The sequence below is a fragment of the Paenibacillus sp. AN1007 genome (assembly GCF_040702995.1).
GTDB lineage: Bacteria > Bacillota > Bacilli > Paenibacillales > Paenibacillaceae > Paenibacillus.
The window spans coordinates 2,033,945-2,091,615 of the sequence record NZ_CP159992.1; the positions used below are offsets into that span (position 1 = coordinate 2,033,945).

At 42.1% G+C, this 57,671-nt stretch carries 61 protein-coding genes, 2 pseudogenes and 1 riboswitch; of the genes and pseudogenes, 52 read left to right on the forward strand and 11 right to left on the reverse strand.

Annotation, left to right across the window (positions count from 1 at the left end):
- Nucleotides 1-2: 2 nt before the first annotated feature.
- Nucleotides 3-680, reverse strand: coding sequence for a hypothetical protein (locus ABXS70_RS09225; protein WP_366295414.1), 678 nt, complete (start codon nt 678-680; stop codon nt 3-5).
- 133 nt (nt 681-813) lie between these two features.
- Between ABXS70_RS09225 and ABXS70_RS09230 the strand changes: the two genes are divergently transcribed.
- The 5 genes from ABXS70_RS09230 (at nt 814) to ABXS70_RS09250 (ending at nt 3,873) form a co-directional block, all read left to right on the forward strand.
- Nucleotides 814-1,023, forward strand: coding sequence for a hypothetical protein (locus tag ABXS70_RS09230; RefSeq protein ID WP_366295416.1), 210 nt, complete (start codon nt 814-816; stop codon nt 1,021-1,023).
- 809 nt (nt 1,024-1,832) lie between these two features.
- Nucleotides 1,833-2,543, forward strand: a complete 711-nt coding sequence (locus ABXS70_RS09235; RefSeq protein WP_366295418.1) for a hypothetical protein — start codon at nt 1,833-1,835, stop codon at nt 2,541-2,543.
- Nucleotides 2,491-3,018: an accessory gene regulator B family protein gene (locus ABXS70_RS09240; RefSeq protein WP_366295420.1), complete on the forward strand. Its 528-nt coding sequence runs from the start codon at nt 2,491-2,493 to the stop codon at nt 3,016-3,018. The genes ABXS70_RS09235 and ABXS70_RS09240 overlap by 53 nt, the downstream gene beginning before the upstream one ends.
- 1 nt (nt 3,019) lies before the next feature.
- Entirely contained in the window at nt 3,020-3,142 is a 123-nt protein-coding gene (locus ABXS70_RS09245; protein WP_366295422.1) for a hypothetical protein, read from the forward strand.
- Between the two features lie 329 nt (nt 3,143-3,471).
- Nucleotides 3,472-3,873: a hypothetical protein gene (locus ABXS70_RS09250; protein ID WP_366295424.1), complete on the forward strand. Its 402-nt coding sequence runs from the start codon at nt 3,472-3,474 to the stop codon at nt 3,871-3,873.
- Nucleotides 3,874-4,131: 258 nt separating this feature from the next.
- Here the strand turns inward: ABXS70_RS09250 and ABXS70_RS09255 are convergent, their stop codons facing one another.
- The 5 genes and pseudogenes from ABXS70_RS09255 to ABXS70_RS09275 form a co-directional block, all read right to left on the reverse strand.
- Nucleotides 4,132-4,347: a helix-turn-helix transcriptional regulator gene (locus tag ABXS70_RS09255; RefSeq protein WP_366295426.1), complete on the reverse strand. Its 216-nt coding sequence runs from the start codon at nt 4,345-4,347 to the stop codon at nt 4,132-4,134.
- 513 nt (nt 4,348-4,860) lie between these two features.
- On the reverse strand, nt 4,861-5,592 hold the full coding sequence (locus tag ABXS70_RS09260) for a site-specific integrase (protein WP_366295428.1): 732 nt from the start codon (nt 5,590-5,592) through the stop codon (nt 4,861-4,863).
- 146 nt (nt 5,593-5,738) lie between these two features.
- A pseudogene (locus ABXS70_RS09265) lies at nt 5,739-5,816 on the reverse strand (hypothetical protein); the annotation flags it as partial.
- A gap of 12 nt (nt 5,817-5,828) precedes the next feature.
- Nucleotides 5,829-5,945 carry an IS3 family transposase gene (locus ABXS70_RS09270; protein WP_366295430.1) on the reverse strand — a complete coding sequence of 39 codons (117 nt, stop codon included), beginning with the start codon at nt 5,943-5,945 and terminating at the stop codon, nt 5,829-5,831.
- A gap of 26 nt (nt 5,946-5,971) precedes the next feature.
- Nucleotides 5,972-6,127: pseudogene (locus tag ABXS70_RS09275) on the reverse strand (IS3 family transposase); the annotation flags it as partial.
- A 557-nt stretch (nt 6,128-6,684) separates the two neighbouring features.
- Here ABXS70_RS09275 and ABXS70_RS09280 point away from each other — a divergent pair.
- The 4 genes from ABXS70_RS09280 (at nt 6,685) to ABXS70_RS09295 (ending at nt 8,536) form a co-directional block, all read left to right on the forward strand.
- Complete coding sequence (locus ABXS70_RS09280) at nt 6,685-7,149, forward strand: hypothetical protein (protein ID WP_366295431.1); 465 nt, start codon at nt 6,685-6,687, stop codon at nt 7,147-7,149.
- Between the two features lie 63 nt (nt 7,150-7,212).
- Entirely contained in the window at nt 7,213-7,599 is a 387-nt protein-coding gene (locus tag ABXS70_RS09285; protein WP_342551481.1) for a hypothetical protein, read from the forward strand.
- 10 nt (nt 7,600-7,609) lie between these two features.
- A complete protein-coding gene (locus ABXS70_RS09290; protein WP_366296582.1) occupies nt 7,610-8,164 on the forward strand; it encodes a hypothetical protein in 555 nt (184 codons plus the stop codon).
- Between the two features lie 108 nt (nt 8,165-8,272).
- Nucleotides 8,273-8,536, forward strand: coding sequence for a hypothetical protein (locus ABXS70_RS09295; RefSeq protein ID WP_342551480.1), 264 nt, complete (start codon nt 8,273-8,275; stop codon nt 8,534-8,536).
- A 1,536-nt stretch (nt 8,537-10,072) separates the two neighbouring features.
- On the opposite strand, the gene ABXS70_RS09300 is transcribed toward ABXS70_RS09295, so the two are convergent.
- From ABXS70_RS09300 to ABXS70_RS09310, 3 genes are read right to left on the reverse strand one after another with little or no spacing between them, the layout of a single operon-like run.
- On the reverse strand, nt 10,073-10,651 hold the full coding sequence (locus ABXS70_RS09300; RefSeq protein WP_342551479.1) for a TetR/AcrR family transcriptional regulator: 579 nt from the start codon (nt 10,649-10,651) through the stop codon (nt 10,073-10,075).
- Between the two features lie 13 nt (nt 10,652-10,664).
- A complete protein-coding gene (locus tag ABXS70_RS09305) occupies nt 10,665-10,976 on the reverse strand; it encodes a multidrug efflux SMR transporter (RefSeq protein ID WP_123067281.1) in 312 nt (103 codons plus the stop codon).
- A 1-nt stretch (nt 10,977) separates the two neighbouring features.
- Complete coding sequence (locus ABXS70_RS09310) at nt 10,978-11,319, reverse strand: multidrug efflux SMR transporter (protein WP_248064771.1); 342 nt, start codon at nt 11,317-11,319, stop codon at nt 10,978-10,980.
- Nucleotides 11,320-11,687: 368 nt separating this feature from the next.
- Between ABXS70_RS09310 and licT the strand changes: the two genes are divergently transcribed.
- The 13 genes from licT to ABXS70_RS09375 all read left to right on the forward strand — a co-directional run bounded on the left by licT (nt 11,688) and on the right by ABXS70_RS09375 (nt 26,331).
- Nucleotides 11,688-12,530: a BglG family transcription antiterminator LicT gene (gene licT / locus ABXS70_RS09315; protein ID WP_123067279.1), complete on the forward strand. Its 843-nt coding sequence runs from the start codon at nt 11,688-11,690 to the stop codon at nt 12,528-12,530.
- Between the two features lie 105 nt (nt 12,531-12,635).
- Nucleotides 12,636-14,579 carry a beta-glucoside-specific PTS transporter subunit IIABC gene (locus ABXS70_RS09320; RefSeq protein ID WP_342551478.1) on the forward strand — a complete coding sequence of 648 codons (1,944 nt, stop codon included), beginning with the start codon at nt 12,636-12,638 and terminating at the stop codon, nt 14,577-14,579.
- Between the two features lie 29 nt (nt 14,580-14,608).
- On the forward strand, nt 14,609-16,039 hold the full coding sequence (locus ABXS70_RS09325) for a 6-phospho-beta-glucosidase (protein ID WP_342551477.1): 1,431 nt from the start codon (nt 14,609-14,611) through the stop codon (nt 16,037-16,039).
- A 31-nt stretch (nt 16,040-16,070) separates the two neighbouring features.
- Nucleotides 16,071-17,501, forward strand: coding sequence for a glycoside hydrolase family 1 protein (locus ABXS70_RS09330; RefSeq protein WP_342551476.1), 1,431 nt, complete (start codon nt 16,071-16,073; stop codon nt 17,499-17,501).
- A 272-nt stretch (nt 17,502-17,773) separates the two neighbouring features.
- Entirely contained in the window at nt 17,774-18,352 is a 579-nt protein-coding gene (locus ABXS70_RS09335; RefSeq protein ID WP_342551475.1) for a TetR/AcrR family transcriptional regulator, read from the forward strand.
- Nucleotides 18,353-18,450: 98 nt separating this feature from the next.
- Complete coding sequence (locus ABXS70_RS09340; RefSeq protein ID WP_366295437.1) at nt 18,451-19,566, forward strand: NAD(P)/FAD-dependent oxidoreductase; 1,116 nt, start codon at nt 18,451-18,453, stop codon at nt 19,564-19,566.
- Nucleotides 19,567-19,765: 199 nt separating this feature from the next.
- Nucleotides 19,766-20,596, forward strand: coding sequence for a MerR family transcriptional regulator (locus ABXS70_RS09345; RefSeq protein ID WP_366295439.1), 831 nt, complete (start codon nt 19,766-19,768; stop codon nt 20,594-20,596).
- Nucleotides 20,597-20,663: 67 nt separating this feature from the next.
- Nucleotides 20,664-21,842 carry an MFS transporter gene (locus tag ABXS70_RS09350; RefSeq protein WP_342551472.1) on the forward strand — a complete coding sequence of 393 codons (1,179 nt, stop codon included), beginning with the start codon at nt 20,664-20,666 and terminating at the stop codon, nt 21,840-21,842.
- Between the two features lie 543 nt (nt 21,843-22,385).
- Nucleotides 22,386-22,466 (forward strand): putative holin-like toxin, encoded by an 81-nt coding sequence (locus ABXS70_RS09355; protein ID WP_366296584.1) that lies wholly within the window; start codon nt 22,386-22,388, stop codon nt 22,464-22,466.
- 920 nt (nt 22,467-23,386) lie between these two features.
- On the forward strand, nt 23,387-23,524 hold the full coding sequence (locus tag ABXS70_RS09360) for a hypothetical protein (RefSeq protein WP_342551471.1): 138 nt from the start codon (nt 23,387-23,389) through the stop codon (nt 23,522-23,524).
- 166 nt (nt 23,525-23,690) lie between these two features.
- Nucleotides 23,691-24,272, forward strand: coding sequence for a hypothetical protein (locus tag ABXS70_RS09365; protein ID WP_342551470.1), 582 nt, complete (start codon nt 23,691-23,693; stop codon nt 24,270-24,272).
- Nucleotides 24,273-24,404: 132 nt separating this feature from the next.
- Nucleotides 24,405-24,734, forward strand: a complete 330-nt coding sequence (locus tag ABXS70_RS09370; protein WP_342551469.1) for a hypothetical protein — start codon at nt 24,405-24,407, stop codon at nt 24,732-24,734.
- A gap of 292 nt (nt 24,735-25,026) precedes the next feature.
- Nucleotides 25,027-26,331: an aldehyde dehydrogenase gene (locus ABXS70_RS09375; RefSeq protein ID WP_366295442.1), complete on the forward strand. Its 1,305-nt coding sequence runs from the start codon at nt 25,027-25,029 to the stop codon at nt 26,329-26,331.
- Between the two features lie 170 nt (nt 26,332-26,501).
- Here the strand turns inward: ABXS70_RS09375 and lexA are convergent, their stop codons facing one another.
- Nucleotides 26,502-27,128 carry a transcriptional repressor LexA gene (lexA, locus tag ABXS70_RS09380; protein WP_056689962.1) on the reverse strand — a complete coding sequence of 209 codons (627 nt, stop codon included), beginning with the start codon at nt 27,126-27,128 and terminating at the stop codon, nt 26,502-26,504.
- Nucleotides 27,129-27,432: 304 nt separating this feature from the next.
- Between lexA and ABXS70_RS09385 the strand changes: the two genes are divergently transcribed.
- From ABXS70_RS09385 to ABXS70_RS09420, 8 genes are all read left to right on the forward strand, one after another.
- Nucleotides 27,433-27,810, forward strand: coding sequence for a LysM peptidoglycan-binding domain-containing protein (locus ABXS70_RS09385; protein ID WP_342551468.1), 378 nt, complete (start codon nt 27,433-27,435; stop codon nt 27,808-27,810).
- Nucleotides 27,811-27,905: 95 nt separating this feature from the next.
- Nucleotides 27,906-28,115: a DUF896 domain-containing protein gene (locus ABXS70_RS09390; protein ID WP_366295445.1), complete on the forward strand. Its 210-nt coding sequence runs from the start codon at nt 27,906-27,908 to the stop codon at nt 28,113-28,115.
- Between the two features lie 128 nt (nt 28,116-28,243).
- The gene (locus ABXS70_RS09395; protein ID WP_342551466.1) at nt 28,244-28,756 is read left to right on the forward strand and encodes a hypothetical protein; all 513 of its coding nucleotides are present in this window, start codon (nt 28,244-28,246) and stop codon (nt 28,754-28,756) included.
- Nucleotides 28,757-28,784: 28 nt separating this feature from the next.
- A complete protein-coding gene (locus ABXS70_RS09400) occupies nt 28,785-29,576 on the forward strand; it encodes an HAD family hydrolase (RefSeq protein ID WP_342551465.1) in 792 nt (263 codons plus the stop codon).
- A 674-nt stretch (nt 29,577-30,250) separates the two neighbouring features.
- Complete coding sequence (locus ABXS70_RS09405) at nt 30,251-31,180, forward strand: ABC transporter permease subunit (protein ID WP_342556366.1); 930 nt, start codon at nt 30,251-30,253, stop codon at nt 31,178-31,180.
- 12 nt (nt 31,181-31,192) lie between these two features.
- The gene (locus ABXS70_RS09410; RefSeq protein ID WP_342551464.1) at nt 31,193-32,065 is read left to right on the forward strand and encodes a carbohydrate ABC transporter permease; all 873 of its coding nucleotides are present in this window, start codon (nt 31,193-31,195) and stop codon (nt 32,063-32,065) included.
- A gap of 46 nt (nt 32,066-32,111) precedes the next feature.
- A complete protein-coding gene (locus ABXS70_RS09415) occupies nt 32,112-33,746 on the forward strand; it encodes an extracellular solute-binding protein (protein WP_342551463.1) in 1,635 nt (544 codons plus the stop codon).
- Nucleotides 33,747-33,851: 105 nt separating this feature from the next.
- Entirely contained in the window at nt 33,852-34,526 is a 675-nt protein-coding gene (locus ABXS70_RS09420) for a GntR family transcriptional regulator (protein WP_366295448.1), read from the forward strand.
- 71 nt (nt 34,527-34,597) lie between these two features.
- On the opposite strand, the gene ABXS70_RS09425 is transcribed toward ABXS70_RS09420, so the two are convergent.
- Entirely contained in the window at nt 34,598-35,143 is a 546-nt protein-coding gene (locus ABXS70_RS09425) for a cupin domain-containing protein (protein WP_342551461.1), read from the reverse strand.
- 178 nt (nt 35,144-35,321) lie between these two features.
- Between ABXS70_RS09425 and metH the strand changes: the two genes are divergently transcribed.
- The 22 genes from metH to ABXS70_RS09535 all read left to right on the forward strand — a co-directional run bounded on the left by metH (nt 35,322) and on the right by ABXS70_RS09535 (nt 57,500).
- Nucleotides 35,322-38,762: a methionine synthase gene (metH, locus tag ABXS70_RS09430; protein ID WP_366295450.1), complete on the forward strand. Its 3,441-nt coding sequence runs from the start codon at nt 35,322-35,324 to the stop codon at nt 38,760-38,762.
- A gap of 76 nt (nt 38,763-38,838) precedes the next feature.
- The gene (gene rnz / locus ABXS70_RS09435) at nt 38,839-39,783 is read left to right on the forward strand and encodes a ribonuclease Z (RefSeq protein ID WP_342551459.1); all 945 of its coding nucleotides are present in this window, start codon (nt 38,839-38,841) and stop codon (nt 39,781-39,783) included.
- A gap of 122 nt (nt 39,784-39,905) precedes the next feature.
- Nucleotides 39,906-40,034 carry a hypothetical protein gene (locus ABXS70_RS09440; protein WP_342551458.1) on the forward strand — a complete coding sequence of 43 codons (129 nt, stop codon included), beginning with the start codon at nt 39,906-39,908 and terminating at the stop codon, nt 40,032-40,034.
- 103 nt (nt 40,035-40,137) lie between these two features.
- The gene (locus ABXS70_RS09445) at nt 40,138-40,947 is read left to right on the forward strand and encodes a TIGR01457 family HAD-type hydrolase (RefSeq protein WP_342551457.1); all 810 of its coding nucleotides are present in this window, start codon (nt 40,138-40,140) and stop codon (nt 40,945-40,947) included.
- A 7-nt stretch (nt 40,948-40,954) separates the two neighbouring features.
- Complete coding sequence (locus ABXS70_RS09450; RefSeq protein ID WP_342551456.1) at nt 40,955-41,776, forward strand: DNA-formamidopyrimidine glycosylase family protein; 822 nt, start codon at nt 40,955-40,957, stop codon at nt 41,774-41,776.
- On the forward strand, nt 41,766-42,614 hold the full coding sequence (locus ABXS70_RS09455; RefSeq protein WP_342551455.1) for a deoxyribonuclease IV: 849 nt from the start codon (nt 41,766-41,768) through the stop codon (nt 42,612-42,614). The genes ABXS70_RS09450 and ABXS70_RS09455 overlap by 11 nt, the downstream gene beginning before the upstream one ends.
- An 18-nt stretch (nt 42,615-42,632) precedes the next feature.
- On the forward strand, nt 42,633-42,974 hold the full coding sequence (locus tag ABXS70_RS09460; protein WP_342551454.1) for a cyclic-phosphate processing receiver domain-containing protein: 342 nt from the start codon (nt 42,633-42,635) through the stop codon (nt 42,972-42,974).
- Nucleotides 42,971-43,288 (forward strand): thioredoxin family protein, encoded by a 318-nt coding sequence (locus ABXS70_RS09465; RefSeq protein ID WP_342551453.1) that lies wholly within the window; start codon nt 42,971-42,973, stop codon nt 43,286-43,288. The genes ABXS70_RS09460 and ABXS70_RS09465 overlap by 4 nt, the downstream gene beginning before the upstream one ends.
- Entirely contained in the window at nt 43,285-44,064 is a 780-nt protein-coding gene (locus ABXS70_RS09470; RefSeq protein ID WP_366295454.1) for an ATP-binding cassette domain-containing protein, read from the forward strand. The genes ABXS70_RS09465 and ABXS70_RS09470 overlap by 4 nt, the downstream gene beginning before the upstream one ends.
- Before the next feature lie 6 nt (nt 44,065-44,070).
- Nucleotides 44,071-45,120, forward strand: a complete 1,050-nt coding sequence (locus ABXS70_RS09475; protein WP_342551451.1) for an SAM-dependent methyltransferase — start codon at nt 44,071-44,073, stop codon at nt 45,118-45,120.
- Nucleotides 45,121-45,307: 187 nt separating this feature from the next.
- Complete coding sequence (locus ABXS70_RS09480; RefSeq protein ID WP_366295457.1) at nt 45,308-46,792, forward strand: serine/threonine protein kinase; 1,485 nt, start codon at nt 45,308-45,310, stop codon at nt 46,790-46,792.
- Between the two features lie 26 nt (nt 46,793-46,818).
- Nucleotides 46,819-47,841 carry an SAF domain-containing protein gene (locus ABXS70_RS09485; RefSeq protein WP_342551449.1) on the forward strand — a complete coding sequence of 341 codons (1,023 nt, stop codon included), beginning with the start codon at nt 46,819-46,821 and terminating at the stop codon, nt 47,839-47,841.
- Between the two features lie 97 nt (nt 47,842-47,938).
- A complete protein-coding gene (locus ABXS70_RS09490; protein WP_366295459.1) occupies nt 47,939-48,652 on the forward strand; it encodes a hypothetical protein in 714 nt (237 codons plus the stop codon).
- A complete protein-coding gene (locus ABXS70_RS09495; protein ID WP_342551447.1) occupies nt 48,649-49,479 on the forward strand; it encodes a hypothetical protein in 831 nt (276 codons plus the stop codon). Before ABXS70_RS09490 ends, ABXS70_RS09495 begins: the two co-directional genes overlap by 4 nt.
- A gap of 7 nt (nt 49,480-49,486) precedes the next feature.
- The gene (locus ABXS70_RS09500) at nt 49,487-51,313 is read left to right on the forward strand and encodes an ATPase, T2SS/T4P/T4SS family (protein ID WP_366295462.1); all 1,827 of its coding nucleotides are present in this window, start codon (nt 49,487-49,489) and stop codon (nt 51,311-51,313) included.
- Entirely contained in the window at nt 51,303-51,785 is a 483-nt protein-coding gene (locus ABXS70_RS09505) for a hypothetical protein (RefSeq protein WP_366295464.1), read from the forward strand. The genes ABXS70_RS09500 and ABXS70_RS09505 overlap by 11 nt, the downstream gene beginning before the upstream one ends.
- Nucleotides 51,755-53,368 carry a hypothetical protein gene (locus tag ABXS70_RS09510; protein ID WP_366295466.1) on the forward strand — a complete coding sequence of 538 codons (1,614 nt, stop codon included), beginning with the start codon at nt 51,755-51,757 and terminating at the stop codon, nt 53,366-53,368. The genes ABXS70_RS09505 and ABXS70_RS09510 overlap by 31 nt, the downstream gene beginning before the upstream one ends.
- A 67-nt stretch (nt 53,369-53,435) precedes the next feature.
- On the forward strand, nt 53,436-53,921 hold the full coding sequence (locus ABXS70_RS09515) for an ABC transporter permease (protein ID WP_366295468.1): 486 nt from the start codon (nt 53,436-53,438) through the stop codon (nt 53,919-53,921).
- Nucleotides 53,922-53,937: 16 nt separating this feature from the next.
- Entirely contained in the window at nt 53,938-54,330 is a 393-nt protein-coding gene (locus tag ABXS70_RS09520; RefSeq protein ID WP_366295470.1) for a hypothetical protein, read from the forward strand.
- On the forward strand, nt 54,327-54,884 hold the full coding sequence (locus tag ABXS70_RS09525) for a hypothetical protein (RefSeq protein WP_366295472.1): 558 nt from the start codon (nt 54,327-54,329) through the stop codon (nt 54,882-54,884). Before ABXS70_RS09520 ends, ABXS70_RS09525 begins: the two co-directional genes overlap by 4 nt.
- Nucleotides 54,871-55,893: a hypothetical protein gene (locus ABXS70_RS09530; protein ID WP_366295474.1), complete on the forward strand. Its 1,023-nt coding sequence runs from the start codon at nt 54,871-54,873 to the stop codon at nt 55,891-55,893. The genes ABXS70_RS09525 and ABXS70_RS09530 overlap by 14 nt, the downstream gene beginning before the upstream one ends.
- A gap of 53 nt (nt 55,894-55,946) precedes the next feature.
- Nucleotides 55,947-57,500: an ABC-F family ATP-binding cassette domain-containing protein gene (locus ABXS70_RS09535; RefSeq protein ID WP_366295476.1), complete on the forward strand. Its 1,554-nt coding sequence runs from the start codon at nt 55,947-55,949 to the stop codon at nt 57,498-57,500.
- Between the two features lie 39 nt (nt 57,501-57,539).
- A riboswitch (TPP riboswitch) is annotated at nt 57,540-57,648 on the forward strand.
- Nucleotides 57,649-57,671 lie beyond the last annotated feature (23 nt).

Genomic DNA, 57,671 nt, shown 5'->3' on the forward strand with positions numbered 1-57,671 from the left:
CATTATCTTCCGAAAGTGAAGGTGAAGCCATGATTTAGATTTTTTCTATAATGAGAGTTCTGTTGTACTGTATAGCCAAGATCTCCTATAGCTACTCCACCGATTTTTGTCTTAACAGTATCAATTGTAACACTACCTTTAACTTGTACTTTTTGAGTTGGGAATGAACCAGTCATAGATACAGTATGTGCACTCGGATTAACCATATCCCATGATCCGTCCGATGTTGCGTAATAATTTGTTGCGATGACTTTGTTTATTTGGCCAAATGATCCGCTACTGTACACGTAAAGATCAGCTTGTAATCTAACAGAAACGAATCCGCTATCTTGGTAATCTTGGTAAGCTCGGATAGATTGATAATCTGTAGCCGCCCTAGCGCTAAAGTTACTATCTTGGTTTTTAACCTCCCCGTATGTAGTAACTAGGTTACCAGTGCTTCTTTCATAGACTTCAATTTCTACAGCTGAAGTCGTTTCTTTTCTTTTTAATTCATAATCTACATCACTGTATGGAATATCAACAAATAGTTTATTGAGTTGGACATGTTGAATATCGTTCTCGTTAGCAGTAACAGTTTCAACTGGATTGGCGTTAACAGAATTTGGAATGACAACGGAACCTGACAATACAGCTACACTTAATGCAATTGCTGGTACTATTTTCTTCATTTTCAACAAAATTAATCAACCTCCAGAAAATATAATTTTATTACTCTTCCAGTCTATACCAAATATATTACCATGTAAATAGTAACAAAAAAATAAAATTTATGATATTATGATTACTAAATAGGTTACCAGGAGGGTGTTTATGGATATTAACGAATGGTTACAGTATTTCAATCAACTTACTTCGCACGTTGGAGGAATTGGAGATGCTGTGAAGTTAGGATTAAATGACGTACATTCAAGCATTAACAATCTCAATAATACTCTTTCAACCACAAATTTATTATTAATTGTTATGATTGCTGTTATGATTGTTAATACAATAATTAAGTGGAGAAATAAGTCTAAGTGAGTATGTTATTGTGGAAATTAACGAATTTTCTTAGGACAAGTGAACATATAGATTCTTCTAATAGACATAGTTAATACCCAGTCACTTGACAGGGTATTTTTTGTTGTTTAATAAAGAACGTAAGTTCGTATATAATAATAAAAAGGGAACAAACATTCTGTTTTTTGGAGAGGTAAATATACCAGTAAAATACCTGGGTTGGTTAGTCGAAACCATTTATCAGGGGGAAAGATTACGAAGCGTTGCATCCAAATCAAGAGCATACGATCCGGAATGGTCAAAGCAGATGATTTGTTGTTTGGCCAGCCACGTGCATTCCATAAATCGGGGTTGCTAGCATGGCAATCAAGACTGAAGAGAAAGGGGCATAAAGATGTTAACTGATTTTCAATGCAAGGCACTCCTTATCTTATATAACTATAAAGGTGGACGCAGACGGTTCCCTACAATCTATGAATTAACTGTGAAGACAGGTAAAAGTAAAACGGACGTGTCGGCTGCTCTGGATGTTTTAGTTAAGTAACAGTACATTCATTGGGAAGATAGATCAAACACATCAAATATCTTCATTTTGGAAGGCTGGGAACGTGAAGAAGATAGACCCCGAAAAAAGGTATTTGCTCCACCAACTAACATCGATTACTGGACTCAATATTGATGGTAATTTGATGTTAGGTGCAGGGAAAAAATAACCTTCTCTTCATAAACTTATTTTGGTAAAAGTATTCATTTGTATGATTTTGGCTATGGAATTGCCACATCGTCCTTTATAATATCTTTAAAAGATATTTAAGTAGGATGGTGTAGATTTGAACAGTATTATTTATGTCTCAATCGGCATTTTTGACGCTCTTGCTATGCTATTAATTATTCTAAAGCTATACATGTTACCGGTTAGAGAGTTCGCTGGAAAAATAGTTATGTTCATTATTTTCATAGCTTCATTCTCATTCATGATGCGTATAACGCTAGAACTTCCAAAGTTAGATCTGCCTTTGCAATATATTTTCTTCATACTTTTTTTACGTTTCGGTTTGGAATTAAAATTGCATATTTCATCATTCATTGCTGGTGCTGGTATATCTGCTTATGCAGCAATACAAATGGGTATTTTTCATGTTTTTGAGTGGTTGGATGTAATGCATGCGAGTATTATTCAACAGAATGAAGGAAGTCTAGTTTATTTATTGCAGCTGACTTCAATCTTAATTACATATGTAATCTGCTTTATCTTTTCTCTGTTTGATTTCGGATTCTCCTTTATTGTAAGACCCCCTCATGATTTTATTATCAAAGAAAATTACCTGTCTAAGACAAACCTATCCTATCTAATTGGTACGATGTTCTCCGCAATAACAATTTGCTTGATTTTAATATTGCTATACCGATCAGAACCGACCGGATTGTTAATATTAGCGCTGGTTACCTTCGGAATTTCATACTTCTTTTCATTAAGGAGGGAGCGAGGTGATATTAGAAAGACTGTCGAGGCGTATCGCAGTAAGCATAAAAAAAGCTGATCCAGAAGGACCGGGTACTGTTGAAATACTGGAATACGAACTGGGACTAAGACTTAATTGGTATACCGGACTGTTGCTGACGATTATTTTAGGAGCGATGTTCGGCACAGTTATTGGTGCGTTGATTACTTTATTCTCATTCGTTGTATTAAGGAAGTTTTCAGGGGGCGTACACTTACCAATAACAATATGCTCATTTGTAACTGGCTTTGTAGCTGCACTAATCCCTTTAATTAATTTGAATTACGAGTCAATTCTTTTCTTGAATATTTTAAGCCTGATTATAATGTTGATGTATGCCCCGAACGAGTTTGAATATGTTAACCCGAGTAAATGGGATAAGTGGTTGAAATGGATCTCAGTTGGTCTTGTTATCGGGAATTTAATGATTAAATCATCAGAAATTACATTGGCATTCTTTATTCAAGCCATTCTTATTCTTCCAGTATGGACAAAAAGTGAAGGAGGTGGTTAAATTGAATCAGAAATTAGCGAGATTGCTCGGTGCTAACCTTACTAAAGGGGCAAACAAATCATCCAAGAAAAGAAAAAGTATAGTTGGGACAATGAAAATGCCAGAAGAACTGAAGAAGAAGTGATCCTTAATGAACAATCGATTAATCATAGGAATTGAAGTACAAAGCGATGGCTCATACGGGCCTCGCTTTTCATTTTATGAAAATGATATTATGGGCATCGAAATGTGGAAGCCATCAAAAAATTACAATGTCCCATTTTTTTATACAAGAACGGGTAATTTTACTGTGCTTACAACTTTAAATGCGTGTGAATTATCTTTCCCTAACTTCAGGTTTCTTGATGGAGCCAATTTAGTTAATGTTGATAATTTGAACGAGTTTTAACTGGTTCATATGGGGGGATCGCGTACTTCAAAGATGATATATACACAGGAATAAATCAGAAGAACATGAAGTGCTGGAACGAAATTGTAGAAGAAGTGAATAAATTAAAAAAAGATGATAGAGAGGTTTTCGGAGTTGAAATTTTAGATGACGGAGAATTATCTCCTGGTAGTTTTTTTATGGCGAGTGGTATCTACTATATCGATATGTGGGAGCCTAAGGCCAATTATTATGTCCCTAGGTTTCACGCGAGCAAAGGACTGTTCACTATTGCCCTCACATACAAAGCTTGTATAGAAGCTTTTCCACACTTGTATCCGGCGCATAATGGAAATCTGGTCAACCCGTACTGGGTAGAAAGGATTGACGATCAGATTTTTGGTTCAACAGCAATTTTTAAGGAGTCTGATTATAGAGTTACAGTAGCCAGAGGAAAGGTTAAGGCTTTAAAAGGCTTAATTCAATAAAGATTTTATCTCTTTACTAACATAAAAAAATACGAAGTCAACATCAATCGGCGAGAAGTGTTTTCGACAGTCATCGACATTTTACACAACCATTACATGATATCATTAATTTGGAAGAATTAAGAAACAGATTGAGAGCGAGGGGATGCAAATTGAATATGTATCATAGAAGGAATGATATGAATGATTACGGAGAAAAAAATGTATGAGTACTATACTAGTACTTGCCTTACCCGGGAGCGCGGATATAACCGCGACTTACTTCGTTACTTCCCACTCGTAGAGTTCTTCCATTTGAATGCCAAGTATCTGTGCAGCCAGATACATCGCCTCGGGATTCATCATACTTCTTCCTGTAGCGATAAAAGATACCATTCTTTTGGACCAACCACTTCTGCGTGAGAATTCGGCTTGAGTCATTTGGCGATGATCAAGCCAAAATTGAAGTAAGCATCTCCCTCGGGTAACTTCCACCAAGAGGACTCCTTCATTAAAATTTCAAATGTTAATATAGCACGAGTTGCCATACTAATAAAACTAGCACTAATGACATAACTGGGGGAAAGGGAATGAATAGACATAAGATTGAATTTCCATGGAATATAGAAAAACGAAGTGCAGAATGTTATATTAGATCAATAGTAATAGAAAATGGAATAAATCTTCTAGCCATTTTCACGGTAGTTATGCCATCTAAAGAATATGTAATTCGAATTTCTTCAATATAAATGAAAAAAAAGCGCCCACAAAATGCCCACAAATATAAAATAATATAAGAAATGTTTTGAAGAATGAACTGTATAAAACTCTGATTCTAAGTGGGTTTGGTATAACGGATGATTTCATTTGAAAGCCAGGAACATAAATAGAACACAAGTCCACCAATGGGAACGCGATCAATATATCACGTTGTACTAATCGGAGAAACCTTGTAACTACGGGGTTTTGAAGGAATGAGCCGGGGGACGTTTTGAGGGAAGTACACTTCTATTGAGGTTGCGTCCCCCAAACGTCCCCCGGTTTTTGATTTTCTGATCCAAAAATACGGGAAGTGTACTCTTCATATTTATCAATGTTCCGCTTTTCTAGCTTTTTAGAAATATGAGCATACACATCGGATGTAATTTGCACACTGCCATGCCTAAGCTGCTCTTGTACAAATTTTATATCAGCTCCAGCTTCAAGCATGATCACGGCATAGGTATGTCTCAAGGAATGAATTGTTAATTCCTCACTTAAACCAGCCTTTCTCAAAATCCTCTTTGAAGCATTGAAGAGACTAGATTTAGGCATCGGACTACCATCATTCCTGCACAAGACCAGATTTAAATCGTGTCTGTACATGGATTCCCCTAAATTAATCTTATTTTGATTTTGCCATGAAGAATGATATCTTAAATCATTTATGAGGCCGTTACTTACACTAATGGTGCGGGTAGAATTTCCGGTTTTTGTATCTCCGAAAAGTTCGTCCCCGTCTTCAGCTTGAAAATCGAGTATTTCATCCACGCGGATCGTCTTATCTTTGAAATTGATATCCGACCATTTGAGAGCGGCAGCTTCTCCTTTTCGTAATCCTGTTTCAATGAGCACTTTGAAGAAAATCCAATAAATGTACGCATCACCTCGAGCCGTACGAAGAAATTTGGGAATGTCCTCTGAATCAATGCATTGAATTGTCTTCTTCTTGTGCTCTCCTTTAATATTGAACCTTTGCAAGGATTGCGTAATATTTTCCCTTGAATCAATGCATGCTCCATGACTGAGTATACAGTAGAGTTGATGATCTCGACGGTACGTTTGCTGAGTCCCTTTTTAAATAGAGAGTCTAAAAAAACCTGATACATATCTGGTTTTAGATCTTTTAGCATCAGACGCTTAAAATAAGGTTTGATATGGGTGTTAAGGTTGTTTTCATGGTCAAGACCCCATTTAATAGACATTGAAAAAAGACCCTAAGCTATAAACTGTTTCCGGAACTCTGCCGGAGGAAGTTTATTTAGTTTTCGTTGTGGTCGATGTTTTTTGTGAAAATGGATATAAGCTTCAATTCGCCTTTGTGCCTCGTCCAATTTCCGATATCATAAGGATAGAGCCCTTCCGTTTTGAGATGCGAGAAGAAGCTCTCCATCGAGGCATTGTCATAACAATTCCCTCGGCGAGACATGCTGATTTGGACGCCAACCTTTGGCAGCATGTCGTGGTAGGCATAAGACGTGTACTGGAATCCCTGATCTCTGTGAACGATCAGTCCCGTCACGTCTTTTGTCTTGTTAAAAGCATTCTCAAAGGTCAGCTAAACCTGCAGATTCTCATTTCTCAGATGGAAGATGGCTCGTTAACCAGGACGTCTGCGTTTGTCAATAATGAGGTGTACTCCCTAACCGGAGAGATGATTGATTCCCCTGCGGTGAAAAATCCTTCTTCAGACGATTTTTCTGTGATGAAGAATATTTCATATGGGACCGATTAATCGGATGAAAGCACGAAAATAGATGTATTCGTCCCTAAAAATCTGGGTATGTGGCAGTCAAAAAAGGTTCAGTAAATTTTTTGTTTTTTTTTGGACAACTGTCTTATGGAAGCCATGATAAACACCAAAAACCAAGGAGCTAAGCTGATTGCTTAGGATTTTATGAAAGCCCGTTCAGGTTCAATTTTGCAGTTGGGAGAGGAGACACTCTTGCTTTTTCTACATACGTAACGCCGGTATACTTTTTCAATTCGAGCTTTAAACTTGGCGAGTCGCTGTTTGGATTTCTGACCAGCCAGTGGTATATCCATACTTCTTTTGGAGGCTTGTTTCCATCTTTGATCGGGCATAGCAATCTGCCGTTCTTCACTTCCCGGCCTGCTGGGAATTTGGATGATTTGGGTATCCGGAATTTAACAGCTGCGCAAGATCCCGCTTTTATAGCAGGTGAAGAAGGGGAACTGCTGCGAGCGTCCTTTCTGATCGCTACTCATAAAGGGTGTTTTACGGATCTCAATCGGTGTCACGGTAATAAGTTGGCGAAAAAGGTGGCCGGATTTCCTATTGATATTGTAATGCAATATAGTAACCGGGCCATTATACGTTTGCGAATTCAAACTTTTAGGAGAAACGAGAACGCCGTCATGCACTGCAGCCGGTGCACCCCTCGTAGTGAAATAAAGAATGCCGACGCAATCTCCAGCTTTGATTATACTCAAATATATCACTCCTTGACCTTTGATCCTGTATTCTATGAGTTCGATCAAGAAAAGTCTTGTGCGATTGCCAGCGAAATGGGCTAATGCCGTTTCACTACTGTCATCCGCCCCATAAAATTAGGTGAATCGACAGGGAAGGGTGACCAAATGAAATCCAAAAAACAGACGGCTCAAGTCAAAAGAACCGCGACAAGTCAGAAAACACTGTTCCAGACATCCAAAGCTCAATTATTCGCAAAGGTAAAGAAGTTGAAAGGCAATGAATACACTTTTATCGGTATGGGAGACGGCTGGGCTGGGAAGGGCCAGTCCAGCAATGCAATATTTACTTCGGCCTTATCCACCATCTCCAAATTGAAGAGAAAGCCTCTATTTATTCTGCATAACGGAGATGCCGTATTCACAGGAACTGACCAAGAATTCAAGACAGGCGGGACCTATTCAGGTGTACCAATAAAAAGCTTGCTGCAGATTCAGGATCCGAACAGAGGCGTACCTGATATCCCCTTTTTTTATCGTTCCCGGAAACCATGAACATACGGAGATCAACGGACCACTTACCAATTTTAGAAAATATATCGGACCAACGCATTTCGGAATCCATCTCCCCAAAATTAAAACTACGATCATTGGCCTGGATAACTCACAAGAGCTTAACTCCAATGCGAGTGGTCAGTCAGTCTACGGTTTTGCACCAGGGGAACTGGCTTTTCTGAGAGAGAAGCTAAAAAAGGCACAGAAGAATACAGTTGTGACCATGCACGTTCCCCCTAGGATCGGGAAATGGGCTAATCCCCGTTATTTTCAAGATCCCACATCGACGTTCGGAAACACCCGAGGACAACTGACCCGGTTCCTATCCAGCGTTCGCGGCAAGGTCTCTCAGGTTCTTGTTGGCCATGTGCATGCATTAGATCAACTTTCCTATCAAGGTACAAGGTATCAGCTGTCTGGGGGAGCCGGGGCGCCACTTGTCAAAAAGGGATTTCTCAAGGGCCCACCAACCCCAATCTTCCATTTTATCGAGTTTACCGTTAGAAATGGTGTTATTGTTAAACGTCGCGTCATTCCAGTAGGCGAGACTGCATTAGTCGCATAAGTCGATTTTATTTCTTTCATCTACTTAGGAATCTATCTACACTTCTGAGAGTCTTAGTGAATAGATTATTAACGTGTCCTATAGATTCCACAGAAATGAGGGGTTTCGATGAAGGGAACTAAACCAGGTAGAGTCGAAAATCAGGTATACTCCAGCCGGGTCTTGCGGTCAGAGTTTGACCGAAACTGGCGGACAGTAATTTCTAAGAGTGGCTATGTCATCTATATAGCTACTGCCAATCAAGCTAAAGTTGAAGTGCTGCTCAGTGGAAATATTACGAAACGTCTGGTGTTTAATAAGGGCGGGCGTGTTATCGTCGGAGGCGGCGGAACCAGTCATTACAGCAAGCCTCACCGTGCGATTACGTTGTAATTGAACTGAACAGAGAGAAGGCGCCGATGCTATGTCGGCGCCTTCTTAGCGTTTTAAGGCCTTAATCAATCGGGGGAGCTTCTATTTTATTAATTTGTTAAGCACGGGCGCAATTCATTTTTACTGTGGCGTCTTATACATCTCAATCAGTTGCGATACAGGTCAGAAGGAACACTCCCGATATTTTTGAAAAGTAGTAGTAGGGAGGATTTGATTATTTTGGTGCGGACGAACGATTCTCAAGTTCCACTTAATATTGCTCCAATAATTAGGGACTATAAAATCTAAAAGATGAATTGGACCTTCCTTGTTGTGTAAATAAGTCATTTTTTATGATCATATTTAAATATCCAACAGTGCTAGTGAATCCAATATATGTTTACACCTAAACGAAAATCACGTCCTTGCACTAGACAATCAAAAGCATGTTATATTCAATACTACGGATTGCACGTTCAGGCGCCGCAGCCGGCAGAAAGCAGGAATTTGGGATGAGGTGCTGTAGTATGTCGCCAAGGAAAACGATGAGAGAAGAGTCATTATTGATGTGCCACAATCGGGCTCTTTCATTAGCATGGGTCTGGCGCAAAAGGGGGACAAAGAAAGAGATCATATGTTCCTGTGTTGGGTTGAGTACTAAAATAAATGCCGTGTTGATGCGTTAGGCAATCCGCTTCGTTTTGAATTAACGGGCGGTGAAGCTCATGACTCTGTTCAGGGCTATGAATTTCTTCAAGCTATGAAACTGATGATGAAGCCAGTATTGGGCGATCGAGGGTATGATACCTAGCCAATTCGAGCGCTTTTGACGAACAAGAAGCTAATTCATTGATTCTAAGAGGAACTAGCTTCTTGATGCGAGCATGTTTAAGACTACATTTTATAAACCTATGCAATTAGAAAGTAAGATGATGGGTCAGGATTACACATTAAATCAATATAATATGTACATAGGATTTTGCCCAAAATTAAAGAAGCATTTTTAACTTTTATTATATTCGATACTATAGGACAGAATTATAGAGAGAAGCGGGAGAAGAGAAGATCAAGGAAACTCATAGAGATTTATTGTTCGATAGGTATTATCTTAAGTATGATGAGGGATTTGAAAACAGCAAACGGCAATGATCCTTTTTTGAAGATAAGTAAATTAAATATTGATTTGCATTATATAATTAAGTTTTCCAAGAGAAATAAAAAGGATCTTGCCTTAAAGGAAGTAAAAGAGCTTACATTAATGTTTTTGCGTAGAATCGAATCAGATTCAATCTTTGTAGGAGATGTTATCATATTTCTAGAAAGAGTAGAAACCCTGTTAAAGAGTTCAGTGGATTAAAAGTGATGAGTAGCCTTAGTTAGAGAAGGAAAGCTAGCATAAAAGTATAAAAAGCGTAACTGATGGTATCAGTTATGCTTTTTATGTTTTACACAAAATTATACTTAGTTCATATGGATTAGTTGTAATTTTAGAACACATGTGCTTATTTATCCCTACTGCATCAGGGACATCGTCTAATCCACCATATCAATTGAAGCTTATTTCTGGATTCCTCTCCAAAATACTTTCCAAGTTTCTTCTAATTTGTTTTCATACTCATCTTGTGAAAAGTTTAACATCTGAAAGATCATTCCATCTATAACACACATAAATGAAGCGATAACTGTATTAACAGGTATAAATCTCTCTGGTTCACTGTCTATAGCTTTTTCGATAATTTTTTTTATTTCCTCTTCAGTCTGTTTGTAGAGTTGAACAAATGTGCCCCTAAATGGATCTGGAGGGAAAAGAAAATATCTATTGATAAAGTGTCCAAGATCATTCTCGTAGACATATTCATTCAATGATCTCATTAGCGTGTATAACTTTTTTTCTACCGAGAAACTCGAAATTTCATCTGATTGATCACGTACAAAATTCAAATAATCATTAGTAACATAGTCACATACAATTCCAAACAATTCTTCTTTACTGGAACAATAGGCGTAAAGTGAAGGAGCTTTAATGTCCACTTCAATGGCAATTTCCCTCATAGAGGTTTGTTCATAACCCTTTGTTGCGAATAAATGAAGAGCACTTGTTATTATTTTATTTCTCGTTACTTCACCTTTATTCAAAAAATTCTCCACCTTAGACTAGTTTTAAGCCCACAATACTTACTATTATACCACCAACCATGATTAGCTTGCTCATGTTTCTAGGCTCTTTAAAAACGAACATTCCTAAGAGTACACTTCCTGAAGCACCAATACCAGTCCATATGCCGTAACCGATACTAAGAGGCACTTCTTTTAACGACACGGATAGAAAGATGAAACTGGATAGCATAAAAATAATAAAGAGGATGGTTGGCTTCAGTTTTGAGAAGCCCTCTGTGAATTTTAAGCTTATTACTCCGCCCACTTCCATCAAGCCTGCAATCACCAAAAAAAACCAACTCATATTAATTAACTTCCTCTCTTTCAGGCTTATTAGATATAAATTTTAAACCCATAATGCAAGTGATCAATGTAATGACAAAGAAAATTTTGAGTACACTCACTTCATCTCCAAGGAACAGCATTCCAACTGCTGCGGTTCCAAATGCTCCGAACCCTGTGAAAACTGCATAAGCTGTGGATACGGGCAAAACACTTAAGGCTTTGGAGAAGCAAAAAAAACTAAGTGCCATCAGTATTAAGGTTGGTATAACCACGCCTATTTTAGTGAATCCATCCGAATATGACAGACCTAACGCCCAACCGACCTCTAAAAGTCCTCCAATAATAAGATAAAGCCAAGCCATATTAACTCTCCTTCTGTTTATAAAATTTTTAAAATCTAACTAACGTTAGTTAGATTTTTTTAATCCTAATACAGATTTAAGTTATATGCAATATGTAAATGACGTATTATTCTGAACAAGGTAGTGACGTATAAAACGTAGGTAAAATGAAAAAACTAATATAAAAAAAATAATATAAAAAAAATAATATAAAAAACACTCTTGCTAAAACAAAAGGTCACGATTACAATGGAAGTGTAAGTTAAGGATAGTGATTGTTTAATTACAAGCTAGACCTGCTTGCACATCAAAATTAATTTACGCCATAGTTGCGTTTATTTTTGATGTGCAGACAGGTCTTTTTTATTTGGAAAATAGGGGGAAATGAGATGAATATCCTCAAAATCTTGAACAATAATGTGGCAGTTACTCACGACAAAATGGGTCAAGAAATTATTGTAATGGGCAAAGGGATCGCTTACCAGAAGAAGGTTGGCGATAGTCTGGATCAGCAAAGTATAGATAAAATCTATTCACTTTCTAATAAAGATGCCTTCGTGAAATTCCAGGAACTTCTGTCCGAAATTCCTATCGATTATTTTGAAGTGGCGGACCAAATTATAAACTATGCGAAGTTAACGTTAGGTAAAAAACTCAATGAGAGTATATATATATCGCTCAGTGACCATATTTTCTCGACGATAAGTCGATATAAAGAAGGAATATCGCTTAGAAATGCTTTGCTTTGGGATATTAAACGATTTTATGCAGACGAATTCCAGATTGGTTTGAAGGCGCTTCAATTTATTAAGGAATCTTTCGATATTCAATTTCCTGAAGATGAGGCAGGTTTTCTTGCATTGCATATTGTCAACGCTGAGACTCCCCAAGAAACTCAAGACATTTACAGAGTGACCAAAATCATTCAAGAGATCAGTGATATAGTTAGATATTTTTTTCAAATGGAGTTTGATGAACAATCCGTAGCATTTTTTAGATTTGTCACTCATTTGAAGTTTTTTGCTCAGCGATTAATCAGTGGAAACTTGCATGAGAGTGAGAGTGATACAGATCTATTAGATGTGATCAAAGAGAAACACCCGAATTCTTACCAGTGTGTAGGAAAAATCGAAACTTATATTAAGAATAACTACCAGTATAACTTAACAAACGAAGAGAAATTGTATCTAACGGTTCACATCCAACGTGTTGTGCACAAAACAAATTCATAGCAGTTTTCATTAAAGGAGGTGAGGTTTCTTGCAACGCAGGATGGTGACATTAAGTTGGCCAAACCCTTCACTAAGCTGTTTCAGCTAAATTTGGAGGAAAATAAAATGAGAAAATATCAACAGTTGGCCGAGGAAATTGTAAAGACAGTGGGTGGTTCCGAAAATGTTCTTGATCTCACTCATTGCATGACCCGGTTGAGATTTCAACTAAGGGACGGTTCATTGCCCAACGATGAAGTATTGAAGCAAATGGATGGCATCGTATCCGTCATGCGTTCTGGTGGGCAGTATCAGGTTGTAATCGGCAATCATGTTTCCGAGGTGTATTCGGAAGTTACCCAACTAACTAAAGTGGGCGAAAAACCAACTGCCCCAATAACAGATAAGGAGATCAAAAAGAAGAAACCCTTTGATGCCTTTATTGATGTCGTGTCAAACTTATTTCAGCCGATTTTGGGAATTCTGTGTGCTGCAGGTATGTTAAAAGGTTTTAATATTTTGTTTAACGCGATGGGGCTTTATACAGCTGATAGCGGAGCATACATGATCATCAATGCTATGGGAGATGCATTGTTTATGTTTCTTCCTGTGTTTTTAGGATACACCTCTGCTAATAAATTTAAAGTACAGCCTTTTACTGGGATTCTCATTGGACTGGCCATGTGTTACCCTGCTATTCAGTTGAATACCTTGGCAGCAACAAAAGAGCCACTGTATACATTATTTAGCGGTACAATTATAAGCTCTCCTGTCTATTTGGATGTGTTTGGTATTCCGTTGATTGGTATGAACTATACATCAACTGTACTTCCAGTCATCATCGTCGTATATTTTGCATCAAAAGTGCAGCGTGTGTTGGACAAGATTATTCCAAGTGTAATCAAATTCTTTATTGTACCGATGCTCACGGTCTTTATTTCTTTAACCTTAGGTTTTTTACTGATAGGTCCTTTGGCAAACTACGGATCAGAGCTTATAGCGCAGGGGATATTTGCTGTTCGAGATGCGAGCCCATTAGTAGCCGGATTTCTACTTGCATCCCTATGGCAGATTCTTATGGTATTTGGCCTGCATTGGGGAATTATCCCCGTCTATATTAACAACATCACAAGCCTGGGTTTCGACAACGTATTAACTATGGCTTTTGCCACCACGTTTTCTCAAATGGCTATTACTCTTGCCATCATCCTTAAAACAAAGGATAAAAATTTAAAGGCACTCGGCATACCGGCAGCTGTATCCGCTCTATTCGGTATAACAGAGCCTATTGTTTATGGTATTACCTTACCGCGAAAAAAATTGTTTATCATGAGCTGTATTGTTTCAGGTATTGCTGGCGGTTTTTACGGCTTCTATAACTTCAGAGAGTTTACATTTGGAGGACTGGGCATATTTGAATTTATGACCATGTTTGATCCCGAGAACCCAGGAATCACGAACCTCATGATTGGTATTATTGGTGTTGTTTTTGCTATGGTAGCTTCGTTTGTACTAACACTTTTCTTGTTCAAAGATGATAAATCCAAGCCAAGCTCTGACAAAACGATAAACGTATCATCTACACCAGAATCCAAACCAGAGTTGAAATCTGAGAAAAAGCATACGATGCATAGTCCGATGAACGGAGAAGTCATTCCTATTAAAGAGGTTCAAGACGAGGCGTTTTCGCAAGAACTTTTGGGCAGAGGAATCGCGATTAAGCCTGTGACCGGGGAACTATTTGCACCTTTTGATGGGAAGGTTGTTACATTGTTTCCTACAAAACATGCTTTTGGATTAGTGTCAGATGAAGGAATGGAAGTCCTTATTCATATCGGATTTAATACGGTTCGTCTGAAAGGTAAATATTTCGAGACCTTCGTACAAGAAGGAGACGTTGTTAAACAAGGACAGAAATTGGCTGAATTTAATATTGCCGAAATTGAGAGAGAAGGATATTCGGTTGAAACGCCAATGATCGTTACAAACACAGATAGTTATCTTGAGATTATTGAGACTAAAGGAAAACAAGTAAATGCAGGGGATGTTTTGCTTACAGGTTTGATTTAACAATTTTATCTTAACAGGGGATGAGAGAAATGGGATTCAAAGATGGATTTTTGTGGGGGGGAGCAACCTCGGCTAACCAATCTGAAGGAGCTTACAATGTGGACGGAAGAGGCATAGCAAATGTTGATTTATGTCCAACAGGTGATATCCGTGACAGTGTTCTTATGGGTAAAACGAAGATGTTTGATTTTGACGAGAACTATTTTTACCCTGGCAAAGCAGCAATCGACATGTATCACTATTACAAAGAAGACATCGCATTGTTTGCAGAAATGGGATTTAACGTATATCGGTTGTCAATTGCTTGGAGCCGTATATTCCCGAATGGGGATGAGCTGGAGCCAAATGAAGCTGGACTCCAGTTTTACGAAGACGTATTTAAAGAGTGTCAAAAGTATAATATTAATCCTCTGGTGACCATTTCCCATTTTGACGTTCCCATGCACCTTGTTAAGGAATATGGTTCTTGGCGTAACCGAAAAATGATTGATTTCTATGAAAGATTATGTAGGGTGATCTTTAAACGTTATAAGGGCTTAGTAAAATACTGGATTACGTTTAATGAAATTAATATGGTTTTGGAAGCTCCATTTTTATCATCCGGATTGTTCATAGAAGAACACGAAGATGCGGAATTAGTGAAATTTACAGCCAGTCATCATGAGTTGGTGGCCAGCGCGTTAGCTACAAAAATTGCCCATGAAGTAGACTCTGAAAATATGGTGGGATGTATGCTAGCTAGCATTGCCCCATATCCCAGAACATGTGATCCAAAAGATGTATGGAAAGCAAAACAGGTTGAAAACCAGAGCTATTTTTTCATTGATGTTCAGGTTAGGGGTGAATACCCGGCATACACCCTTAAAGAACTGGAACGAAAAAATATTGTTCTACCATTCAAAGAAGGTGATCGAGAGTTATTGAAACAACACACCGTTGATTTCATAGGGTTCTCGTATTATTCCTCCAGCGTAGTCAGTGCTGATCCGACACTCACGGATACAATAGGAGGAAACCTATTTCCAAGTTTGCGGAACCCGTATTTACAATCTAGTGATTGGGGTTGGCAAATTGATCCGTTAGGATTACGAATTACAATGAATAATATCTATGACCGTTATCAGAAACCTTTATTCATTGTTGAAAACGGCTTAGGGGCTGTAGATGTTCCTGATGAGAGTGGTTATGTAGAAGACGATTACAGAATTTCATATCTAAGTGAGCATATTCGTGCAATGCGAGATGCTGTAGATTACGATGGCGTAGACTTGCTTGGCTACACCGTTTGGGGACCAATTGATATTGTAAGTGCAAGTACAGGTGAAATGAAAAAAAGATACGGATTCATCTATGTAGATCGAGATAATCAAGGTCAAGGAACACTGAAGCGTTCGAAGAAAAAATCTTTTGAATGGTACAAAAAAGTGATTAAGTCAAATGGTCAAGATTTAAGTGTGTAACACTAATTTAATGATGAGAGGATAGATGAATATGGCGTCACCATTTCCGAAGGACTTCCTGTGGGGCGGTGCAGTAGCAGCTAACCAGCTTGAGGGAGCCTATAATGTCGATGGCAAAGGTTTGTCAGTACAGGATGTAACGCCAAATGGGGTTACAACACCAAGAACAGAAGGTCCCACCGAGGATAATCTGAAATTGATTGGTATCGACTTTTATAACCGATATAAAGAGGATGTTAAACTTTTTGCTGAAATGGGCTTTAAAGTGTTCCGCACATCCATTGCCTGGTCTCGTATTTTTCCGAAAGGAGACGAACTGGAGCCAAACGAGAAAGGTCTGCAATTTTATGATGATCTGTTTGATGAATGCCGTAAATACGGTATTGAACCGCTCGTAACGATTTCACACTACGAGACGCCGTTGCATCTGTCCAAAACGTATGATGGATGGGTGAATCGTAAAATGATTGAGTTCTACGAACGTTATGTTACGGTGCTATTTCATCGTTATAAAGGTAAAGTCAAGTACTGGCTAACGTTTAATGAGATCAACTCTATTGTGGAAGAACCATTCATGAGTGGTGGTATATATACACCAAAAGAAGAACTTTCCGACCAAGACTTATATCAAGCTGTCCATCATGAACTTGTTGCAAGTGCCCTTGCGGTTAAACTGGGCCATGAGATTATGCCAGATGCGAAGATTGGCTGCATGGTGCTGAGCATGCCAACATATCCGCTCACGCCAAATCCAGACGATGTTGTCGCAGCGATGCAAGCAGAGCAGCAAAATGATCTTTTTGCGGATATTCATGCACGTGGCTATTATCCGAAATACATGAATCGTTATTTCAAAGCCAAAAACATTAATATTAAGTTTGAGGATGGGGATGAGGAAATTCTCAAACATACCGTAGATTTTATCTCATTCAGTTATTATTCAAGTATTTGTAAGAGCGGCGATCCAGAGAAGGGTAAGGAGACTCAAGGGAATCTGTTTGCAGGTATCGAGAACCCATACTTGAAAGCAAGTGAATGGGGTTGGCAGATTGACCCTCAAGGCTTGCGCTTAACTCTCAACAAATATTGGGATCGTTATCAAAAACCATTGTTTATTGTTGAGAATGGTCTAGGTGCGATCGATCAGCTGATTACGGACGAAGACGGTAATAAGACTGTCAAAGATGATTACCGTATTCAATACATGAATGACCACTTGGTACAGGTTGGAGAAGCTCTCGAGGATGGTGTAGAAGTAATGGGATATACATCTTGGGGCTGTATTGATCTCGTAAGTGCGTCTACAGCAGAGATGAAGAAACGTTATGGCTTCATCTATGTAGATCGTAACGATGATGGCTCCGGAACACTGGAGAGGTATAAGAAAAAGTCCTTCCATTGGTACAAAGAAGTGATTAGAACCAATGGTGCAAATCTTATAGGAGTTACCGAGAAATTATAATTCATAGGCAAAACCTTAGGCAGGTAGCATTGTAACCTGTCTTGGTTTTGCTTTTTCCTAGTTGTATGGGCATATATTGTTTTCTAGTCGGTTTCCTACTTGAAGAATGAACACTGAATTCAGCCCTTTTATATAAACAAGCAGCTGCATGGTATTCATATCAAAAGAATTAGATTACAATGAAAGATACACCACAACTCTAAATGGACTTTTGATAATAACTTCGCATTATATTACTATAATAATTGTTAATAAACATAAGGAGTATTACGATGAGCGAACAGAAGAAAAAAATCATAACAGCAGCCAGGAATTTATTTCACACCAAAGGGTTTTCTGAAACTTCAATGAACCAAATTATTGAAGCTTCGGAATCTAGTAAGGGTAATTTATATCATCACTTTAAAAATAAAGAAAATCTCTTTGTTTTCATCCTTGAAGAGGATGCTAATCAATGGCTAGAAGATTGGAAACAGGAAGTTGAAAATACACAGGCTGATTCTGATCATATTTTATATGTTCTTGCAGATTATATAGCCAAGTCTAGGGGGAACCTTTATTATCATAAAACAACCGCAGAGTTCTACAGTAGTGCTTTTAAATCAGATGAGATCACGGAAAAAATCAAGGAAATAGACAAGTTATATCTTGATTTTTTTGTTAATATTATTAAAGAATGTCAGGCGGCAAAACAAATTAATCCAGTTGAAGATCCAAAATTGTTAGGATATTTTCTTATGTCCTTGTTATTTATAAGTAATGACTATAAACATTATAGTGATGATATTGAAGTAAAAGAGAATAATTATAACAAAAAAGCCATAGATATTTTCTTGAAGGGCGTAAATTAACAAAATTCTTTCAAAATTAAAAATAAAATTGATGTTTAATTTTTTTTGTATTATGATTAGACCGAACGGTCTGTCTGTAAAATAAAGGAGGCGAAATAATGAATCACAATCATGTCATTATTATCGGAAGTGGTGTAGCTGGGATAGCCACAGCTTTATTCTTGAGAAAGGCAGGAATTGCAAGCACCATTTATGAAGGTAGAACAGCTGAATTAGAAAAGGGAGCTGGTTTTTTACTTACTTCAAACGGTGTAAATGTCTTAGCTGAGATCGGATGTAAAGACAAAGTTATTTCAAATTCAACGATTATTAAAAGTATTTATCAAATAAATAGTGAAAATGAAGTTGAATCAATAACAAATAACTACAATGAAAAGCACTATAAATCCCCAATGATCAATGTCATGAGATCCAACATTGTTAAAGTCCTCTTGGAGGAAGCTCAGCGTCAAGGAATCGAAATCAAGTATGATAAAAAGTTGATTTCAGTAAATCAAAGTTCAAAATCAGTTGAAGCATTTTTTGAAGATGGAACCTCTGTCAAAGGTGATATTGTTGTCGGGGCAGATGGAACTTTTTCTAAAACGAGAGAAGCCGTAGCATCTGACGCTAAATTGGATTATAGCGGTATGTGGGGACTGCAGGGGGTATCGTATGTTGATGATTTCGAATGGGATGAATCAAGTGGTTATTTGTACTACGACGAGAATCTGTCCTTTGTCTTTGGCAAAGCGCACCCTACAAACAAGATGAATATCTTATGGCAAGCATTCTCAATAGCTCCTGAGAAACTACCAACAAAAGATTTTGAAAAAGCCTCCACACAAACGATCAGAGAGTTATTAAATAAAATGATGAAAGATTGGAAAGTCACGAACAATCTGTTTAAAATTGTTGAAAACACAGAGCAGATTTTCGCAAGAAGTATTCACGAAGTGAAGAATTTAACTACGTGGTCAAAAGGGCGCGTTGTTCTGGTTGGGGATGCTGTGCATACAGCTAATCCTTTTGTAGGTCAAGGAGCTTCATACAGCCTTGAAGATGCCATGGTTTTAGCAAAAAATTTAAGAGACCATGATTACCGGGATGCGTTTCACTATTATGAAAAGGACCGAAGAAAAAGGACAGAAGAATTAAATGCTTTGTTCCTGAACAAACACATGGAGTTCAATATGGATAAAAAGATTAATGAATACAAAATTACATGGGAATAAGTACGTTCTAATATATAAAATCAAGCACCTACAGACTGTAACATGCACTAATTTACTCAACATGTTAGCCATCTAATCAATCTGGTAGGTTACAAAAGCACCTATTAATCTACCAAATCAATAAAAGTCGCTATGATATAGCGGCTTTTATTTTGATAAAAATGAACGAATACTCAAAGATAAAGGGGTTTTGTAATATATGTTACGGAAATATTTAACCATCGGAGAGTTTTCGAAGTTAACGGATCTTCCTAGTCGAACACTCCATTTTTACGATCAGAATGGTGTGTTAAAACCGGTGAAAGTCGATCCGAAAACGAACTACCGATACTATAGTGTAAGTCAAATATTAGACGCTAATTTAATCAAGGCATTTAAATTTTTAGGCGTACCTCTTAATCAAATAGAAGAAGTTCAAACCTATACACCGGAGGAACTACTTCGATTTCTAAGCAAACAAGAAGATGTACTTGAGGATAAAATCAGACAAATTAACGAAGTTCAAAAGAACTTGCAAATAATGAAGCAAAATTTCACACAACAATATACAGAGTCTGCAAGTAAAGAAGTATACATCAAAACATTTGAGAAGCAAAATTTACTGAAAATAACCATAAGAGAATCTTCTGAAATAGGCGTATGGAGTCAAGTGCTGAATAATATTGTTCAATCCCATGAGCAATTCAATAAGCAAACTATATTTGGAGGCATTCTTCCATTTGAATCCTATCAGTCCTATGAAGAAATTAAATATGATAGCATTTTTATACCTGTTATAACTGAGATTGAGGATAAGTATTTACCAAGTAATATAGAGCGGATTACATTAGAAGCCGGTGAATATGCGGTAATTGCATTCGCAATTCATTCAGATGAGTTTATGGAGATGTACAATAAATTGAGAAACTATGTAGAAAAACATAAATTAAACGCTGCTTCTCATATCTATGAGTATTTTTATCCGTTAAATTTCAAAATGAATAATGCATCATGTTTTGATATTGAATTAAAAGTAAAAATTTTAAAATAATCTCCTTGACCTTACATTAACTATAACCTTTAAAGTGTTTGATAGGTACTTTAAAGGAGGAATTGTTTTGGATAGGAATTCAAAATTAGTATTATCCATTTTATTAGGGAGCTTATTTATTGCTTTTATGGGAATCGGATTAGTTATTCCTGTTTTCCCGAAATTAATGGTCGAATTAAACGTTGGTGGAAAGACGGTTGGTTTATTAACAGCCATGTTTGCTTTAACCCAATTAATTGCTTCGCCCCTTACAGGGAAAGCGACAGATTACTTTGGTAGAAAAATAATGATTGTAATCGGTCTACTTATATTCGGTGGATCAGAGCTGCTATTCGCCATCGGAGATAATGTCACTGTACTATACATCTCAAGAGCCTTAGGTGGGATTAGTGCGGCATTCATTATGCCAGCGGTATCTGCATTTATTGCTGATATCACTACAGACGAAACAAGGCCCAAAGCATACGGATATATGTCGGCAGCAATCAGTACGGGTTTAATCATTGGACCAGGCGCCGGAGGGTTTTTGGCAGATTTCGGTATTCGGACTCCGTTTTATGTCGCAGGGTTGTTGGGGATTTTAGCAGGGGTTTTTGCATGGATTATTTTACGTGAGCCTAAAAGACAAGAAACATATGAACCCAAGATGGTGAAAAAGGGGAATTTACAAAAAATTTTAATGCCAATGTTTTTAATGGCTTTTATTGTTATTTTCATCTCAAATTTCGGATTAATGAGTTTTGAATCCTTTTACGGATTATTTGTCGATGTGAAATTAAATTTCACACCAAAAGATATTGCAATTGCGATTACTGGTGGTGCCATTGTTGGTGCAATTATTCAGATTACTTTGTTTGAACGATTAACACGTTGGTTGGGTGAAATTAAACTTATCCGATATGTGTTATTATTGTCGGCAATTAACGCGGCAGCCTTCCCATTTTTAAATAGCTATATCGTCGTACTTATATCAACCATGTTGGCGTTCATCTTCTTTGATCTGGTTCGACCAGCCGTTACCACGTATTTAGCAAGTATAGCTGGACCAGACCAAGGGTTTGTAGGTGGAATGAATTCATTCTTTACCTCCTTAGCCAATGTCATAGCCCCAATTATTTGTGGGATCTTATTTGATATTGAGATTGCATATCCATTTTATTTAGCGGCTATTACAATCGCTTTTGGATTCGTATTAGCGATATTTTGGAAAAAAACATCTAAAGTAACTCTTGGAGTCCAAGTTTAAATTCACCTCTTACCCTTTAAATTGCTCTGATCTTATCATCACATTTTTTGCCTAGGTCTAGCGTAGTGTAATGCTTTAAATGCTTAATTCCCAAGTTTAATATAAATGGCTGTTCTCTAAATGAGCAGAGGACGGCCTTTTATGTTAAAATTAGGAAAACATTTGTTTTCTCATTAATTATGACAACGCCCCCTTGGATTACTACAATAGGTTTTTGTCACACCTTTATTGAAATGAGTGGTGGTAAAAACTAACTTTGTTTCTTTTTACCAAAATAAAACATAATCTGCTTACAAGACATTGATTAAAGTTTCTGAAAATTACATAGTATTTAGTTCATCGTGTAGAGAGAACAATTCAGCAGAGTATGTCTGAGGTGTTCTCTTTTACTTATTAAAGTAGGGAGTGTCTTCAACCATTTAAACGGTTTGAAGACACTCCCTAACAAAATATTTATTATACCATAATTTAGTTTCCGCATGTATACTGTAAAGTGGACAAGAGCGGACTATAACTGACCTCCGTATGAGGGGAGGTGGTAATATGTCTACTTATGAAGCACTTATCCTTATGATCTCATTTGCTGCACTTGTAGTGTTAATTATTAGTAAGAAACAGAAATAACCGCCCTCTCGCCAAAGACTGCGGTTATTTCAGGCAAAGTATTACCGCTCTTGTCCGTTGTAAAATATAATTTACTAAAACAAGTAGCAATTCAATTTTAACTTCAAACGTAACGCATTACAATATAACTATAATAGTTATTTTTATTCTTTAAAAAAATGTAACACGTTGAATATAATTACACCACTAACCAGAACATGGATAACGGTGTTTTTCTTTTGACGGATTGCAATATGAAGTGAGACACCTGCTGGGAATTAATAAAAAAAGCCCAAATTCGGATTCGTTTTCTTTCAATTGCCGACCGATTTAGAATATCGCTTCTCCAGCAATACCTTTGTATGTGTTTATTTTAATGGTTAGCATTGGGAGATCGGAAAGAAAATCGTGAAATAGAAACATACGTTTTTTTATGCTGCTGTAACGGTGGAAATGATAAAATGGTTAAATATTTACATATGATCCGCTGGCGCTTGTACGTATTGTCCTTCAGCGGCATGTTGAAGAGAATATTCAAGGAAAGTTTTATAAAGCAAAGCAATTTGCTTGTTAAGAATACTTGTCTAAACTGTCGGATGAATCCTTTGGAAAATTTGCTCAGGGAATACATGAAACGACACCATCTTGAGTTCATCACGTTAGAGAATTGGAAGCAAGATGGGGAACTCATCTTCGAAATTATTTTGAACAAGAGGTTTATAGGCAGTTGGAAATTGACTTCAAGAAAAGAGGATTTGGGGCTACCGGTCTTGGTGTACTTGATATTGGGAATAACATTTTCTACGATTGTGAATTTGTCCAGCACTGGAGTACAATTCAATATATCGTGGAAAAGTCTTACCCAAGATATGCTAAAGCATTAGAAAAAATGTACATTTACGAAAGACTTGAGGAGTTTGGATGTTCCTGAAGAATTTGGAATGAACCGTCAGCTCATGGAAAGAGTCATGACCGATCAAGGATATCGGGATTTTCGTGAGTTTACTCGCCTAGATGATCTGGCGGCAGCTAATCATGTTGATTGGCTGCCTTCTTTTTTTGATCTTACGTTTCTTTAATCAAATTTATTAAAGAACGTTCAATTGTTTCTGCTGAGCGACCTTATGCTATATAGAGAGAGTTGAAATCAGAATAATACAGCCTTTCTTAAAAAATGAATCTAATCTTTATGCAATACGTTAATTATGGTAGGATTATCCTGAAATAGAAAGGAGTACAACAACATTGAAGAGGTTACCATGGATATTAGGAATATCTTTAATATTAGCTGTTTTAGCGGCAGGCTGTAGTTCAAATTCACAAACGGTCACTGAGAACCTAGGAACTGAAGTGAAGAATCCAACAGATCCTTCAGTTAAAGAAAATCTAACTGAAAAATACATCAAAGCAGCTGGGGAATTCAAATTGAAGGAATATACGATTAGTGATATTCCTGAAAATCCTCCGTCTGAAGAAGAATCTGTTAAACGCTACGAGGTGATGGAGCCCTTTTTCGCTCGAAATTTCGAAGAAGAACCTGTCCACCTGAGTCATACATCACTAGTCCTACGAGCCGCGTCCAAACAACAAGCTTCAATGAAACCGGAGAACATGAAATTCTCAGTTTATCAAGAGTTAGAGGATTACGTTGATTTGGACTACACAATGGATCTCGTGCTTGAGAAAGAAAACGGTGAAAAACAGGTTGTTCCCTTGAAGGGAGTTCTTACACTCGTAAACAAAAATGATAAATGGCTTGTTCAAGCCGATGATTTTGACCAATCAGCTTTCAAAAAATTACTTCCGGATACTGAAGTATCTAAATAATAAGTTTTCATCTAAAAAGGACTTGAACAGCTTGTCGGAATTTAATACATCTTAAGCTTCCTCGGCCAAGCACTTAACAAAACATACAAGATATTCGGATAAAAATTAGATGAAGTACGATGGAGGTAAATTATGATCAGAAAATCCAGGTTAATAATATTGGCTGCTTTAACTTTCGGTGTCATTTTGTTAGGCAGCACATCCTTGATCCAAGCTAATGATCGTACTGAGATAAGCGATTACTCGAGTTCCATGGAATCAGTCCCTGCGAGCTTGATGTATGATTCTGAACATCCTGATGAGATCTATGTTAAAGATTGCGGTGTATTTGTGAAGATGGAAAGGCCGATTATGGATTACAGTGGTATGATTGTGGCACATGATTTGCAGCAGGTTACCAAAGAGACAGCAGTAATTTTCGCCAATGGCGATCAGTACTTAAAACAGAAAGGCTGGAACTAAAACATCGATAAGGTCAAAGCATGAAGGACGAGAGAAGGATGAGCACACAATGGCTTGTCCTTTTTACATTCATTCAATTAAAACGACTAAGAACATCCAATTCCTATTCAGAAGCTGAGAAAAAAGAACAACATTCAATTCTATAGAGCAGGGCGTTTTAAAAAAAGTAGGAAAATTTCAGATTTTTACATCGGAAATGTTTCAATTATATGTTGATAGTTTCATATATAAAAGATATAATTAATTTAAATTTTGAACAATATAATTTCAAATAATTTAATTGGGGATGTTAATGATGAATCAAGCAAAACAACTTGTAAATACACAGCGCACCTTTTTTAATACAGGACGGACTAAAAATGTGGAATATCGTATTGATGCTTTGCAGCGGTTGAGAAAAGGAATTGAAAAGTACCAGCAGCGAATTCTGGACGCGCTCCATACTGATTTGAATAAATCTGCAGCAGAAGCGTATGGGTCCGAGATTCGCATCGTACTGGGAGAGCTGGATTTCACTTTGGAACATCTGCAGGAATGGGCAGCACCTTGCTCAGTACCAACAAGTTCGATTATGCCGGATGCAGTCAGCACGATCTATCCAGAACCTTACGGCGTTGCGTTAATCATCGCACCTTGGAATTATCCGTTTCAGCTGGCGTTTGGACCGCTCATTGGTGCGATTGCTGCTGGAAATTGTGCAGTTATCAAGCCTTCAGAGCTTACACCGGCTACATCTCATCTAATTCATGACCTTATTCAGGAAGTATATCCCCAGGAGTATATTGCTGTTATGGAAGGCGAGGTAGAAACAAGCACAGCACTGCTGAATGAGAAATTCGATTATATTTTCTTCACAGGCAGTACAGGTGTTGGGCGTATTGTGATGAAAGCTGCTGCAGAGCATTTAATTCCGGTAACTTTGGAGCTGGGTGGGAAAAGTCCGGCTATTGTGCATCAGGATGCTGATTTGCAGCTGGCTGCTCAGCGGATTGTACGGGGAAAATTTCTGAATGCGGGGCAGACTTGTGTTGCACCAGACTACTTGCTGGTACATGAGCAGGTGCATGATCAACTTGTTGAACAGATCAGAGCTGAAATCTCCGAGAAATTTGGCGCGAATGTCATGGAGAACGCGAGTTTCCCTCATATTGTCAATGCGCGCAACTTTGATCGTTTATCTGCTTTCCTTACCAATGGCACGGCTGTCATAGGGGGACGATCAAATCGTGATCAGCTTATGATTGAACCAACCGTTCTTGATGATATCTCATGGGATTCTCCTGTTATGCAGGAAGAAATCTTCGGTCCTATTTTACCAGTATTTACGTATAATGATCTTAATCCAATGCTTGATGAGATCGTACGTCGGCCTAAACCACTTGCGCTGTATCTGTTTACGGAGAGTGAGGCTTTACAGGAACAGGTCTTGACTCAAGTTTCCTTTGGTGGAGGATGTATTAATGAAACACTCTCCCATATGACCTCGCATTATTTGCCATTTGGAGGTGTAGGAGAGAGCGGAATGGGCTCATATCATGGAAAACAGAGCTTTGAAGTATTTTCACACCACAAAAGCATCCTTAAACGAAGTAAATGATGGATTGGATTCTTACGAGGATACAAGGGGTTATCAAGTTGGAGGGTCCTGTTCGAGCTGGAGATAAATAATTTATAGTAAAAAGAGGTTGTCCTGTAAACAGGGCAGCCTCTTTCATATTAAAGTTAAGATCAAGCAAATGAAACAAGCTAAATCAAAATAAAGGCAGCTTAATGAATGTCGCGGAAAAGGCCGATAACCTTACCTAAAATACTAACATGTTTCAACCGCAGCGGCTCGAATGTTGCATTCTCCGGTTGAAGGCGAATATGATCTTTTTCCTTATAAAATGTCTTAACTGTAGCCTCATCATCCTCAGTCATGGCAACGACAATATCCCCATTATCTGCGGTCTGCTGCTGACGAACAATGACATAATCTCCATTAACGATACCGGCTTCAATCATGCTGTCCCCGACAACGGAAAGCATAAATACTTTCTGTTCCCCTACATAATGAGTAGGGAGCGGGAAGTAATCTTCAATATTTTCAGTTGCTGTAATCGGAACCCCGGCAGTTACTTTACCCACGACTGGAATTCGTGCAACACTGTGGGCAAATTGATGAGAATGCTCGGACTCTTCCTGGCTCAAGAGTTCGATTGCTCTTGGCTTGGTTGGGTCACGTCTGATTAAACCCTTCTTCTCCAAACGATCCAAATGTCCATGGACCGTAGAACTGGAAGCCAGTCCAACGGCTTCGCCAATTTCTCGTACGGAAGGAGGATACCCCTTCAACCGGACTTCATTTCGTATAAACTCCAGAATAGCCTGCTGCCTGCTGGATATCTTCGACATACCGTATCAACCCCATTTTAGTAACGTTTGGGAAAATTATAACATAGAACCTCCGTTCGTACAAACATAAGTTCTAAAGAAATCGCATTATTTCAGTGATTTCTTCATTTTACTCTTTTTTTGTGGATACTCGAGTTAAATTTGAGGACAAGGTCTTAAACATACGTATGTTAATTTCGGATTAATGACGTTTTAATGTCGAAAAAGAGCGAACAATTGTTCTAAAAAGTTGTTGAACAAAACAGGTGTTCGTGTTATATTGTTTTCAACAGATAGGAACAAACGTTTGGAGGCGGGATGCAAAATGAGATATTCAACTTATCAGAGCATTTATGAACCGGTGAATTCGAAAGCTGTGAGGTCTAACATAGGGCAATTTAGAACATTAATATCACGATTCAAACTTTCGCAGGGGTTAATCAAATTAGCTATTGCTTCATTAATTATATTGATAGGCTGCAGTACTGTTCTAACCGTATTTGCTGGTAATGAGAAAGAGCTGCTTCCTGGAGGAAAGATCGCTGTATCTCAGGGGGAGACGTTGTGGAGTATTTCTGTGGAGCATAAACCAACTACGATGGATACGCGTGTATATATAGAAGCAATTAAAAAGGTGAACCAACTGGAATCAGCAACAATTCAGACAGGACAGGTTTTGGTATTACCTCAGTTTGCTAAATAAAATGCATTTGATCGTGAATTACCGCGCGCCAACTTGACAAGCTGCCTTTATCATGTCAAAGTTATTATGACTTTGTAATTTTGGAGGGGACAAGCTTGGATATTGATAGTCTGGTAGCACGTATTAACGAATTGGCTCGCAAGCAGAATTCCACTGGACTGTCAGAGGAAGAACTTACTGAACGTGCCAAGTTGAGAGAAATTTATTTGGGTAATATTCGTAACAATTTCAGACAGCAGCTCGATTCAATTGAAATTGTTGACGACGAGAATGGTCAGGGCCACCAAGGCAAACTCAAACATTAATTATAGAAACCTAAACATATCGTTATGATATTTAGGTTTCTTCATGCTATTTGGGATGCTTACTATAGGGGGATAAGAGCTTACACCGAGTTATGTAAGCCGATACAAGACACATAAGGGGGATTCACATGTCGCGGCGTTCGTTCGAGAGAACGGTTCGGAAAAATTCTAAGCAATTGAATCAACAGCGTAAAAAAAGCGGTCAACCTATTTCGGGAAATCCAGGTGAAGATATTTACAAAGGAAGAAGCTTGTTATTTCCTATCTTTCTAATTGGTTTGGCGTTTCTGTATCTGTTCATGAGTACTTTTTTGGTTAAAGCTCCAATGACCACATGGGATTGGGTAACGATGCTGCTTTATGTATTTCTGGCTGTTATTTTTATGCTTCGACGTCCTTACATTAAAATCAGCAGCAGCCGGATCATTACAACGAAGGGGAACCGCGAGCGCTCCATTGGCGTTGATGATATTATCAAGTTCAGATTTGAACCAGGCACGGTTGTCATTGAACATAACAGCCGCGGAAAAAGATGGGTTTTTACCAAGTTGTTAAATCGTTACGATACAGAAGCAATGACTGAGCGATTGATGAAATTTGCAAAAGCTCACCAGATCACCGTGGAAACCATTGATAAGTAATTAATGTATAAAGGGGCAGATGATCGGAATGGCATTGAAAGCGATTATGTTCGACCTGGATGATACTTTACTATGGGACGAGCGCAGTGTTCGAGAGGCTTTTCATGAAACTTGTTTAACTGCGGCAGCGGAAACAGGCGTTAATGCCGAGGCACTTGAAGAAGCTGTTCGTAACGAAGCACGTGAATTATACGAATCCTATGAGACATTTCCTTTTACCAAAATGATTGGAATCAATCCATTTGAAGGCCTTTGGGCCAACTTCAATGGAGGAGAACAGCCAGAATTCCGCCAGCTTGAACAGTTGGCTCCGATTTACCGGAAGGAGTCCTGGCGCCGCGGTTTGCTCAAGCTGGGTGTCGATCAAGAAGAGCTTGCAGAACGTTTGGCTTCACAGTTTGGGGCAGAACGCAGATCGAGACCTCATGTTTATGAGGAAACAATGGATACGCTGCGTCATCTGCAAGGAAAATACAAACTGCTGCTTTTGACGAACGGATGTCCTGCCCTGCAGCAGGAGAAGCTGGATGGTGTACCTGAGCTATCTCCTTTCTTTGATGAAATTATTATCTCTGGCAGCTTTGGTAAAGGTAAACCTGATCCATCCATTTTCGATCATGCTTTAAGTAAACTCGGTGTTAAAGCAGAAGAAAGCATCATGGTTGGCGATAAACTAACAACGGATATTCGCGGTGCGCTTTCTTCGGGAATCCGTGCGGTTTGGATTAATCGCGAAAACAAAATCAACAATGAAACCTATTCACCTGACCACGAAATCAAACATTTATCTGATTTGGAAGATATCATTGCGAATTTCTAAATATCTTTGAGAATATGGTTTTACGCAACAGCTGCAATACTCATTTAACATTGGTTATGGCATGAAAGATGTGATCTTTCGTGTGTCATAACCAATGTTTTTTTGTTTATGAGCAAACAGAGGAGTGTTTCTAACAATCTGTTAGGAGCAGTTGTATATTTTTTTTGCGAAAAGATATTGAAATTAAGAAACTGCTGCTATAAAATACAACTAACATACTAGTATGACTAGTATTTAAATTCTTCGATGCGCAATCCATTTTCTTTTAAAATTCAATTTATATCACACTTTAAATTTAGTCAGGTTCTTATTCGGATGCCAAAGCAAACCTTGTGAACAAACATGATTTCATATGAAGGGGACCAGCATTATAAAGTGGTTTTCATTTGTTTGTATTGTAAGCGCTTCATATCCAAGAAATTTCAGTTAACATTCAAACAAAAGCAGAATTGTTCAAGCTCTACATTTCTGTATATGTTTGATTGTACATAAAACAAAGTTGGTACCGCTTACATGTTTATTTTGCAGTGGGGGTGAATCAAACAGCATAGAGGTCTTCTGGATCAATGTGATAGAGGACATGTCATCTAAGGGATACCATATCATTTCCTAATCAAGTCATGGATCGGAGTGAATGACACATGGAGTCAGAAACATCAAAGGCAGCAATACCGATGATATCTTCACGCAGAGAAAGCAGATTGCGGACAGCTGCTGCGTTAATTCGTAAGGATTGGCAGTTGTACTCGCTGTTAGTGCTTCCCATCATTTATCTGATTATTTTCAAGTACGGCCCGATGTTGGGTAATATCATCGCATTTAGACGTTTTGTTCCCGGTGGGAGCATTTTTGGGGAAACCTGGGTTGGCCTGCGTTACTTCAAGATGTTTATAGAGGACCCGACGTTCTGGCGAGTCTTCAGCAATACACTCATGCTGGGCGGGCTTGCGATGTTGTTTACATTCCCGGTGCCGATCATATTTGCGCTCATGCTTAACGAGGTGAAGAGCAAACGCTTCAAAAAGTTTGTGCAGACAGCCTCATATCTGCCTCACTTCCTGTCCATTGTTATCGTAGCCGGTATGATTCTGCAGCTCACAGCAGTAAACGGTTCAATCAACGGTCTTGTCGCATTTTTCACAGGAGATAACATTCCATTTATGCAGCGTGCAGAATGGTTCAGAACGATATATATTTCATCTGAAATTTGGCAGGGTATGGGCTGGGGAGCGATTTTATATCTGGCAGCACTGACCACCATTGATGATTCGCTGTATGAAGCCGCTCGAATTGATGGAGCGAATCGCTGGAAACAAACCATTCATGTAACGATTCCAGGTATTTTACCAACGATTGTCACGTTACTGATCCTGAATATGGGGAACTTCCTGGCTGTAGGTTTTGAGAAAATCCTGCTTTTGTATAATCCGCTGATTTACGAAACTTCTGATGTAATATCGACCTATTTGTATCGTGTGGGTCTTGAATCCAGCAACTTCAGCTATGCCACGGCCATTGGATTGTTTGAATCGATCATTGGGCTGACTCTGGTATTCAGTGTAAACGCTATTTCACGCAAACTGACACAACGCAGTTTATGGTAGAGGGGGAGCATCATGCAGGAATCCACATCATACAAGATATTTAAAGTGTTCAATGTCACGTTTTTGCTGTTTGTTGTTTTTATTACTCTGTATCCGTTCCTGAACGTTGTTGCTCAATCCTTCAGCAGTGAAGCGTATATCAACTCAGGTAAGGTAAGTTTATTTCCAAGAGGATTCAATGTAGATACGTATAAAACCATCTCAAAGGACAGCATGTTCTGGTTGAACTATAAAAACACAATCATTTACACGGTGGTAGGTACGTTAATCTCCATGTTTATGACGACTATTTTTGCCTACGCACTTTCTAAAAAAAGGCTGATGGGACGTAAATTTCTGACGATGTTTGCCGTGTTCACGATGTTCTTCAGCGGTGGTCTGATTCCTAACTACGTTCTGATCAATTCCCTTGGTTTCAATAACACCATGTGGGCACTGGTTGTCCCGGGTGCAATAAGCATATATAACATGCTGATTATGAAGTCCTTCTTTGAAAACATGCCGGAAGAGTTAGAGGAAGCCGCGTCTATTGACGGTTTGAATACGTACGGTATTCTGCTGCGTATCATTCTTCCTCTTAGTAAAGCGGTCATGGCGACGATGGTGCTGTTCTACGCTGTTGGACATTGGAACTCCTGGTTCCCGGCTTTCTTGTATCTGGACAAAAAAGAGCTGTTTCCGGTCACCATCTATCTGCGAAACATGATTGCCGGAGCAACAAGTGGAGCCACTGCCGGGGCAACCTCAGCGGATAACCTGACTCAGATTGCAGCTAACATTAAATCGGTAACCATGGTTCTGACGATCCTGCCGATTCTCACCATCTATCCATTTGTACAGCGTTACTTTGTAACCGGTATCATGTTGGGATCAGTAAAACAGTAAGTACCGCACACATGGTGTTAGAACACAATAAAAGGGGATGAATGTATTGAAAAGAAAGCCGCGTAATATGCTTGGCAAAATGATTTTGGCAATGACGATGTCTGCCGTACTCGCTGCGTGCAGTAGTGATGCTGGAACGGGTCCGGATATCTCAGATGTGGGTACGAAATCAGCGATGGAGAGTTATAATGCTGGTGATACGTTCAAAGCCACTGAACCGTTCAATCTTTCCATTTTATATAGTGACCAACCGACATATCCATACAAAAAAGACTGGCTTTTGTTCAAAAAAATTACGGAGATGACAGGCGTTACACTGGAGCCAACGATTGTGCCGATGAGTGACTATCCACAGAAAAGATCTCTTTTGATCAGTTCTGGTGATGCACCTTTGGTTATTCCGAAGACCTATCCAGGGGAAGAAGCTGCGTTCGTATCCTCGGGAGCAATTCTACCGATCAGTGACTATATCGATTTGATGCCTCACTTCAAAGAGAAGGTAGAGAAGTGGAAGCTTGAACCGGAACTTGAAGGACTTCGTCAGGAGGATGGCAAGTATTACGTCTTACCGGGATTGCATGAAGAAGTGTGGCCAGATTATACCCTGATTGTAAGAACGGATGTGTTTAAAGACAATAATATTGCTATTCCTACAACCTGGGATGAACTATATACGGCCGCGAAAAAGTTGAAAGAAATCTATCCCGATTCCATTCCGTTCTCCGACCGCTTCAAGTTTAACAGTACACTTGGCATTGCGGCAGCTGGATTTGGTACCAAAGCCGGCTGGGGTTATGGAAACGGCTTGACCTACAAAGCAGATACGGATGAATTTGTATCGACAGCTGCAACGCCGGAGTATAAGGAACTGCTAACGTTTTTCAACAAGATGGTATCCGAAGGACTGCTCGATAAAGAAAGCTTCACACAAGACGATGATCAAGCGACTCAAAAGTTCGTATCAGGCAAATCGTTTATGATTAACGGAAACTCACAGACACTTGTGCTGCACCGGAATGACATGAACAAGACACTGGGTGAAGGGAAATACTCGATTGCCAAGATTACCGTTCCGGGAGGTCCAAAAGGACAGTTAATGTCTGGTTCGAGACTCGAAAATGGTGTGATGATCTCAGGTAAAATTAAAGATAACGACAATTTTAAAGCGATATTACAATTTATTGATTGGTTATATTATAGTGACGAAGGACAGGAGTTCACCAAATGGGGCGTAGAGAACGAAACGTTCACTAAAGAAGACGGCAAACGCAAATTGATGGATGATATTAATTACAACGGATTGAACCCGAAAGGTACAAAAGACCTGCGTGTTGATTTCGGATTCTCTGGTGGGGTATTTGCTTATGGAGGAACAACAGAGCTGCTTCAATCCATGTTTAGCGAAGAGGAGCTCGTGTTCCAGAACAATATGAAAGAGATAAAAGAAATTATTCCGGCCGAGCCGCCTATTCCGTATTCTTCTGAGGATCGGGAACGTGTAACGCTCCTCAGCACACCTTTGAAAGACTATACGGACCAGAATACGTTGAAGTTTATATTGGGTGAGCGGAAGTTGTCTGAGTACGATGCATTTCTTAAAGAACTGGAAAGCCAAGGTTTGTCCAATTATCTGAAATTGGCGAATGACACCTATAAGACCTACAAGGAAAATAAAAAGTAAGCCGCATGATTTGAAGCCGAGCTGCCGTTTCGCTGAGCATATTTAAGTGGAACGGCAGTTTGTGCTAATATGAAGGGAATATGGTTGGGAGAAAGAGGTCAAGGGATGGTATTAAATCAGAAAATGAGAGGCTCTACCAGGGCTTATTCCTATAATTTAGTAAAAGAAAGAATTCTTCATCTGGAGCTTGAACCTGGCACCAAGATTTCCGAAAAAGAGATTGCAGACGAATTGCAAGTGAGCCGCACACCGGTGCGAGAAGCTTTTATGAAATTGGCAGAAGAAGAGCTGCTGGACATTATTCCGCAGAGCGGTACGATTGTTTCGCATATTAACCTGGAGCATGTGGAAGAAGGCAGGTTCATGCGTGAGAAGATGGAAAAGGAAATCGTTCGGTTGGCATGTACATCGTTTCCTGATGAATATGTGTTTAAACTGGAAACCAACATTGCCATGCAGGAAGTATGTATGGGGAAAAACAACTTTTATCGCCTGTTTGAACTGGATGAAGAGTTCCACCAGATTTTGTTTCAGGGTACTGGAAAGCTGAGAACGTGGAAGATGCTGCAGCAGCTGAACATGCCATTTAACCGGCTGCGTCTGCTGCGTCTGGCAGAAGATTCAAACCTCGAAGTAATTATCTCTCAACACAAAGAAATTTTGCGGCTGGTTACAGAACGCCAGAGTGAGCAGGCTGTTCAAGTTATGGAAGCCCATCTCAGACTAGTTGTGGTTGAACAGGAGATGCTGAAGGACAAGTATCCTCACTATTTTATCTAACCACACAATCAACCCCCCTGTTCGTAGGAACAGGGGGGTATTAAGCGTAAAGCATTTAGGTTACAGCAGATTTACGCGTTTTTGATAAATGTTGGATCAGGATACGGATCGGCGATCCAGCCGTCTTTTTCAATAAACAGACGCACCGCGATGATTTGTTTGTTCTCCATTAATGTAAAGAAATGCGGTGTGTTTTCAGGAACGGAAATTACGTCTCCAGGAGACAACTCTACATTAAAGTAACCTGTATCGTCTGCCGCTTTAATAACGAAGATACCTTTTCCCGCAACAATCGCACGGATCTCGTCTTCCGCATGCGTATGAATCTCTTCGAATTTGGCCAACTTTTCTTCGATGTCCGGTGTCTGCTCTGAAAGCGTGATGACATCCCAGATTTGATAACCGCGGCGGGCCGCCAGATCTTTGATCTCATAATCGAAGGTTTCTAATACTTCCTGCTTTTGATCATCGGTAAGTCCAAAATTATTTTGCAGTTCAGCATTTAATTTGGAAGCATCCCACTTCTCATATAATACATCATATTTGTTCAGGAAAATTCGAACATTCTCGTCTCCAGTGATGCGTTCGTTCGTGTTTCGGATTACAATTTCAGCCATGTGCTTTCCCTCTTTTCCACTTGGATTAATTGAATTATATCGGATAGCTCATATTTTGTCGATTCACAAATTCGCTTTCATTCCTGCAAATTCGAGACCTTTCGGGAGCAAAACCGATCTTTCACATTAAGTAAGTTTCTGTTAAACTAAGATTTAACGTTTTGCGGGGGTGAAGATATTGGATAAGCTTAGTCTACACGATGCATTAAAACAACGAATATTAATCCTCGACGGTGCAATGGGGACAATGATTCAACAAGTGGATCTGACCAGCGACGATTTCGGCGGTGAAGATCTGGATGGATGTAATGAAATGTTGGTGCTAACCCGTCCAGACTTGATCCAACGTATTCATGAAGATTATTTGGAAGCTGGTGCCGATTTAATTGAGACCAATACATTTGGTGCAACTTCAGTAGTTCTTGCTGAATACGATATTCAAGATCGTGCACGTGAAATCAATCTGGAAGCAGCCCGGATCGCGAAAGCTGCGATTGACCGTTTTTCCACACCAGAGTCACCAAGATATGTGGTAGGAGCTATGGGGCCAACGACCAAAACACTGTCTGTGACCGGCGGGGTGACATTCCAAGAGCTGGTTGACAGCTATTTTGAGCAGGCTCTCGCTTTAATAGAGGGAGGCGTTGATGCGCTACTGCTCGAAACCTCACAGGATACCCTCAATGTCAAAGCGGGAAGCATTGGTATTCAGCAAGCGTTTGATCAGAGCGGTATGAAGCTGCCTTTAATGATCTCAGGAACGATTGAGCCGATGGGTACGACCTTGGCCGGTCAGAACATTGAATCTTTTTATATATCCTTAGAACACCTTAACCCGATTTCGGTGGGACTAAACTGTGCGACAGGTCCAGAGTTCATGCGTGACCATATACGCTCTTTGTCCGGCATGGCATCTGCAGCCGTGAGCTGTTATCCCAATGCAGGTCTGCCTGATGAGAATGGTAACTATCATGAATCGCCAGACTCGTTAGCTCAGAAAATCGGGGCTTTTGCAGAACAGGGTTGGTTGAACATTGCTGGAGGCTGCTGCGGTACGACGCCAGCTCACATCCAGGCCATGCGTGATACACTCGCCAAATACCCCCCAAGAGAATTGAACGGAACACACCCGCCTGCATTGTCCGGCATTGAGCCGGTATATGTCGAGCAGGATAATCGCCCCTACATGGTTGGTGAGCGCACCAACGTGCTGGGTTCACGGAAATTCAAACGCTTAATTGTCGAAGGCAAGTACGAAGAAGCTTCTGAAATTGCGCGAGCACAAGTGAAAAATGGAGCACATATCGTAGACGTCTGTGTACAGGACCCCGACCGTGAGGAAACGGAAGATATGATCAAGTTCCTCGAACTGGTTGTCAAAAAGGTCAAAGTTCCGCTGATGATTGATACGACAGACGCTGCGGTTATCGATACGGCACTTCAGTATTCTCAAGGCAAGGCAATTATTAACTCCATTAATCTTGAGGATGGCGAAGAGAAATTTGAATTGGTAACACCACTGCTCCATAAATACGGCGGAGCGGTCGTTGTCGGAACGATCGACGAGAGGGGCCAGGCCATCAGTCGGGAGGACAAGCTTGATGTGGCCAAGCGTTCGTATGACCTGCTGGTGAACAAGTACGGGCTGAAGCCGGAAGATCTGATTTTTGATACTTTGGTGTTTCCGGTAGGAACGGGTGACGAACAGTATATTGGTTCCGCCAAAGAAACGATAGAAGGCATACGAATCATTAAGGAAGCACTGCCGGAGTGTCATACGATTCTCGGGATCAGCAACATTTCCTTTGGTCTTCCTGAAGCGGGTCGTGAGGTGTTAAATTCTGTATTCTTGTATGAATGCACCAAAGCGGGTCTGGATTATGCCATCGTAAACACCGAAAAGCTGGAGCGCTACGCATCCATTCCGGAAGAAGAACGCAGACTCTCGGAGGAATTGCTGTATAATACCAATGATGAGACACTGGCAGCGTTTGTAGCGGCTTTCCGTAATAAGAAGGTAGAGAAAAAGGAGAAAATCTCGAATCTATCTCTGGAAGAACGTCTTGCATCGTACGTGGTAGAAGGAAGCAAAGAGGGGCTGCTGCCTGATCTCGAGCAGGCTCTTGCTAAATATTCAGCACTTGAAGTGATCAACGGCCCGTTAATGCGGGGCATGGAGGAAGTTGGACGGCTGTTCAACAACAATGAGTTAATTGTTGCCGAAGTGCTTCAAAGTGCGGAAGTCATGAAAGCTTCTGTAGCATATCTGGAGCAGTTTATGGAGAAGAATGAAACTTCCGTTAAAGGAAAAATCATTCTTGCCACCGTTAAAGGCGATGTGCATGACATCGGTAAAAATCTGGTCGAGATCATCTTGTCCAACAACGGTTACCGGATCATTAATTTGGGTATAAAAGTACCACCAGAGCGTATTATCGAGGCCTATAGGGAAGAAAAGGTTGACGCGATTGGCCTTTCAGGTCTGCTCGTCAAATCCGCACAGCAGATGATCCTCACCGCACAGGATTTGCGCACAGCCGGAATTGATGTACCTATTATGGTAGGGGGAGCGGCATTAACTCGCAAGTTTACTAAAAATCGGATTCGTCCCGAATATAACGGTATGGTTGTTTATGCAAAGGATGCAATGGACGGCCTGGATCTGGCCAATAAGCTGATGAACCCGGTTACGCGGGAAGCGATGCAGGCCGAGATGGATGCTGAAAAAGAAGCGGACGCTTCAAGTGCAGGAGAAGTTCAAGCACTTCCGGAGCTTACCAGGGTAGAACGCTCCGCTATTACAGCCGATCATCCGGTCCTGGTACCGCCTGATCTGGAGCGCCATACACTGCGTAATTACCCGCTGTCACACATTCTGCCTTATGTGAACATGCAGATGCTGCTTGGACACCATCTGGGGCTTCGGGGCTCTGTTGAGCAGCTGCTTGCTTCCGGTGATCCCAAAGCAGTGGATCTGAAAGCGGTCGTAGACGGCATTATGCAGGAAGCGGTTCGTGACGGAATCATTCAGGCTCATGCGATGTATCGTTTCTTCCCGGCACAGTCCAGCGGCAACAGCATCATCATTTATGATCCGCAGGATACAAGCAGCATTCTGCATACTTTTACGTTCCCGCGTCAAAAGGTAGAGCCATTCCTGTGTCTGTCGGACTTCCTGAAGCCGGTTGATTCTGGTGAGATGGATTATGTGGGCTTCCTCGTCGTTACTGCCGGACATGGTGTACGAGAGCTCTCCACGGCTTGGAAGGATCAAGGGGATTATCTTCGCTCACATGCGCTGCAGTCGGTAGCGCTGGAAGTCGCGGAAGGATTGGCGGAACGTGTGCATCATATGATGAGAGATATATGGGGCTTTCCGGACCCTGCAGATATGACGATGAAGCAGCGTCATGGTGCGCGTTATCAGGGGATTCGAGTTTCCTTTGGATATCCGGCCTGCCCGGATTTGGAGGATCAAGGTCCGCTCTTTAAGCTGATGCAGCCTGAGGATATCGGTGTTGAGCTGACGGAAGGTTTTATGATGGAGCCGGAAGCGTCTGTGTCCGCGATGGTATTCAGCCATCCGCAGGCGAAATATTTTAACGTCGAAAAAGCATAAATTCAGTAGTTTGTCAGGCAATCCCTCCGCATTGTCGGAGGGTTTTTGCTGGCAGCAGAAAGAGGTGCGATCCAGAATGGAATTATATTTCCTGGGAACGAATGCTGGTGTACCTACGCTTCAACGGAATGTAACGTCCATTGGACTCCGCATGTTGGATGAACGCAGAGCGTTGTGGTTGTTTGACTGCGGGGAAGGAACGCAGCATCAGATTTTGAGTTCACCGCTTAAATTAAGCAAATTGGAGAAAATTTTTATTACACATCTGCATGGCGACCATGTTTTCGGGTTGCCCGGACTGTTGTCCAGCAGAGCGTATCAGGGCGGAACAACGCCGCTCACCGTTTATGGGCCGCCAGGGACAGAACGCATGATTTCAACAACAATGGAGCTAAGTCAATCCCGTTTGAATTATGATCTGAACATTGTGGAGCATACGGGCGGGATTGTGTTTGAAGATGACAGCTTCCTTGTGGAATCAGCCCTGCTTGAGCACCGGATCGACAGTTACGGGTACCGGGTTACGGAGAAAGACCGTCCCGGCAGTCTAGATCCTGCCAGATTGGCAGCGTATGGCCTGAAACCTGGCCCCTTGTTCGGAAGGTTAAAGCGGGGAGAAACGATTACACTGGATAGTGGAGACATGCTGCGTCCTGAGGATGTCCTGGGAGCACCCAAACGAGGAATGGTCATTACCATTCTGGGCGATACACGTCCTTGCGATAACGTCCAGCCTCTCGCTCAGGATGCAGATGTTCTTGTTCATGAAGCGACGTTTATGCATGATCTGGCCGATACAGCCCATGAATACTATCACAGTACATCGAAACAAGCGGCGGAAGCGGCCCGAGCGGCGGGTGTAGGACAGCTGATTATGACTCACTTCAGCTCGCGTTATAAGGATGACGATCAGCTTCAACCGCTTCTGGAGGAAGCGAAGTCCATCTTCCCGAATACACGTCTTGCGAACGAGCACCAACTTATCCCTGTTGTTCACCGAGAGCATGATTCAACGCAATAAAGTGTAGTCTTTGACGGTGGAGTAGGCTGCAGTCAGCAGCTGGCGAATGAGACGGGACTGAGGGAGAAATATTCCTGAGGTCCCTTTTGCAATCTGGTCAAAAAGCGTGTAGGATGGGCAGTATGAGCAGGGAAATGATCCGAATTATTTTCCGGGAAAGCGCAGGAAATGACAAGCTTGTACAGCAGGCGCGCGAGTTAAACCGCCGGTCTTCGATCCGGTTCGACTTGCAGCATGCCCTTGTAAGTTAAGGCTATCCTACATGCTTTAATACATATAATACAGGTTATTTCCATCCATAAGTCCCGTTCAGGGCATGAAATGTTAATGTAATGAAGAAAGGAAGTGCTGTGTATGATAAAGGCCTATCTGATCGATCTGGATGGTACGCTGTATCATGGCAGGCATCGGATCGATGGAGCTGACCAGCTGATTCAGACGCTGAGAGAACAGGGGGTGCCTTATTTGTTCGTGACCAATAATTCTTCCCGTACCCCTCAAGGTGTTGCCGACCACCTGAACGGGATGGGCATATCTGCTGATGCCTCAGAGGTATGCACCTCCGCGGTGGCTGCGGCGGAATATGTTGCGGCAGCATCTCCCGGGGCGAGGGTGGCTTGTATTGGGGAAACGGGTCTTCTTCAGGCTGTGGAAGAAGCCGGTTTAATGATGACTGAGGACGAGCCGCAGTATGTTATTCAAGGCATCGACCGTGAATTTTCCTATCAAAAATTAACGAAGGCACTCCGCTGGATCAATGGAGGAGCAGCTTTTGTTATGACCAACCCGGATCTCCAGCTTCCGTCCGATGACGGATTGACACCTGGCGCAGGTACGCTTGGAGCAGCCATTGAAGCGGCAGCGGGAGTGCAGCCAACGGTCATCGGCAAACCTTCAAGCATCATTATGAGATCCGCGATTCGCAGATTGAACTTAAAAGCTGAAGAAGTGGCTGTTATCGGTGATAATATGCGCACAGATATTGCTGCAGGCGTGGCGGCGGGCTGTGAAACGCTGCTTGTGCTTACGGGTGTTACAACACGTGAAAATATGGATGGACATATTCAGGCCGCGAAAGCTCGTCCTGATCATGTTTTTGATGATTTGCATACACTTACTGCATGGCTGACCGAGCGGGCTGACCAGGCTTCCAAGAAGGAGTAGATTAAGAATGCCAGAGTTACCGGAAATGGAAAATTACCGGACGATATTGTCCGAGCATATACTTGATTTGCCGATTACAGGTGTAGTCGTAAACCGTGAAAAAACGATTAATACTACTTCTGACGTGTTCATACGTGAACTGACAGGCAATCGGATTATATTTGTTGAGCGGCGTGCGAAACATCTGATTTTTCACCTCGCAAACGGCAAGCGGCTTGTGCTGCACCTGATGCTGGGCGGCATGCTGTTCTGGGGCACAGAGGACGAGCGTCCCGATCGATCCACACAAGTAGAACTTCATTTTGGAGAACATATTCTGTTCTTTATCGGTCTGCGTCTCGGGTATCTGCATCTGATGACTTCCAAGGAAACGGAAGCAGCCATGTCCGATCTTGGTCCAGAGCCGCTGGATCGCCGGATGAACAAAGAACGATTTGCCGGACTGCTGAAAGGTCGCCGTGGAACACTCAAAACAACGCTGGTGAATCAACATATTATTGCGGGTATTGGTAATTGCTACTCGGATGAAATTGCTTTTGCGGCGGGACTTAGACCCAGCTCAAAAACGCAGAATATTGCTAACTCTCCAGAGCTGACTGAACGCTTGTACCATGCCATGCAGTCGGTACTGCGAGAAGCCGCGTCCGAGGGTGGCTATATGGAAATGCCGCTGATGCAGGGAGATACCAAAACAGGCAGTTTCGACGAACAGTGTAGGGTTTATGATCGGGAAGGCGAAGCTTGTCCACGCTGCGGGGGAACCATCGAACGAGTAGAAATTACGGGCAAAAAGGCATTTTTCTGTCCCAAATGTCAGCATGAGGCCTAAAACGGGTATCGGCGCACATGTCAGCACCAGAGGAGGTTTTTTACAGGCGGCTAGGAGAGCGCATGAGATGGGAGCAGCGGCTTTTCAGTATTTTCCGAAAAACCCGCGCAGTCTCAATCTGAAACGTCTGGATCTGAAGGATGCTGCACAGTGCAGGGATTGGTGCGAGGCGAATGGACTGGCTTCCATTGCACACTCGCCCTATCCCACGAATCCGGCACTTGGCATGACCCGTGGAGAGGCGGGATTCCATGCAGTAGTAAATTCCATTCGTAACGATCTCGAAATCTCTGACGCATGCGGTTCGGTGGGGACGGTTGTTCATTTTGGACATCTTCAAGCCAAAGATCCGCTGGAGGGATACCATAATGTGATTCAATGTCTGGACGCCGCACTCGAAGGGTGGCAGGGCAAGTCCAAGATTTTACTTGAAAATCAGGCAGGGGATCATGGCCCTATGGGAACAACGATGGAAGAAATGATACAGATTCGCAAACTGAGTCGATATCCGGAATGTATTGCTTTTTGTTTCGACACATGTCATGCTTTTGCTTCAGGGATGTGGAAATCCGGAGATGAGTCAGCTTTATTAGAAAAGGGCAGACAGCTGGGATATTGGGATGTTCTGGCGGCTGTTCATTTTAATGATTCCAAGTACGCATACGGTTTGAAAAAAGACAGGCATGCGCGAATTGGTCAGGGCCATATTGGCTGCGAATCGATGAAGACACTGCTGCAGTCGCCGGAATTTCAGCAAACGGTTGTTGTACTGGAGACGGAAACGGGAGAAGATGGAACGCATCGGGAAGATATTCAGCTCATGCGTTCCTGGTTATAAGTTGGGAGGTGCGAGACGATGCATGTTTTTCTGGATGACTATCGTTCTTGTCCAAAAGGGTTTGTACTGGCTGTCAATGCAGAGGAATGTCTTATGTTATTAAGAGAGGGCCAAGTAGACATTCTGTCACTGGACTATGAGCTGGGACCGGATTCGATGAACGGCGGTGAGGTTGCCGCAGCGATTGTAAGGGAAGAGCTTTATCCACGTGAAATCTATTTACATACGTCGAGTATGTATGGAAAACGGCAGATGTACGAGATACTGTACAGCAGTAAACCTGAATCTGTCGTTATTCATAACGGCCCGATGACAGGTGAAGTCATGCTTCGGATCGCTGCGGAGGCTGAGAAGTCATGAAGCCGATTACGTCTAAAATGTTAATGCGCGGTGTATGGGAAGGTGTACCTCATGCTGTATTTATCTATACGCCGTTATGCGGAACATGTGCAGCAGCCCGCCGTATGCTGGAAGTTGCTGAGCACCTGCTGCCGGAAAATACGTTGGTTGATATGAACATACATGACATTCCTGAGTTGGTACAGCAGTTTCAGATTTCAAGTGTGCCGGCTTTAATGCTGTTTGATGGAGAGCAGGACGTGCCCAGGATGGTGTATCGAATGAATTCGGTCGAGCACCTGCTTCATGAAATTCGGAAGGCGGTGTTGGAATGAGTGTTGTTATGATGGAGCAAATTTCGCTTCGCCGTGATGAGAATCAAATTCTGAAAGATGTTCATTTACGCATCGAAGCTGGTGAACACTGGGTTATTCTGGGCAGGAACGGATCGGGTAAAACAACGCTGCTGGAAATGATGAATGGTTATCTGTTTCCAACTGAAGGGCGCATTGAAGTACTCGGTAATGTGTATGGACAATGCGATGTTCGGGAAGTTCGCAAAGAGATCGGTTATATCAGTCAAACATTGATTGAAAAGCTGACATTACGCGATCCGGTATGGGAGGTTGTCGCTACGGGAGCGTATGCTTTTTTGCGTTTCTATCAGACTATTCCGGATGAAGTAAAAACAAAGGTGATGCAGCTGCTGGACGAGATGGGGTTTTCGAAACTGGCAGATCAACCGCTGGGGACGTTATCCCAGGGAGAACGCAAAAAAGTCATGTTGGCACGTTCGCTGATGGCTGAACCAAAGCTGCTTATTATGGACGAGCCTTGTGCCGGCCTTGATCTGTATGAACGCGAGAAGATGTTGATCGAAATAGATCGTCTGCGTCAGCGAAATATGACGGTGGTGTACGTCACTCATCATGTGGAAGAGATCGTGCCGTTGTTTACTCATGTCGCATTGATCCGTGATGGACGTATTGCTGCCGCGGGACCGAAACATGACATATTAACAGAAGATACAATTAAGCATACGTATGATATTCCGGTAGATATTCAGTGGTATGAAGATCGGCCATGGATACGCGTACGTTCTGGAGGGTAACACAAGTTGAGTACACAATCGTCTTGGGGAGAAGCAGACTTCTCCCGTTTTATATGCACCGCCAATCATGGCTTTGCGCCTTATGCGCAGGAGGAACTGCGCCGTACCTTTGGAGCAGTTAAGAGCACCGTGCTGATTCCAGGAGAAGTTCTGCTTGCCGGTTTGCCGGCTGCAGAGGAAGAAGTTTCGGCTAGGCTGCTGCAGGAGTCTCCAACGTTTCTACGTCATATTCAACCTGTGCAATTCCAAGAGAACACGGAAGATGCAGAGCAGTCTCTGGAGAAACTGATTGCATTTATTCTGAACCAAAAGGCATTGTCTGGTGCGAAGGTGGTCTTGCAAACTCGCAAAACGGAAGGTTCTTTCTGGCGTGAAAACGCGGCTTCATTGAAGCAAACGCTGACAGAAAAGCTGGACGATCTCGGATGTGAGTGGGTTATCCGGGGTGCGGACTTTGTCATTTCGGTATTTGCCGCCGATGATATGTTATATGCCGGAGTGTCCAAACCCGAACAGAATCTGTCCGACTGGAGCGGTGGAGCTGTTCGTTTTCAGAGAGAAGAGGGACAGATTTCACGAGCCAAATTCAAACTGCTCGAAGCGGAACAGACCTTTGGCATTGATTTCAGATCTTTTCACAAGGCTCTGGATATTGGGGCAGCACCAGGGGGATGGACATCATTTTTGCTTGAGCGTGGGCTTGAGGTAACCGCAGTAGACCCGGCGAAGATGGATGCATCTCTGCTCGCTTCACCCCAACTGACCTTTTTGAAAAAAAATGCAGGTGACGTCCGCTTCCGCGAAGGCGAATTCGATCTGCTTGTATGTGATATGAGCTGGAGTCCGAAGCTGATGAGCAGGTTGATATCTGATCTTCTGTACAGCCTTCAATCCGGTGGAACGGCGATTGTTACCGTAAAATTGCTTCATAAGAAACCGCTCGCGCTCATTAAAGACGTGATTGATACGTTTGAGCGTTCACGGATGCAGATTCAGCGTTCGAAGCAGCTGTTCCATAATCGCGAAGAGATTACACTTTATATGATTAAATATTAAGAGATACATCATAACGAATTTCAGCTTTACAACATATGCTTTGGTATACTATAATGGTACCAATATTAACCATAACATTACAAAATTTGAGGGAAAGCATCCCGAAGTGGACAGAACCGAATTATCCGGTTGGTTCAGCTTCGGTGAAGCTTTCCCTTTTTTGTGCTGTGTGGAAGGAGGCACTCTTATGAGACATCCGGCTAGGCTGGAACGCGGAAGCCTGCTGGGAGGAAGATACCGCATCCTATCTGTACTTGGTTCCGGTGGAATGAGCCATGTGTATGAGGCAGAGGATCTGAAGCTTCCGGGTAAAATATGGGCGGTGAAAGAAAGTATTACGCAGATGCCCTACGAAGGCAGTGTAGAGAGAGAAGCGGCTCTGCTAACCTCACTGCGCCATCCGAGGCTTCCACAGATTGTTGACTTTTTTGCTCCTGATGAAGCCGGTTATACGTATCTGGTCATGGAATATATTGAAGGTTTAACCCTAGGCGATTACTTCAAACAGTGCAGGGGGAGAATTCCAATCCAGCAGCTGATGGACTTTGTACTTCAACTGCTGGATGTGCTGAGCTACCTGCATAACCTGGACCCTCCTGTGATCTACAGGGATTTGAAGCCAGCCAACATTATGGTTACACCCGAGCATGAAGTACGTTTAATTGATTTTGGCATTGCTCGCAGTTACAAGACGCAGGGTGCTGAAGACACCGTAAAGCTTGGGACTGCCGGATTTGCTGCACCAGAGCAGTATGGTTCGGGACAAACAGATGCCCGTTCGGACTTATATGGTCTTGGTGCATTGATGTTATATCTGATGACGAGTGGAGCTTATACGGAATGGATTCAAGGTGTGGAGAGCTTTATACGAAAGGATATCCCGCGAACTTACCTTCCTGTTGCGAGAAGGTTGTTGAGGCATGAAGCAGATGAACGGTTTCAAACAGCAGATGAGGTGAGAAAGGAACTGCTTCGCATACCGGGAAGGGCGGAACATACATCTCATTCAGATCCACAGTTGAGGCTTGGTGGAGGGACCCGGGTGATTGCACTTACCGGGGCCTCAGCGGGGGCCGGTGTTACCCATACAGCGATCGCGATCAGCCACTATCTGGAAAGGCAAAACTTCAAGGTTGCGGTCATCGAGATGTCGCCTCGTTCTCAGTCATTTGCACGTATTCAGCAGGCGGTTCAAGGAGGGAAACCAGTCTATTCAGGCAGACAGTTTGCAGTAGATGGCGTGCATTATTGGAAGCAGTCGGGCCGTGCCGATATTTTATCACTTCTGGGCGGCAGTTATCAGTTCATCGTAATGGATCTTGGGAGCGGACAGGATCAGAGCCGATTAGAAGAGTTTTTACGTGCCGATCTGCCCATCGTCATCGGTTCAGGAGCAGAGTGGAGACAAGTGGAGATTACTGCTTTTGTACGCTCGCATTATCGCTACCCCCGGGAGAAATGGATATACTGTATTCCACTTGCCCCGACAGATGCCGTGGAACGTATACGCAGAACATTGAGTACACCGAGTGTATACGGACTGCCGCTCCAGCTTGATCCATTTGACAAGGACCCGCATATGGATAAGATGTTCTCGCAAATTCTGGGGCACCTAATGGCAGCACAGCCTAGAAAGCGTTCATTTTTTTCGCGAAGAAAAGTACATGATTAGAGGAGATAACGAAAGGAGAGCCTCTTTTGTCCAGATTAAGAAAACAAAGTCGTCAACTCATTTATTCGGGATTGATTGGAGCCGGAGCCATGGGACTGATCTTTGGTGGATACGTGATTTATCAGCTCCAAACGGCAGCGGATGCCAGGTCAGCCATGGAGGACACTTATTTGTCAGCATATGAGGAGAAAGAAGCGTCGCTGCTGCAGCAGTGGAATTCCGGCGCTCAGGGATGGGTTACGATCAGGGATATTGAAGCAGGTGAATCAATCCTTCCCGAGGATCTGAAGCTGATTGCGATACCTGATGCGCAGGCACCGCGTAATCTGTGGTCCAGCACCAAGAAAATGGAAGGTCAAGCGGCGAAAATTGAACTTAAAAAAGGAACGGCCATTACAACCGAGATGGTATATGAGGACATGCCTGCTCCGCCCGATCTAAGAAATCGTGAACTGCAGGTGGTACTGCTGCCTTCCTCACTTGCGAAAGGAGACAGGATTGATGTTCGAATTCAGTTTCCGACAGGTCAGGACTATGTTCTTTTATCCAAGAAAAAAGTGGAACGTTTAAACGCAGCGACATTGTGGATTACGATGACAGAAGAAGAGATTTTGTCGCTGTCCAGCGCAATTGTAGATGCCTATTTACATAAAGCTTCAATTTACGCTTTAACGTATGTAGAACCACAATTTCAGACAGCGGCAATTCCAACATATCCAGCCAATTCCGAGGTGTTAAAACTGCTGGAGAGTGATCCCAACATTGTGCGCCATGCCGAACAGGAATTATCTCGACAAGTTCGAAGCTCGCTAGAAAGTTCGTTAGCTGCGTCGGTATCAGCACCATCCAGAGGGGTTGAGCAGGATGCAGCAGAATCCTCGATTACGTATAACAAAAGACTAGCGGCACAAGATTCCTCCCTGTCAAACGGTACGATCTGGAGGGATGGATCAGGCAGTACCGAAGGGGGACATGCTGGAGAAGCATCAAACTCCATTGAATCTTCAACCTTAAATGAGCAGCAGCAGGTACTGAACGGGAATGAATGATTTAATTTAACACAAAAGCAGGGAATGCGGAAAAATAGAGCCTGTAAATAATGAAATGCCTATAACAACGTAAACTTGAGGATAGGAGCGGTGAGCTGTGCATGTATGGATTTTTGCTGGTTTGTGTGAAAAAAATGATCTGATGCTGTACTTGTGTAAAATACTTGCTTCAACAGGTAAGCGGGTTCTGCTCGTGGATGGTACACTGCAGCAAAAATATGGATACAGTGTCGGGGATCATCAGCAGTCTTTGCGGGTTGTGGAATTTGAGGGGTTTGACGTTGCCTGTCACTTTGTTACTTCAATGGCGGTAGAACATCATCTGCACGTAAATGGTGAGCGTTTGGACAGTTACGATTATGTGATATATGACATGGAGACTTCACACTTTGCTTCGCGAAATCTATGGCTAACCGCAGATGTTCGTGTGTGGGTGAGTGATTATGAACGTTACAATCTGGAACGGGGGAGAGGATGGCTCGAACAGTTAACAGCGGAGCAGGAGCTGCCTAAGGATCTTGCTTTCCAGCGAATGCTGATCAACAGCGTCGATTGCAGACTTGAAGCGCACTATTTGTGGGCCTATCTGGAAGGAAGCCCTTTTCATTGGACGGGGGAGCCGATGATCCTCCCATGGGATGAACTCAGTGCGGCTGCCAAGCTTGAGAATGAACATCATCGCTGTGTACAGCTGGGCCCATTGTCAAGAAACTACAAAAAATCATTATGTCGTGTTGTGGAGCAGCTGACCGGTTGGGAACTTGTCCAAAGCCGCCGCGCGATCAAAAAAGCAGAGAGGATGAGGGCATGAGCACGATTACATTTTGGAGCCCTTTTGCGGAAACGGGCTGTTCTTCAAGCGCCTTGATCGGTGCTTATACGATAGCGATGCAGTATAGAACCAGAACGCTGTTAGTTAATACAGGTCATACAAATTCTGGTGTAGAAACAGGCATAGTTCAGGACGAGAAGGTTTCAGCTCAACTTATGTTTTCTTTCGAAGAAAATGGCTGGGACGCGGTCGAACGCTTGTATGTTAGCGGCAGTCTTAACAAACACAATTTAAGTGATTACACCAAGCCGCTGCTGCAGGACCGACTTGATCTGTTGACAGGGAGTAATAACAGGAACGAACGCTTTATAACTGATAGAGGGGAACTGTTAAAAAAACTGCTGGATATTGCGAACCAAAGTTATGATTTGGTTCTTTTGGATGCGGAGCATACAGGTGCTGATTCACAGTTTATGGTGAAGCAGACGGATCATGTTGTCGTTGTATTGAATCAGAATATGAGGAATCTGGAGCAATTTTTTGAAGAGATACTGCCTGAGCAGTTGAGTGAGAAAAGGCTTCATGTGCTTATCAATAAGTATGATTCTCATTCTCGTGCCTCACTTTCAAACATTAGACGTGGTTTTAGGTATAAGGGCAGTTTGTCGGCTATACCCTATGCATCGGCTTATCTGGATGCGATGAACCGCAGAGATGCGGCGAGATACCTGCAGCTTCAAAATATGAGTGAGAAAAAAGATGTTCGTAAAGGGAGTTTTGCCGCTGGCATGAGTGAACTCGCCCGTCTGGTGATGGAAGGTGCGGGATTAAGCACTGTGTTGAAAAGGCTGGAAAGGGGCGCCTGAATTTTTAATGATATGGAATACATTGGGGATAGTGATTATTTTAATGGCAGGCATGTGTTATGTCTGGTTTAAATACCGAGCTTTCATTCGGGAGAGAAAGAACCTCATACCTCAGCAGGAGTCTTTTACAATTGAAGCATTAATTCATCGGGTAAAAGTTTCACTGCATGAAATAAGCCACAGCCAGCTTGCTGATGCAGGTTTACATGAGGAAGAGTATCGCCGAAGGATTAATCAGCGTGCTGAGATGAGAAAAGCGTTGAAAGGATGCGTATCCGGCAGCCTCAGTGACAAAACGTACGTCAAAAATCTGATTGGTGACCTGCTGACACGAAGTATTGGCTTGAACAAAGCTAATGTGGACGAAGTCATAATGTTCGCCGAACCCGAACGGTTGACGGTACAGGACCGCTTCGAGATCATTTTTTATTTATATCGTCAACAATTTGGGGCAGACGCATTGTCTATGATGATTGACACTTATGATTTAGGTAAACTCAGACTGGATGAGGCCGCGCAGGATGGCGGAAGCTATTATATTTCCGAACAGGATGTCCAGTATGTTTTTGATTGTGAATACCGGGAATTGGGCTTCAGAGAAAAGGTAGAAATTATCGTGCAGCGTGTCTATCAGCATTACAAGGGGTTCTCGGTTGTGGATGAGATCAGGGATCAACGGATCGATGGTGTCAGTGGTGGGGTAAGCGGTATCCTTGAATCCCTCCCGCATATGGGCAGTCATATTCCTGTTTCATGGAATGATCTACTGGAGCACGCTTTTGAGGATGAGCCTTACGAGGAACCGCTCAGCGGCATGGAGAGTGTGTGGATTTTTTATAAAGGAAAATCTATTCATCTTCCGTTCTTGAGTTTCGGCAGCATTCGAGAGTTAAAGCGAGTATGTCAGAACATCTATAAATACAATTATCCGGGGCAGTTGTCGGAGGCGAGCGGCTACAAAGTCAACGAAATGAAGGATGGCTCACGAGTCGTCGTTGTGCGTCCTCCTTTTGCCGAATCATGGGCTTTCTTTGTTCGGAAATTTGATATCCCTAATGCTTCATTGGAACAGCTGATTACGGGTAACAACGCAGAATTACCAATTGAGATGCTGCAATTTTTGATGAAAGGGAGCCGAATTACTGCCGTAACGGGAGCCCAGGGGTCTGGTAAAACTACGCTGCTCATGGCTATGGTCAAACATATCTATGCTTCATATACCCTTCGTGTACAGGAAATGGCGTTTGAGCTGCAGTTAAGAAAAATCTACAGCCGCCGCAACATTCTCAGCTTTCGCGAAACAGAACATATATCTGGGCAGCAGGGGCTCGATCTGCAGAAAAAAACAGACGGTACGGTAAACATACTTGGTGAGATTGCGAGCGATGAGGTAGCTGCCTGGATGATTCAGATGTCACAGGTGGCAAGCTTATTCACCCTGTTTACTCACCATGCTAAAACATTCCGTGATCTGGTGTTTTCACTCCGGAATTCACTGCTCAAAACAGGTATATTTCAGCATGAACATATTGCGGAAGAGCAGGTTGTCAGCGTTATTAACTTTGATGTCCATATGAAGAAAGATGCAGAGGGCCGCAGGTTTATCGAGCGGATCACCGAATGTATTCCCCGTTTCAATAATACTGAGGTGCCGGAGGAAGAGGACGGTTTCGCATTTCGGAATGTGGTGGAGTATCAGCAGGGTAAATATGTGGCGTCTGCGCCGATCTCCCTCTCGTGTATAACAGATATGAAGGAACAGATGACGGTTCAGGATGCTGAAAGATTTGGGCAGTTTATCGGGCAGCATTGGGGTGAGAGTTATGAGCATTAAATGGCTTCTGCTTCTTGTTATAGGCATCTGTGCATCTGGTCTACTCATTACACTAATGATGCTGCATGTAATAAGACGAAAAGAGACGGCCGCGGCATATGCTGCCGTAAATGTGATCAGCATATACGGCAGGAAGTATCGGGACTGGGGAAGTCTCCTGCTGCAGGCATACCAGCTTGGCATGAAGATACCGCTGCTCTCAACGTATATCATGCAAGTAAAAAAAAGAATCTCGTATCGCTATGCCAGAGATGAACCTACCCTGCGAAAACTAACGATGACTGTTGTTCTGATTATTGTCGGCGGGTATGGGGCAGTCAGTGCAGTACTGTTTTGGTCTGAGCCCGGCACCTCGTTTATTATACAGTCCATTCTCTGTGCTGTTGTGCTGAACAGCCTTGTGGTGGATATGTGCCTTAGTCGTCTGGAAAAAAGCTGCTGGTGCAGATGCTCGACCTGTTTGCAGATGTGAGACATCGGTATCATCAGCATGGAATGGTTGAGGAAGCACTGTACGAAGCATCTGAGGCAGCGTCAGGTGAAGCCGCGGAGCAGGTAAGACTGATCTATGAAGCGCTGACTTCCCCTGACCCCAATGAAGCACTTGAGCGGTATTATGAAGTGGCGCCAAATCGTTTCCTAAAAGGTTTTGCCGGTATTTCTTATATGGTCATGGAGTTTGGAGACAAGGACAAGAAACAGGGTTCCATTTATCTTCAAGGATTAGGTAATCTTACACAGGAAATTCATCTGGAGATATTGAGGCGTGAGCGGCTTGATTATCTGCTGCAGGGTCTGAATGTAATTGCTCTTGCTCCAGTACTTTTTACGGGGCCGATTGAGCGCTGGGCACGAGTCAGCTTTCCTACAATGGATGAGTTTTACCGCAGTAAACTTGGCTTCGTTACCAAAATATCGATCTATGTTATCATCATAGCCGCCTATCTGCTGCTGCAGCGTCTTCAGTCTTACGAAGAAACCCGCTATCGCTCCGGACATAAACAATCCAGACTGGATCGATTCCTGTATAAACAGCTCTTTTTACGAAAAATAGCTGTGCTGTTTGCTCCCAAACCAGGGAGCGTTCAATACCATCAGACAATCAGATTAATGAGAGAGAGCAGTACCGAGTTAAAGTACGAATGGCTGGCTGTTCGACGATTGTTGTTATTTATAAGCTGCACGGTTCTGACTACGGGCTTTTTTCTGCTGCTTCATCAGGTTGAACGTAATCATATTCTGCATGATCCAATCAGGGATGACCGCATGTTTGGAACGATGTCTGAGGCAGATCTGAAGGCAGCCGAAGATATGACTGCGCTTGACGCATTGGTCATGGAACATGTTCGCATGAAGGCCGGAACTTCTTATAAAGATGTCTCCAATGCATTGACGCAGCTTGCACCAGTACAGCTGGACCAGGATACACAGGCGGCGGCGATAAAACGCATTACAGAGAAGATTGAGGCGTATAACAACCAGTATTTACGCTGGTGGGGAATTGTTCTGGCCATAGCGATTGGCGTAGGAGGATACTATGTTCCGATTTGGCTCATGCTGTTTCAGCGTAAAATGCGAAGGTTGGACATGCGTCATGAAATCTATCAATTTCAGACCGTGATTTCCATTTTGAGAGAGATGGATCGGATGTCTGTTGAAGAGATTGTGGAATGGCTCAATCGATTTGCGGTCATTTTCAAAAGGCCGCTGCAGAAGTGTCTGCTGCATTTCGAACATGGACCCGAGGATGCACTTGAACAATTAAAGGAAGAAGTCGGCTTGCCTGAATTTCAACGTTTAATTGATAAATTACAGCTTGCTCTGGGGAAAATATCCATTCGTGAAGCTTTTGACGATCTGGAAAGCATGATGTCCTTCTATTTTGAACAGCGCAAACAGGAATACAGCAAAATCATTGATATCAAGGCAGGTTGGGGCAGGACAATCGGTTTTACTCCTATGTATGCTCTAATCTTTCTCTACCTGGTCATTCCTCTCGTTGGGATGAGTTTTGTGCAGATGAACACGTACTATGAACAAATTCAAAGGCTGTAGGTCATATTACATTATCGTGTAAAGTCTCAATAATAATTGAGGATATAACTTTAGGAGGGTGTTTATTATGAATAATGCTTCAAGTGCTTTGAAGGTAGCTGCGGGAATTTTTCTGACCATTGCTTTGATCACGATCGTCGTCTTGCTGTTTATTTCCGCTCAGGAGGCTACCAAAACGGCACAAAATAACTTTGCAGATATTCAGACAGAGCTTTCACAGGCTGCATTTACAGTGTATGACGGAACAACAATTAGCGGATCACAGGTGACCAATGCTCTGCGTAAGTATGCGGACAAGGATCAGTTTGGCATCCAGGTTATTACAGGGAAAAACAAAGGTGGTCAATGGTACGGCAATCAGCTCAACATTTCTCAAGATCTAAACAATGCGGACTATGGTTCTGTCATTGCACCTGATGACAAGGTAGGAAGTATTAATCAGACGATGAGTGAAAAAGACAATCAATATGTTAATCCTAGTGGTAAATTCAAAGCTGTCATCGTCAAAGACCGATCCAATGTGGTTAGAGGTCTGATCTTCCAGCAATCTTGACTGGAGATGGTCCAACATGACCCGAAACACGCAGCATCTGATGCTGCTCTGTACGGCGGTTGTCTTTTTAGTGACAGCCTGCTTGTACGGACAGCGCAATCTTCGTATTCTAACAGACGCTTTGAACGAGAGGATGAACGCAAATGCAGCTATGGAGGGCAGAGTTCATACGACACTGCGTACGGGCAGACTGGACACATATACCGGAACTGAAGTGCTTCATACTGTGCGGCAGATGGCAGGAACAGAAGTTCAGGTTGAGGTAAATGGTTATGTGTACGTGGTCGATCCGCTTGTAAATCCATCAGTCATGATTCCGGTTGAGCTGGATGCGTACTATAGAGCTGAATACAGCCGGAATGTATCAGGAGAATTATTAAAGCTTTCATTTTGGAAGGAGGGAGGGTGACCGTGATCAATGCGGCATCCAAATTGTTGGCGGTATTGCTTGCAGTTCTTCTGCTTTATGTATATCCTGCGGCCGAAACTGCAGAACGTCAGGATGATATTGCACGTATGACTGCAGCTCAGAATGTCACACGGTTGGTCGATGCTGTGCGAACTAAAGGTTATATCTCACCACGAATGCTGATGGAGTTCGAAGAGCAGTTAGCCCGAACGGGTAACAACTATGATCTCTCAATGGAACATTTGCATAAAAAATACGTACCTCAATATACGGACCCGATGAATCAAACCAGCTTTACGGGAACCTATGAGGTTGTTCATGATGGATATTACTTGTCTCAAATCAGGGATCGCCTCTTTCCGCCGTCTGGAACATTGTCCATAGAAGATCCGGAGCGCCGATATATGCTAAACGTGGGTGATTACTTCACTGTGAGTCTCAAAAGCACCAATCGCACACCAGCTATGCTTTTACGGGAGTGGTTATTAGGTACAGCGCAAGCTTCTGCGGTTTTTGCCACACATGGGGGCATGGTGCTGAATGAAGATTACTGAACTTTCCATCGTATTTGTATTGATTTTTTTTCCGCTCTTTTATATTTTCACACTCCGTACCCATGATGTTCAGAAAGCGAGTGAGCTTGCTTATCGTTACCAAACAGCACTTCAAACCGCAGTGATGGATGCTGGCGCAGTTATGCATCAGAACGAGAAACAACATGCCGAGGCAGGGTACGAATCCATCAAATTTGTTAGGGCGGATAAGGAACTTGCGCTGTCTGCATTTACCCAAACGATGGCTTTGAACATGGGCATACAGAATGATCCGCCTGCTGTTCAGCATATGTTTGACTACATTCCGGCAATCGTGATACTCGATTATGACGGTTATTATATGTATGCCAAAGAGACCGCAATGACAGGGGAGATAGAAAGGTCTTTCAGACATGTGTGGAGCGCTAAAAAACCTTATACATACTCAGATTCGGACGGAAACAGCATTAATTTTACACTTGACGGTTATATTTATGCTTATGATGCCGGTGCGGGAAAATGGATCGAAGGATTTCAGCAGGAACTGGCTGCAGACTCAACAATTACACTCCTTCAAGACACAGCGGTCTTTGAACAGGTGCGGCGCAGCCGGATCGTGACTCGTGTTCAGGATGATCTGGCAGACGTCATTAATCGTCATAATGAATTCGCCAGGAAGAATGGGATATCTTATCTGTTCACGATGCCCTTGATCTCACAGGAAGATTGGTATAATTCGATCAATGATACTGGCTTGATGGCTTTTATCCAAGGCATTGCTGCTGGAGATCAAAAAATTAACAATTATGCAATTGGCGGAGGAAGACTGGTTAAAAGAACAGCAGTTGTTGGCGGAATGGATTCCGCAACAGGCATTAAATATCATTATCCTGCGACCTGTAATCCCGGTTTTCGTGCGGAGGAGGTATTTACGACTGCAAAGCAGGCAGCAGCGAGAGGGTATTTTGAGTATAACTGCTCTGCCCATTTTTCATTACTTTCAGAAAACACAGAATCTGTGCTAGAATAGGGGTTTGAAACGTGAACTAAAGTAATGTAAATAGATAGGAGCAGCCTCATCTTATGAGTTTATTGTCAGTAGAGAACGTCAGTCACAATTTTGGAGACCGAACGTTATTTAAAAATGTTTCTTTTCGTCTGCTTGCCGGAGAACGTGTAGGTCTAGTCGGAGCTAATGGCGCCGGGAAATCAACATTAATGAATATCCTTACAGGAAAACTTCTTAAAGACAGCGGTAAAGTAGAGTGGACGCCGAAAGTTCGTTATGGATATCTGGATCAACACACCAAGTTAACACCAGGTAGGACGATTCGAGATGTGCTTAAAGATGCGTTTCTGCCGCTGCTGGAATTGGAAAAGGAAATGATGGCCATCACCGACCAGATGGCCGATGCAGACGCGGACAAGCTGGAGCAGCTGCTCGAAGAAATGGGCGAGATCCAGGAACAGCTGGAACAGGGCGATTTTTATTTAATTGATGTCAAAGTGGAAGAGATGGCTAATGGTCTGGGATTGAATGCCATTGGGCTGGATCGTGATGTTGCTGCACTTAGCGGCGGACAGCGTACGAAGGTACTTCTTGCCAAGTTATTACTGGAGAAGCCTACTGCGTTGTTGTTGGATGAGCCGACAAACTATCTGGATGTAGAGCATATTGAATGGCTGACACGATATTTGAGAGACTATCCGCATGCATTTTTGCTGATCTCCCATGATACGGAGTTTATGAATGAAGTTGTGAATGTCATCTACCATCTGGAGTTTGCCAAATTGACGCGTTACGCTGCCAATTATGAGAAATTCCTGGAAATGGCGGATATGCAAAAAGCGCAGCACATTGATGCTTATGAGAAGCAGCAGGAGTATATCAAAAAGCAGGAAGATTTCATTCAGCGGAACAAGGCCAGAGCTTCGACCTCAGGACGGGCGAAGAGCCGGGAGAAACAACTTGGTAAGATTGACCGGATTGATCGTCCGGATGAAGCGGCAAAACCAACATTCAAATTCAAGGATGCCCGGGCGAGCAGTAAAACCGTTTTTGAAGGTATTGATTTTGAAATTGGTTACACATACCCGCTGCTGCCGAAAATGACAATGACGATAGAACGTGGAGAAAAGATTGCTATTGTTGGTTGTAATGGTGTTGGTAAATCGACACTTCTCAAGACCATTCTGGGTAAGATTGCGCCAATCAGCGGCAAAACATTTCTGGGAGATTATCTGGAGACAGCCTATTTCGAACAGGAAGTGCGTGCCGAAAACATTACACCGATCGATGATGTTTGGAATGAATTTTCACATCTGACACAGAACGAAGTGCGAGGGCATCTTGCACGCTGTGGTCTCAAAAATGAGCACATCACTCGCCCTCTTAATATGCTGAGCGGAGGAGAGCAGGCTAAAGTCCGATTGTGTAAACTGCTGATGCGGGAAAGCAACTGGGTTTTGTTTGATGAGCCGACGAACCATCTGGATGTCACCGCAAAAGCTGAGCTGCAGCGTGCATTGAAAGAGTATAAAGGAACCGTTTTGCTTGTATCGCACGAACCGGATTTTTACGAAGACTGGGTTACCAAAACGTGGAATGTAGAAGAGTGGTCCGAAAATGCACGATGACAAAAAAATTCGACTGTGGTAATATAGGCTACAACTTCATATGAACACTAGGGGGGCCGCACGAGCGGCTGAGATGGAAGAATGCGATTCCGGACCCTTTGCACCTGATCTGGATCATACCAGCGTAGGGAAGTGGCGCGTTTCAGCAAAAACGACAGTAAGTGATCCTCC

Coding starts and splice junctions, on each gene's coding strand:
- ABXS70_RS09230 (WP_366295416.1), top strand. CDS start 814: ATGGATATTAACGAATGGTTACAGTATTTCAATCAACTTACTTCGCAC.
- ABXS70_RS09250 (WP_366295424.1), top strand. CDS start 3,472: ATGAAGTGCTGGAACGAAATTGTAGAAGAAGTGAATAAATTAAAAAAA.
- ABXS70_RS09285 (WP_342551481.1), top strand. CDS start 7,213: ATGAAATCCAAAAAACAGACGGCTCAAGTCAAAAGAACCGCGACAAGT.
- ABXS70_RS09295 (WP_342551480.1), top strand. CDS start 8,273: ATGAAGGGAACTAAACCAGGTAGAGTCGAAAATCAGGTATACTCCAGC.
- ABXS70_RS09305 (WP_123067281.1), bottom strand. CDS start 10,976: ATGAGTTGGTTTTTTTTGGTGATTGCAGGCTTGATGGAAGTGGGCGGA.
- ABXS70_RS09310 (WP_248064771.1), bottom strand. CDS start 11,319: ATGGCTTGGCTTTATCTTATTATTGGAGGACTTTTAGAGGTCGGTTGG.
- licT (WP_123067279.1), top strand. CDS start 11,688: ATGAATATCCTCAAAATCTTGAACAATAATGTGGCAGTTACTCACGAC.
- ABXS70_RS09320 (WP_342551478.1), top strand. CDS start 12,636: ATGAGAAAATATCAACAGTTGGCCGAGGAAATTGTAAAGACAGTGGGT.
- ABXS70_RS09325 (WP_342551477.1), top strand. CDS start 14,609: ATGGGATTCAAAGATGGATTTTTGTGGGGGGGAGCAACCTCGGCTAAC.
- ABXS70_RS09330 (WP_342551476.1), top strand. CDS start 16,071: ATGGCGTCACCATTTCCGAAGGACTTCCTGTGGGGCGGTGCAGTAGCA.
- ABXS70_RS09335 (WP_342551475.1), top strand. CDS start 17,774: ATGAGCGAACAGAAGAAAAAAATCATAACAGCAGCCAGGAATTTATTT.
- ABXS70_RS09340 (WP_366295437.1), top strand. CDS start 18,451: ATGAATCACAATCATGTCATTATTATCGGAAGTGGTGTAGCTGGGATA.
- ABXS70_RS09345 (WP_366295439.1), top strand. CDS start 19,766: ATGTTACGGAAATATTTAACCATCGGAGAGTTTTCGAAGTTAACGGAT.
- ABXS70_RS09355 (WP_366296584.1), top strand. CDS start 22,386: ATGTCTACTTATGAAGCACTTATCCTTATGATCTCATTTGCTGCACTT.
- ABXS70_RS09360 (WP_342551471.1), top strand. CDS start 23,387: ATGAACCGTCAGCTCATGGAAAGAGTCATGACCGATCAAGGATATCGG.
- ABXS70_RS09370 (WP_342551469.1), top strand. CDS start 24,405: ATGATCAGAAAATCCAGGTTAATAATATTGGCTGCTTTAACTTTCGGT.
- ABXS70_RS09375 (WP_366295442.1), top strand. CDS start 25,027: ATGATGAATCAAGCAAAACAACTTGTAAATACACAGCGCACCTTTTTT.
- lexA (WP_056689962.1), bottom strand. CDS start 27,128: ATGTCGAAGATATCCAGCAGGCAGCAGGCTATTCTGGAGTTTATACGA.
- ABXS70_RS09385 (WP_342551468.1), top strand. CDS start 27,433: ATGAGATATTCAACTTATCAGAGCATTTATGAACCGGTGAATTCGAAA.
- ABXS70_RS09395 (WP_342551466.1), top strand. CDS start 28,244: ATGTCGCGGCGTTCGTTCGAGAGAACGGTTCGGAAAAATTCTAAGCAA.
- ABXS70_RS09400 (WP_342551465.1), top strand. CDS start 28,785: ATGGCATTGAAAGCGATTATGTTCGACCTGGATGATACTTTACTATGG.
- ABXS70_RS09405 (WP_342556366.1), top strand. CDS start 30,251: ATGATATCTTCACGCAGAGAAAGCAGATTGCGGACAGCTGCTGCGTTA.
- ABXS70_RS09410 (WP_342551464.1), top strand. CDS start 31,193: ATGCAGGAATCCACATCATACAAGATATTTAAAGTGTTCAATGTCACG.
- ABXS70_RS09420 (WP_366295448.1), top strand. CDS start 33,852: ATGGTATTAAATCAGAAAATGAGAGGCTCTACCAGGGCTTATTCCTAT.
- ABXS70_RS09425 (WP_342551461.1), bottom strand. CDS start 35,143: ATGGCTGAAATTGTAATCCGAAACACGAACGAACGCATCACTGGAGAC.
- rnz (WP_342551459.1), top strand. CDS start 38,839: ATGGAATTATATTTCCTGGGAACGAATGCTGGTGTACCTACGCTTCAA.
- ABXS70_RS09440 (WP_342551458.1), top strand. CDS start 39,906: ATGAGCAGGGAAATGATCCGAATTATTTTCCGGGAAAGCGCAGGAAAT.
- ABXS70_RS09445 (WP_342551457.1), top strand. CDS start 40,138: ATGATAAAGGCCTATCTGATCGATCTGGATGGTACGCTGTATCATGGC.
- ABXS70_RS09450 (WP_342551456.1), top strand. CDS start 40,955: ATGCCAGAGTTACCGGAAATGGAAAATTACCGGACGATATTGTCCGAG.
- ABXS70_RS09455 (WP_342551455.1), top strand. CDS start 41,766: ATGAGGCCTAAAACGGGTATCGGCGCACATGTCAGCACCAGAGGAGGT.
- ABXS70_RS09460 (WP_342551454.1), top strand. CDS start 42,633: ATGCATGTTTTTCTGGATGACTATCGTTCTTGTCCAAAAGGGTTTGTA.
- ABXS70_RS09465 (WP_342551453.1), top strand. CDS start 42,971: ATGAAGCCGATTACGTCTAAAATGTTAATGCGCGGTGTATGGGAAGGT.
- ABXS70_RS09470 (WP_366295454.1), top strand. CDS start 43,285: ATGAGTGTTGTTATGATGGAGCAAATTTCGCTTCGCCGTGATGAGAAT.
- ABXS70_RS09480 (WP_366295457.1), top strand. CDS start 45,308: ATGAGACATCCGGCTAGGCTGGAACGCGGAAGCCTGCTGGGAGGAAGA.
- ABXS70_RS09495 (WP_342551447.1), top strand. CDS start 48,649: ATGAGCACGATTACATTTTGGAGCCCTTTTGCGGAAACGGGCTGTTCT.
- ABXS70_RS09500 (WP_366295462.1), top strand. CDS start 49,487: ATGATATGGAATACATTGGGGATAGTGATTATTTTAATGGCAGGCATG.
- ABXS70_RS09505 (WP_366295464.1), top strand. CDS start 51,303: ATGAGCATTAAATGGCTTCTGCTTCTTGTTATAGGCATCTGTGCATCT.
- ABXS70_RS09515 (WP_366295468.1), top strand. CDS start 53,436: ATGAATAATGCTTCAAGTGCTTTGAAGGTAGCTGCGGGAATTTTTCTG.
- ABXS70_RS09520 (WP_366295470.1), top strand. CDS start 53,938: ATGACCCGAAACACGCAGCATCTGATGCTGCTCTGTACGGCGGTTGTC.
- ABXS70_RS09530 (WP_366295474.1), top strand. CDS start 54,871: ATGAAGATTACTGAACTTTCCATCGTATTTGTATTGATTTTTTTTCCG.
- ABXS70_RS09535 (WP_366295476.1), top strand. CDS start 55,947: ATGAGTTTATTGTCAGTAGAGAACGTCAGTCACAATTTTGGAGACCGA.